The following is a 52,464-nucleotide window of genomic DNA, read 5'->3' as shown; positions in this document are numbered from 1 at the left end:
GGGTGGACGCGGCATGTGCGCGTCCACCCCTCGGGCTCAATGGGTGGTTAGTCTTGCTTCTGCTGCCGCCGCGAGAAAATCTTCCCTTGCCGTTTCCAGGCTAACGCGTCCCTCGACTGCGCCTTTGCATGCATTGCTTGCCCTGACGAATTTCGCTCCCGTGCGCCGCGGCCACATGTCGTGGAGATAGATGAGTGCGTCGAACGGGCCTCTGACGGTCCGGGATCCGGCATTGTCGAACTCGATTTCGACCGGCTCGCTCCATTTTGCATTTGGCATCTGTTTTTCCTCCTCCTGTCGCGAGCGCCAAAACGTTGCGGAGCAGAATTTGTTCCCGCGCCAGAGGCTGGTTGGTTAATCGCGGCTTTAACGACCCGGCGGAGACCGACGATTGGGCCTGAAACGCCTGGTTTCTCACGGATTCCTTTGATCTTTCGCCATACTAAAACTGATTTTTGGATATTAAACAAAATACTTGATTAAAAAAATCTCTCAGGATAGCTTGCTCAAAAATCAAATTCAATAAACGAGGAACATCAATGCGGGCTAAAGCGACCCTGAACAGGGAATTCACCATCTCGACCGTCGATAAGCGCGTCTATGGCTCCTTCTTGGAGCATATGGGCCGCGCCGTTTACACCGGTATTTATGAGCCGGGTCACGAAAAAGCTGATAAAGACGGTTTCCGTACCGACGTTCTTGATATGGTGCGCGATCTCGATATGCCGATCGTCCGCTATCCGGGCGGCAATTTCGTTTCGGCCTATCATTGGGAGGATGGCATCGGCCCGCGCGACCAGCGTCCGACGCGTCTCGATCTTGCCTGGCGGACCCGCGAGACCAACCAGATGGGCGTCAACGAATTTGCCGACTGGTCGAAGCTCGCCAAGACCGAGATGATGCTCGCCATGAACCTCGGTTCGCGCGGCCTGAATGACGCTCGCAATTTCCTGGAATATTGCAACCATCCGGGCGGCACCTACTGGAGCGACCTGCGCGCCAAGCACGGATACAAGGACCCGCACAATGTCCGCATCTGGTGCCTCGGCAATGAGATGGACGGCCCCTGGCAGGTCGGTCACAAGACCGCAACGGAATATGGTCTGCTTGCCAACGAAGTCAGCAAGGCCTTCAAATATTTCGACAAGACGCTCGAAACCGTGGTCTGCGGCTCGTCGAACGACAAGATGAAGACCTATCCCGAATGGGAGGCACAGGTTCTCGATGCGAGCTATGACAGCGTCGATTACATCTCGCTGCACAAATATTTCGGCAACGAGGAAAACGACACGCTGAACTACTATGCCAAGGCGATCGAACTCGACCGCTACATCGTCACGATCGGCGGCGTCATCGATTACATCAAGGCGAAGAAGCGCTCCAAGCGCGACGTGAAGATCTGCTTCGACGAATGGAACGTCTGGTATCACGACCGCAAGGAAGACGATCAGCGCTACAAGAACTGGGACTGGCCGGAAGCGCCGCCGCTGCTCGAAGAGCTCTATAATCTCGAGGATGCGATCTTCGTCGCCTCGCTGATCAACGTCTTCATCCGCCGCTCCGACCGCGTCAAGATCGCCTGCATGGCGCAGCTCGTCAACGTCATCGCCCCGATCCTGACCAAGGCCGGAGGCCCGGCCTGGCGCCAGTCGATCTACTATCCGCTGCAGTTCGCGTCGAAGTATGGCCGCGGCACGGCGCTGACGGTTTCGGCCTCCGGCCCGACCTATGATTGCGATGTCGCGCAGGACGTTCCCTATCTCGATCTTTCGGCCGTGCTGCAGGAGGATGGCAAGAGCATCGCGCTCTTTGCGATCAACCGCAGCCTCGATGAGGCGATCGATCTCGATGTCGCCCTGCAGGGCTTCAAGGGCGCCAAGATCGTCCAGCATCACACGATGGCGGGCGATGACCTGAAGGCGCGCAACTCCGTCGAGGATCAGAACCGCATCGTGCCGACGGCAGGATCCGGCCTCCAGGTCACCGACGAGGGCAGGCTCACCGGAGCGCTGCCGGCGAAATCCTATCATTTCATCCTGCTCTCCGTCGCTTCGGCGTGAGTTGATCGCCATCGGGGCAGCTGGAGGAGGCTGCCCCGTCTGGAGTGCCTATCGGGAGGATATATGTCTGGGATAAAACTGACTGATGTCAGGAAGTCGTTCGGGTCCTTCGCGGTCATCCACGGCGTCGATATCGAGATCGAGCAGGGTGAGTTTGCCGTTTTCGTCGGCCCTTCCGGCTGCGGAAAATCGACGCTGTTGAGGATGATTGCGGGGCTCGAGGAAACGAGCGGCGGGCAGATCAGCATCGAGAATGAAGACGTCACGCACCGGGAAGCATCGAAGCGCGGCGTTGCCATGGTCTTCCAGTCCTACGCGCTCTATCCGCATCTTTCCGTCTTCGAAAACATGGCGTTTAGCCTGTCGATCGCCAAGCGTCCGAAGGCGGAGATTCAAGAGAAAGTGAAGGCGGCCGCCGATATCCTTCGCCTTGGCGATTATCTCCAGCATAAGCCGAGCCAGCTTTCCGGCGGCCAGCGCCAGCGCGTGGCGATCGGCCGTGCCATCGTACGCGAGCCGCGGGTCTTCCTGTTCGACGAGCCGCTGTCCAACCTCGATGCCGAACTGCGCGTGAAAATGCGCATGGAGATCGCCCGCCTGCACCGGCAGATCGGAGCGACCATGGTCTACGTCACCCATGACCAGGTCGAGGCGATGACGCTTGCCGACAAGATCGTCGTGCTGAAGGAGGGCATCGTCCAGCAGGTCGGGGCTCCCTTGGAGCTCTATCGCGATCCGCGGAACATGTTTGTCGCCGGTTTCATCGGTTCGCCGGGCATGAACTTCCTGAAGGGCAAGGTCATCGGCGCCGGACAGGGCTTTGCCCGCGTCGAGCTCGATGACGCGCCGGGCCAGGCTTTCGACCTGCCGACGCGCAGCCCTGTTGCAAATGGTGCTGCGATCAATGTCGGCGTCCGGCCCGAACATATCGGGCTCGGTGCCGGTGATACCGGCCTGACACTGCCCGTGACCGCCGAATTCACCGAGGAGCTTGGCGGCACCGGATATCTTCACGTGCTGACCGCAACCGATGCGGAGATGACTGTCGAGTGCCGCGAAAGCAGGCCCCAGCCGAAGGAGAAGATCAGCCTCTCTCTGAGAGTGCCTGAGATGCTGGCTTTCGATGCCGAAGGCAGAAGGCTCAGCTGATTGACGGGTCCGGAGCTTGAGATCCGGAGACCGGAAAGGAATGCAGGAGATCTTGATCGCGCGCCTTTGGAGGAGGCTCGCGGCAAAAGTCAGCCCGAGACGCGGGATGATCCCAACCCATGCTTTAGAGGAGGAACAAACGTGAGAAAACTCTTAAAACTTGCCGTTTCGGCGGCCATCGCATTGCTGCCCTCGGCAGCCGCATTCGCGCAGACGGACATTACTTGGTGGGATTTTTTGAGCGGCGGCGACGGCGTGCGCATGAAGGCGCTCATCAAGGAATTCAACGACACCCATCCCGACATCAAGATCAATGCCACAACGCTCGAATGGGGCGTGCCCTTCTACACCAAGGTGCAAACGTCTGCTGCCGTTGGCCAGCAGCCCGACATCATGACCTATCATATGTCGCGTTATCCGCTGGCCGTGCCGACCGGCATCCTGCGTCCCTTCACGGATGAGGAACTGGCTTCCGCCGGCATCAAGAAGGAAAACTATGTCGATGCAGCCTGGAAGCAGGCGACCTTCGACAACAAGGTCTACGGCATTCCCTTCGACGTCCATTCGATCGTTCTCTATTACAACAAGAACATCCTGAAGGAAGCCGGCCTGCTCGGCGACGACGGCCTGCCGAAGGGTCTCGACGGTCTCGACAATTTCAATGCTGCGCTCGACAAGATCAAGGCGACGGGCAAGGTGGAATATCCGCTGTCGCTGCACACGGATGAAGGCGGTTCCATGTGGCGCGTCTTCTATACGCTTCTCTCTCAGCAGGGCGCCAAGTTTATCGACGGTGACCAGATCCTGCCGGGCGATGCCGGCGTAAAGGCGCTGAAGACCATGGCGAACTGGGTCTCCTCAGGCTATTCGCCGAAGCTGATTTCCTATGAAGCCTCAATCGCGCTCTTCACCTCGGGCAAGGCTGCGATGCACGTCAACGGCGTCTGGGAAGTGCCGACGATGGCCGACCTCGCAAAGAAGGGTGAGCTCGGCTTCGAATGGGGGGCTATCGAAATCCCGAACCTGTTGGGCACGCAGGCCACCTGGGCGGACTCGCATTCCTTCGCCGTTCCAAACAGCGAGAGCAAGCCGATCACGCCTGAAAAGCTGAAAGCCGTGCTGCAGACCATCGCCTGGATGAACGAGCATAGCATCTCCTGGGCAAGTGCTGGCCATATCCCCGCTTACAAGCCGGTGACGGACAGCAAGGAATTCAAGGAAATGCAGCCGAACGCCACCTATGCGAAGCTTGCCGATACCGCCGTCTTCGACCCGGTCTCCAAGCTCGCGGGTGTTGCCGGCCCGATCTACGAGGCAACGCAGAACTTCGTGGTTCCCGCACTCAACGGTCAGCTCGATCCGGAGGATGCGATCGAACAGATGCGCGAAGAGCTGCAGAGCCAGCAGTGAGAAGATGCTGGCCGGAGCCTGTCTCCGGCCAGCCCTTCGTCCAGGGAGATGATCTGTGGTCAATACTGAAAAGCGACGCAAGACGCTGACGGCGATCGTCATGATCGCGCCGTTCCTGATCGCCTATGCGATCGTCTTTGCCTATCCGGTCTACAAGATGTTCGCCTTGAGCTTTACCGACGCCCCGCTCGTCGGCGAGGGGCAATGGGTGGGCTTCGCCAATTATGTGAGGCTCTTCCACCAGAAGCTCTTCTATACTTCGGTCTGGAACACCGGCTATTTCGTCGTGCTGACGGTCATCCCGAACACGTTGATCGGCCTCGGGCTGGCGCTGATGGTCGTGCGCCTGAAAGGCTGGGTGCAGAGCCTGGTGCTGGTGCTCTTCTTCATCCCTTATATTCTTCCGGTTTCCGTTGTCACCCAGATCTGGAAATGGGTCCTCGACCAGCAATTCGGGATCGCGCAATTCCTCATCGAGGCCTTCACAGGCGGGCGGGTCAGTGTGTTCCGTGATCCGATCTGGGCGATGCCGATGGTGGCGCTCGTGACAGTGTGGTGGACCAACGGCTTCAACCTGCTGCTTTTCATTGCCGGCCTGCGCAACATTCCCCACGACTATTATGAGGCGGCGATGCTCGATGGCGCGACGCGCTGGCAATGCTTCAAGCGCATCACTTGGCCGCTGATCTGGCCGGTGACCGCGCTGGTGCTGACATTGCAGCTCATCCTGCAGCTCAAGATCTTTGACCAGGTCTATCTCTTGACCGAGGGCGGGCCGTTCAATTCCACCTATGTGCTCTTGCAGCTCGTCTATCGCGAGGCCTTCCGATCGAACCATGGCGGTCTCGGCTCTGCTGTCGCGGTGATCCTGTTCATCATCATCGTCGTCGTCTCGGTGCTGCAATATCAGCTCCTGCGTGTGCGGGAGCGCTGAGATGCCCGGCAAGACAATCGGCAACGCGCTGCTTCTGATCCTCACGCTGGTGATCGCCTGCACCTGGGCTTTCCCGATCTATTGGGCGATCGTGACATCCATCAAGCCGGAACAGGATGTGGTCAACAAGACAACCCTTTTCCCTGACGTCTTCAATTTCTCGGCCTATTACTACGCACTCTTCGAGACGAAGCTTTCGACATGGTATTTGAACTCCATCGTCACCTCGGTGAGCGTGACCGTCGTCGTCATCTTCATCAGCGTCATGTGCGCCTATGCGCTGTCGCAGATCGTCTTTCCCGGCCGCAAGCTTCTCTACGGCATCATCCTGGCAAGTTTCATGGTGCCCTCGCAGGCGCTCGTCATTTCGCAGTTCGTGCTGATGCACAAGCTGAACCTGATCAATACCTGGGGCGGCATCATCCTGCCGCAGCTGATCGTTCCCGTGGTCGTCATCGTCTACAAACAGTTCTTCGATTCCGTGCCGAAGGAACTGCGCGAGGCGGCCAAACTCGATGGCTGCGGCGAATTCCAGATCCTGTTCAAGCTCTATCTGCCGCTGAACTGGGGGATTACCACGGCACTTGCCATCATCACCTACATCATGGCGTGGAACGCTTTCCTGTGGCCGTTCCTCGTGACCAACTCCGACGACATGATGACGATCACGGTTGGCATTACCCAGACGAGAGATGCCTTCGGCGTCAAATATGCGCGCGATATGGCGCTGGCGATCCTTGCCGCCATGCCGGTCGCCGTCGCCTACCTCCTGTTCCAGAAACGCGTAACGCAGGCCCTGATGCTGTCATCGGGCATCAAGGGATAGGTGCATGAGAGATTTGCTTCCGGGCCGAGGTGAGAAGGCCCAGCCGGTCCGCGAGAGCTCTCCCGAGGCGCGGACCGGCGCTCACGAAAAAGAGCGGCGACATCGGACATGACGCCGTGATATCAGCTGAAACCAGCAAGAAAGACTGGAGAACCAGTATTAAAGTATGGAGACGAAACTTCTAACCGTCGATCCGATGAGGGACGTTGACGTCGTCCAGGCTCTCGGCTCTCCGACGCGTATCGAAATCCTCAACCTGCTGCGCCAGAAGGGGCCGCTGAATGTCAACGACATTGCGGCGCAGATGCGCTTGCCGCAATCGACGACGGCAACCAATCTGAAGTCGCTCGAGCATGCCGGCCTCATCCAGACCCAGACGATGAAGGCGACGAAGGGAAATCAGAAGGTCTGCTCCAGCATCTACGATGAAATCCTGATCCGCTTCGATACCAACGGCACCAAGGCGAGCGAGGATGTGGTCACCGTCAGCATGCCGATCGGCCTCTTCACCGAATTCGACGTGGGCCCCCCCTGCGGCCTCTGTTCGGTCAATAACGTCATCGGCATGCTCGACGTGCAGGAGGTTTTCCTCGATCCGCAGCGCATGCAGGCGGCATTGCTCTGGTTTACCCGGGGTTACGTCGAATACAAGTTTCCCAACAACGCCAAGGTCTCCGGCAAGAAGATCCGCAAGGTGGAATTCTCGGCCGAACTGAGCTCCGAGACGCCGGCCACGAATGCCAACTGGCCTTCCGACATTTCGATCTGGGTCAATGGCATCAAGGCCGGGCACTGGACCTCACCCGGCGATTTCGGCGACCGGCGCGGCATGTATTCGCCCTCCTGGTGGAAACTGTCCGGCTCGCAATACGGCAAGCTCAAGACGTGGACGATCGACGAGACCGGCACCTGGATCGATGGCGCCATGGTTTCGACCCAGACCATAGCCTCGCTGCGCATACCCGATCACCACTCGATCCGCTTTCGCATCGGCATCGACGAAAAGGCCGACAATCCAGGTGGGATGAACCTCTTTGGCAAGGGGTTTGGTGATTTCGACCAGGATCTGGTCATGTCGATCTATTTCTGACGGACGATAACGCACGACGATTGCCGCAACAGTTTGCGGCGCAATGGAACAGCCTGGCTACGTTCTCGATGGCTACCCTTAACCTCTTTTAACCGGCCTCCACTTTATTCGTGAATGCGATGCAGGTTATCTCGACGCCCGCGAGACCACTCCTGAAAGGGACAGGGAAATCCGCCAGGGCTTGCGCAGCGGCTCTCAGTGGCCCGTCATTTAAGGAGGAAACAAATTGAGTATTTCAAGCGACAGAATTTCCTGGGAAGAGATGATCGAGGCCAAGGCTTTCATTGATCTGGCCAGGATCACACCCCAGCCCTTTAAAGAGAGCGTCGAGTTTGCCTGCATGCCGGTGGGCACCGGCTGCGCCATTTCGCTGCCCACGGCTCCCGCCGTTGGTCTCAATCGCGTTTTTGCCTTGAATGACAGGGACGAACTCAATCTCGCATTCGAATGGATGAAGACCAAAACAGGCAGGCGGCATGTCCAGATCCGCGAAACCTTTGCCGCCAATGCGCTGCGTGGCTGGATACTGGATCACGGACTGGTCGAGAACGGTGCCTGGATGAAACTCACGCGGCCTGCCCCATCCGCTCCGCTTGCAATCGAAGGACCTGTGCACACGCGCTTGGCCGGTATCGATGACGCGCCGATTTTCGGCAGGCTGATGTGCACAGGCTTTGGTTTTCCGACGGAGCTTGAGCCGTTGTGGTCATGCCTGGTCGGCAAGAAAGGCTGGGCCTGCTTCATTGCGGAATTGGAGGGAACGGCGATCGGAACCGGGGCGATGTTCGTGGAGGACGGATGCGCATGGCTGGGAGGCGGAACGACACTTGGTGAGTACCGGAACCGCGGCGCGCAAAAGGCGTTGATCAACGCTCGATTGAACGAGGGTCTCGCGCAGGGCGTTTCTCTCTTTGCCGTGGAGACGGCCGAACCTCAGGAAGATCAGCCGAACATCTCCTTCGCCAACCTGAAGAAGGCAGGCTTCAAGCCATCCTATATCCGCAAAAACTATCTCCTGCCGAACTAAGCTCTTCCCATCGGTGCGGATTGCCGCACCGATGCCATATGCCGTGACTAGATCGGAACAGGCTCGTGAAGCGGCCGCACCGGAGAAGGAAACGAGATGCAGTTGAACGGCGAATTGAACCCGAACGATCCCGAATTCTTTGAACTTCTCACTGGGAGCTTCCGGCGCCTTGTCGGCCGAGATCTTCTCCCGAGGGATCGGGGACCCGAGTGGCTCTACGGCGATGCCCCGTTTGTGGTCCTTGCCCACAATTCCGCGCCCGATCCCGTCTTTGTCTATGCCAATGGTGCAGCACAGAGGCGGTTCGGGTACAGCTGGAGCGAGTTCGTAAAGCTGCAATCCCGGTTGTCCGCTGGCCCAAGCGAGCGGTCAGAGCGTCAGGCGTTGCTCGATGCAGTGGCACGAAACGGGTTTATGGCGGGTTATCGTGGCTTGCGGGTGACGAAGTCGGGGAGCCGGTTCTGGATGGAAGACGGAATAGTCTGGCAGCTGCGGAACGCAGAAGGACAGGATTTCGGTCAGGCGGCGACATTCTCGCAGTGGGTTGAGATAACGCCCTCCTAAATCATCAATGGCGTTTGGCAATCATGCCGCGCTTCCCCGAACGAGTTGCGTTGATCTCCCGCTCAGCTGAGAAACGGCCCTAAGCAAGCGGCATGCCGGATCAACCCGTCAGCGCCAGCCAATCGCCGATCGTTTTTCCGTAACTCCGCGTGGAGCGGACGGCCGGCGCCGGCCGCTGTTGGGTTGCCACCGCCCTTCGGATTTCACGCGGGCTCAGCCCGAATTCATGGATGAAGGCGCGCGTAAAATTGGCGGCGACCTCGAAACCTGCGGCTTCTGCGATTTCTGAAATCGGCCTGTGGTCGGCCGGAATGCTGAGATCCGCATAGGCCTGCAGCAATCGCCGCCGGCGAATATAATTGAGCACGCCTCCGTTCGCCTCGAACAGCTGGTAAAGCCGCGTACGAGAAATCCCCAACGCGCGGCACATCATGTCCGGTGTCAAGTTTTCCGAATGGAGATTGACGTGAATGTAGCGGTGCGCCCGCTCCATCAGTCCCAGGTTGGTCTGGTTTTGACCGGTATCCGTCCTTGTCGACGATGCCGCGCCCGCAACGACCATATCGCCGATGGTTTGGATGATCCGGGGCACTTCCTCTGTCGTCAGATTGCCGAGGTTCGTTTCGAGGCCCGTGAGATAGCCCGTGAGCAACTCGGCGAGGCTGCCCGAGAGAACCGTGTTGCCGGCGCTCTGGAGAAGGCTCGCATCGCGAGCCAGCAGCTCATAGGGCAGGAACACGAGCAAAGCTTCGGTGTCGGTCATCCGTCCGCGATAGGGGCTGCCGAGAGACATGAAAAATATCTCGCCGGCGCCGGTCTCGGTGACACGACGGTTGACCTCGGTCCAGGCCTGGCCGCTGCGCAGCAGGCCGACGTTCCAATGGTCGATGGGGCTTGATCGAAGCACGGCCTGATCGCGGATATATCTGTGGGCCTGCGCGCGCTGCTGGACGATGAGGATATCGCCGAGATGCCAGCCGATCTGCTCCGCGAGGAACCCGTCTTCCGGTGATTTTCCCTGCGGCAGATGAACATCCACGAGCGGCGCCATATGTGCCCGCCAGGCCGGGAATTGTTCTGCCGGTGGCAGGTCCTGCGTCGAGAACCGCAGCGGCACGAGGGCAGGGGAGGCATGGGGCGGGCGTTCCCGGCGCATGGCCGGTTCACGCGGCCAGCGCCGCCGCTCCATATGCGCCGGCCGTTCCTGTTCTGGAGGAGGATCATCGTCGGATTCAGCCCCTGTAGCCATCCAATTCCTCCAGCGTATGACCCGACGCGAGCCATGGAAACCGAGAAAAGCAATTGTTTTGCGGCTGAAATCTCCGCAGAACCCGCCTTAAAAAGCGGAGGTGCCCGAAGCCACCTCCATAAGTTGTTTATCATACTCCTTTTCGCTCAGAAATGTACGGAGCGATAATTTCCAGGATGTGAGGATAACGACAATTGCCTCCCTTGGCTGTATCTAAATAAACGACGGTTCGTTCCAGAGGAAAAGCCGGGCTAATAGAATATTCTCCTGATCGAACGACGTAGTTGTTCGGAATGGAGAAGTAAAAAACAAAAATTCTACAGAACAAATCTGAAAACACGGGAGGTAGTCGTGAACTATCTTGGTAAAATTCGTGCGCGCTCTGCGCAAGCGTCGGCTCGTGACGCAAATTATTCATCGAGAAAATCTTGTGCGCCTAAGAGAGTTCTTGTCACCGGCGGTGCAGGTTTCCTCGGATCACATCTGTGCGAGACCCTTTTGGCCGCCGGACACAAGGTGATCTGCCTCGACAATTTTTCCACCGGCATGAGGCGCAATATCGCCCATCTGAAGCGCGTTGATCGCTTCAATGTCGTCGCCCACGATATCGTCCACCCGCTCGATCTGGAAGTCGACGAGATCTATAACCTCGCCTGCCCGGCATCGCCCCCGCATTATCAGGCTGATCCGGTCCATACGACAAAGACCTGCGTGCTGGGCTCCCTCAACCTTCTGGAGCTGGCCGCGCGCACCGGCGCACGCATCCTCCAGGCATCCACCTCCGAAGTCTACGGCGACCCGAGCGTCCACCCGCAAGTCGAAAGCTACTGGGGCAACGTCAATTCGTTCGGGCCGCGCGCCTGCTATGACGAGGGCAAGCGGTGCGCGGAGACGCTGTTCTTCGACTTCCACAACACGCACGGCGTCGAGATCAAGATCATCCGCATCTTCAACACCTACGGCCCGCGGATGCGTCCGGACGACGGCCGCGTCGTCTCGAATTTCATCGTTCAGGCCCTGACGGGGCAAGACATCACCATATATGGCGACGGTTCGCAGACCCGCTCGTTCTGTTTCGTCGATGATCTCATTGGCGGCATCGTGCGCATGATGGCCTCGCCGGCGTCGCTGACGGGGCCGGTCAATCTCGGCAATCCCGGCGAATTCACGATCCGGGAGTTGGCCGAGCAGGTGATCGGATTGACCGGCTCCCGGTCGCAAATCATCCATCTCCCTCTGCCGGTTGACGATCCCCGTCAGCGTCGCCCCGATATTTCGCTTGCCATGCAGGAACTCGACTGGCGGCCGAAGATGGCCTTGTCGAGCGGCCTGCGTCAGACGATAGACTATTTCGATGGCCTTCTCACCCGTTCGGCACGAGAACTGGAGGCGGTCTGATGGATGCGCCCCGGGTCCTTGTTACGGGCGGTGCCGGCTATATCGGCAGCCACACCGCCAAGCTCCTCCGCTCGGAAGGGATTGAGCCTGTCGTCTACGACAATCTCACGACCGGAAACCGTTCGTCCGTGCGCTGGGGCCCTTTCGTCGAAGGTGACGTCCTCGACTCGCCAAGCCTGATCGAGGTCATCGAGAAATATGCTCCCCATGCCGTCATCCACTTTGCCGCCTCGGCCTACGTGGGCGAGTCCGTGCAAAACCCGGCAAAATATTACAACAACAATGTCTGCGGTACATTGTCGCTTATCGATGCCTGCCGGCAGACGGGGCTTCAGAACGTCATCTTCTCATCGAGTTGTGCCGTCTATGGCGTCCCCTCTGTGCTGCCGATCGACGAGACGATGCCAAAGGCGCCGATCAATCCCTACGGCATGACGAAGCTGATCGGCGAGCATATGCTCGCCGATTATGCGGCGGCCTTCGGCCTGCGTTATGTTGCCCTGCGTTACTTCAATGCCTGTGGAGCCGATCCGGACGGCGAGCTTGGCGAGTGGCACGTTCCGGAAACCCATCTCATTCCGCGGGCGCTGCTGGCCGCGGCCGGCCGGATTCCGCACCTGGAGATATTTGGCGACGACTACGACACCCCTGACGGGACCTGCATAAGGGACTATATTCACGTCGCAGATCTCGCGCGTGCCCATGTTCAGGCCTTCACCCATCTCGCCAATGGCGGATCAAACCTCGCTGTCAACCTAGGCACCGGGCGAGGGTTTTCCATTGGGGAAGTGCTGCGCGTGATCGAGGAAACGACCGGGTGCGAAGTCCCGGTCGTCATCCATCCGCGCCGGCCTGGCGATCCGCCCAGCCTTTACGCCGACGCCAGCCTGGCCCGCGAGACGCTCTGCTTCCAGCCTCGATATTCCGACCTGGAAACCATCGTGAGGACGGCGGCTCCGTTCTTCGGACTGGAGGCGCGCGTGACCGAACCCGCGATCACCCAAGCGACGCATGCTCCGGAACCCTGCCCGGAGCTGCTTCTTGTCCCGGTTCTGACCGGATATCGGCGGGCCGAATATCTGTTCTTGGCGGCCGTATGGGCCTGCGCCTTCGCCTATTTCTGGATCTGGTGGCTGGAGCCGCGCCATCACGTCGATGCTTTCGGCACAATTACGGTGAGCCTCGTTCTTGCCTGGGTTACCGCTCTGCCGGCCTATTTCATCGTCGTCTTCTATCGGGCGGCAAGACCGAACGGTCCCTTGCGCTTACCGGCCGGCAGCCGAGTGGCCATGGTCGTGACCAAGGCGCCGTCGGAACCCTTCTCGGTCGTCAGTGAAACCCTGCTGGCAATGCTTGCCCAGGATGTGGAACACGACACCTGGCTTGCCGACGAAGACCCTTCCCCCGAGACCCTCGACTGGTGCTCCAGGCACGGGGTCTTCGTCTCGACCCGCAAGGGGCGATCCGATTACCATCGGACGTCGTGGCCCAGACGCACGCGGTGCAAGGAAGGCAACCTCGCCTTCTTCTACGACCACTACGGCTACAGCCGCTACGATTTCGTGGCGCAACTCGATGCGGATCATGTTCCCGCGCCCGACTATCTCTTCCACATGCTGCGTCCGTTCGCCGATCCAAAGGTCGGCTATGTCTCGGCCCCCAGCATTTGCGACAAGAACGCTTCCGAAAGCTGGTCGGCACGGGGAAGGCTCTATGCCGAAGCCAGCATGCATGGCTCGCTCCAAGCCGGTTACAGTGACGGCCTGGCGCCGCTGTGCATAGGGTCGCACTACGCGGTGCGTACCGTCGCCCTCAAACAGATCGGCGGCCTTGGCCCGGAGTTGGCTGAAGACCATTCGACGACATTGATGATGAATGCCGGCGGCTGGCGGGGTGTGCATGCGCTGGATGCCATCGCCCATGGTGACGGCCCCAGAACCTTCAGCGATCTCGTGACGCAGGAATTCCAGTGGTCGCGCAGCCTGGTCATGCTGCTGTTGCGGTACTCGCCGAGCCTCGTCGGCCGGCTGCCGCCCCGGCTCAGGTTCCAGTTCCTCTTTTCGCAACTCTGGTATCCCCTGTTTGCGTTTTTCATGTTGCTCATGTTTGCGATGCCGATCATCGCGCTCGTGCGCGGCCAGAACTTCGTGACGGTGACCTATCTCGATTTCCTCGCGCATTTCGCGCCGCTTTCTATCGCGCTCGTGGTGATGGCTTATCGCTGGCGCGCCAGCAGCTCGTTTCGTCCCCACGATGCCAAGATCCTGAGCTGGGAATGCATGCTCTTTCTCTTCGCGCGCTGGCCCTGGGCGCTCGCCGGCACCCTGGCTGCGGTGCACGATTTTCTGACGGGCTCCTTCGTCGATTTCCGCGTCACGCCAAAAGGGCGGTCCGAAGTCGATCCGCTGCCGGTGCGAGTCCTGGCGCCCTACGCTGCGCTGGCGCTCATGGCGGTATTGCCCGCCTTGGCGATCGGCGATGCCGGCGCCTCCAAGGGGAGCTACTTCTTTACCGTCCTGAACGCGGCAATCTACTGCGCGCTGCTGCTGGTCATCGTCGGGCGCCATTCGAAGGAAAATAAGATTGCGGCGGCCCCGCGTTTCTACCGTCCGGCAATGGCGACCTTGCTTCTTGCGCTCGTCGCGCTGCCGGGGGCTGCAACCATCATGCGCGGAAAGGATGCGACCGAGGCACTCGCCTGGGGCAGCGGCCGTCTTCAGCTGTTCGAAGAACGCTACGCCGTCTCCGGTGCAGGCCGGGGCGGAACCGCCCTGCGCACGATCTTCTTCAAACCACGATGGATCTCCGATCCGGAGGAAATCCAACTGAGAACGGATGCCGCTCACCCGGATTTGCGGCCGAGCCTAGAGGAAGTACACAATGTATAGCCCATCCAAAATAGCCCTGTTGTCATTCACCGGCCTGTTGCTGTCGGGAGTTGCGGTCCTACCGACCGCTCCGGGCAGCTTTGCCGAAGGGCACCCGCTTGCCATGACGACATCGTCCATCGCGCCGCCGACCAAGATGCCGGTCGTCACGAAGGAGTCGATCACGTTCGGCGCCTATGATCCGCACGGAGATTTCGGCGCCTCGCCCGATTCGAAGATCGAACACCTCTTCCTGCCCTGGGAAGACGTCGATCTGCGCACGCTCGCCCTCGCCGATGATTATGCGCGAGCGCATGGCCGCACCCTGCTGATCTCGGTCGAGCCCTGGACCTGGTCACCCGATTGGCGCCAGACCTCGCAAGAACTGCTGCACAGCATCCTGGACGGTTCGCGCGATGCGAACATGGCCGCCGTCTGCTCGACTGCTGCCAAGTTGAAAAGTCCAGTCATCATTCGCTGGGGACAGGAAATGGACGAAACCGACAACCAGTTCTCCTGGTCGCATTGGCATGGCGCCGATTATGCCAAGGCCTATCGTCGAATGGTGGAGGTCTGCAAAGTTCACCTGAAGACGGCCAAATACATGTGGTCACCGAAGGGCAATGAGGGGCTTCAAGCCTTTTATCCCGGCAACGATGTCGTCGATCTCATCGGGCTCTCGGTCTTTGGCCTGCAGCAATACGACAGGGACAAGACCGGCCATGACCAGACGTTTGCAGAGCACCTTGCGCCCGGATACGCCCGTGTCGCTGGTTACGGCAAGCCCATCATGGTTGCGGAACTCGGCTACGAAGGCGACGATTCATACGTGCGAAACTGGGCTGAGAGCGTAGCGAAACGCCATCCCCAGTTCCCGGCCCTGAGCGCCGTTATCTACTTCAACGACCGTGAAGTCTATCCGTGGCCGGACGGCTATGGCCGCCCCGACTGGCGGGTCGTCCGCGAAAGCATCAATTGAACAAGAAGGAACCTGAACATGTCCATGCTTCAAAAAACGCTCCTGGCCGTGGCCCTGACCGGCGGTATCGCCACGGCCGCGTCCGCTGCGGGAACCAATGAGCCTGCGGGGATCGAGACCGCAAAGCCGATGAGCAGCGCGGAAATCTATCAGCTCTACAACCAGAATTCCTGGATGTGGAAAGCCGGCGCCGGCTACTTCTCCACAAAGGCGCGCCGCTTTACCGCCTGGTCGCGGGAAAACGGCTCGCCGTCCTTCGGCGTGGGCCGCTGGTTCATCACGGAGCGGGGTAAACTCTGCTTCAACGCCGACTGGCACGCCAAGACCGGAACGGCGACGGCAATCACCTGCTTCAGCCACCGCAAGAAGGGCGGCCTGATCTATCAAAAACGCGAACCGGACGGTCAATGGTACGTTTTCAAGAGCGCACCGGCACAAGCAACCGACGAATTCGCAAAGCTTCGCTACGGCGACTACGTGAGCTCTCAATTGGGGAGAATTGAGACGAGCGCCAGTAGGACCAAATAAAGGCGAAGCAAGGGGTTGCGCGCGGCCGAGGCGCCATCTGTGTCCTTGCCTGGGAGCCGATGCCTGCGCGCAACCCTTTTCATAAAGGATCGCGAAGCGCCTTCAAAATCAAAGAGGCGGCGAACGGACGCCCGGCGCCTCTTTTGTCGTGGCCGGACCATCGGGTGTCCCGTCGACTGTTCCGATTAATGTCGCGACAGTGTTCAATTGAGAAAGAGCCATGGCACCGCAGGCAGAGTCTGGAAGGGCGCAACAGGTGCTCTGGAGCCTACATCTCTATTTATCCAATCCACTGGACGGCGTCGCGACGAGTTCGAATCCTTTCAGGAGTTGGAGTGTATAGAGCGCACCCAGGCCGAGCGGGCATCTGTCGGCGTCGAAAGTTTCGGCAACTATGCGCTTTCATGCCTGGCATAGAGGGCGGCTTAGCAGCTTCCTGAAAGCAGATCTTGTTGGAGGTCGTCGTTGCGCCGGCACTGGCTATTGCTCATACTCTGTGCAAATGGCGCCAACAGCTTCAGGATCGGACATTAATCACCCGTCATTGTACGACACCGGCCTTGCGTAGCCCCTGCATGACAAGCTCGAAATCGGCGGGGTTCTTGAAGGGCAAGACTTTGCGCCGGTATTCCAAGGAGTAGTCGGGATTGACGCGCAGCACCTCTTGCCACATCGCGCAAGCCTCTTCGAAACGGCCGAGGTGCCCGTAACAGGCAGCCAGAAGCGCGCGCGAGACATCGGTGACGGGGTTTCGGCTCACGCGCTGCAGCAATAGTTCGACGGCCTCTTCGTACCTTCCCAGTTGAAACAAGGCCCAGGCCTGAAAGTGAAGAACGATATCCGGAAAGTACGGGTTCAGGACCCTCGCCCGATCGAAATAGCCGAGTGCCTCCTCGGATCTGCCTGAATAGACAAGTGCCTCGCCGAGGCTGACATGCCCTTCGGCGAAGTTCGGATTGAGGACTATCGCACGCTCGGCCTCGCTGATGGCTCCATCGTGCTGTCGCAAGTAAAGATTGACCAGACTTAGCGACCAGTGCGCCACGGGATCGCTATTATCCCGCGCTACCGCCAGCGTCGCAGCCTCTTCGGCTTGCTCAATCGAGCGCTGCGGCAACGCGCTCCACCGGTTCAGGTAGTCGAGCCCGTGGGTAAGGGCGAGGAAGGCGTGCGCCGAGGCGAAGTTCGGGTCCAGTTCGACGGCACGTTGCAAAAGGTCGCGGGCGTCGCTGTTCGTTTGCTTCGTCAGCCGGTGCCACAGCTCCCGGCCACGCAAGAAGCAGTCATACGCCTCGGGGTGCCGGGTCTGCCCCGGTGCAAGCCTTTGCCGATCGCCCTCTGTCAGGTTGACCGCCAGCGCGCCGACGATCTGCTGCGTGACATCGTCCTGAACCGCGAATATGTCGGTGAGGTCGCGATCGAACCGCTCCGCCCACAAATGCCCGCCGGTGGTCGCGTCGATGAGCTGCGCGGTGATGCGTACCCTGTTCCCCGATTTGCGTACGCTGCCTTCAAGTACATGCCGCACGCCGAGCTTTGTGCCCACCTCCTGCACATGGACGTTCTTGCCCTTGAAAGTGAACGACGAATTGCGAGCGATGACGAAGAGCTGCGACAGCTTCGATAGCGCCGTGATGATGTCTTCCGAAATGCCGTCGGCGAAGTAGTCCTGTTCGGCGTCACCGCTCATGTTGGCGAAGGGCAGGACGGCGATCGACAACTTCGGCGACGCTGCCGTCGCCGGTTGGCTCGTCGCGGTTTCCGGGGTCGCGGCTAACTTGGTCCCTGCGCTGCCGACTTGCAGCGAATAGACCCGGATGGGCTCGGCAATGTTCTTGAGCTGTGTGCTGCCGAGATCGCTGACCGAGAGGTCGAGCCTTGCCTTGACTTGGCGATAGGCATCCTCGGACAGGCAGATCGCGCCCGCTGCGGCGACGCCCTCTAATCGCGAGGCGATGTTGACGCCGTCGCCCATCAGATCGCCGTCGCTTTCCTCGACGACATCGCCCAAATGGATACCGATCCGGAACTCGATGCGACGGTCCTGCGGGACGCCGTCATTGCGCTCCACCATACCGTTCTGCACCTCGATGGCGCAGCGCACGGCGTCCACCACGCTGCGGAACTCGACCAGCGCACCATCGCCGGTGCGCTTCACCACCCGGCCATGGTGCACGGCGATCGTCGGATCGATGAGATCGCTGCGCAGTGTCCGCAACCTCGCCAGGGTGAGGTCCTCGTCGGCGCCGGCAAGACGGCTGTAACCCACCACGTCCGCGGCAAGGATTGCAACCAGCTTTCGGTTCTCGCTCATGGCGCTGTCTCCTAACTCCCACGATAGCAGGGAGACAGGGGGCAAGAAAGAAGTTTAGCCGCTGCTCAGAGCGATCTTGGTTGAGATCGAGTAGGCCATGGCTCATGTGGACGCAGCCGAGGTTGTAGCCCACGCAATGACAGTTCTGTCGGGCTCCCGGCCGTCCGAAGCCCACTGAGGGTCAGGTCACGACGATGTCCGCGTCCACCCGTATGTCCGCTCTTTGAAGATCCGCACCTGAAGTTGCCAGTGCGCTTCCGGCCCCCAATCAGTCATTCCAGGCAGGCCAAGTTCTTGGCTCGCCTAAGGAATCTGTTACAGAGGAAATTTGAAATGACAGGGTCATTGGTTCCAATCCCTTCAAGGCGTCCCGTTAGATATTGCTTCATTGCAAATGATACCTTATATGTAGGTACGTTCCTACAATGGAGGCGTCCTATGAGCATCACGAGTTTATCTAGCCGGGAGTTGAACCACGATGTCAGCAGGGCAAAGAAGGCTGCCAAAAACGGACCTGTCGTTATCACAGATCGCGGGAAGCCGTCCCATGTATTGATGACCTACAGCGAGTTCGAGCGCCTGACTGGCAAGCGCCGCAATCTGGTCGATGCTCTTTCAATGCCTGGTTTGTCGTCCATTGATTTCGCTCTACCTCGAGCCGAAGTCGCGCCTCGCCGGGTCGATCTGTCTTGAAGTATCTGCTGGATACAAATGTCGTCTCAGAGTTGCGCAAAGTTGGCGACGGTAAAGCCGATCCGAATGTGACGAAGTGGGTCGGTGCGCAAGACTCCAACGACCTGTTCATTTCCGCGATTACGATCCTAGAACTTGAGCGCGGGATATTAGGCATCCAGCGTCGCGACGCTGACCAGGGTTCTCGCTTGCGGCGATGGATGGATAGCCGGGTTCGCCCTGAATTCGCTGAGCGAGTTCTGCCAATCGATGACGCGATAGCTACGCGTTGTGCCCACCTACATATTCCAGACCGCCGCAACGAGGCTGATGCTTTGATAGCGGCTACCGCGCTGGTTCATGGCTTAACTGTGGTCACACGGAATGTTCAGGATTTCGACGGTACAAACTTGATCATAATCGACCCATGGCTAGACTGAAATCGGCGCGGGCGCATACGAGGGGACGCGCCTTTCGCAAAATTCTAAGATTTCTTCAGACTTGTGCTGGATTTAACGGGTGGCGGTTCGTATCCGTCCAATAGTGCCTGGGTGGACTGGCGTCGCCGATCAGTCACCCGGTGACGCGCCGCAGATATGTCGGCCGCCGGCTGCTTGGACGCATGGATGACGCCAAAATACGCAGGCTCCGCTGGCGTGCGCATCGCCGTCAGCCAGCTGTCGTCAATTGCGCAGCCAAGCGCATTGCCAATGCCGCCAGCGTCAAGCTCGGATTCGCCGCAGGAGAAGCGGGGAACACGGAATTGTCGCAGGCGTAGAGATTGTCGTAGCCCTCGAATTTCAGGTCGGCATCGACGACGCCGGTCCCGTTGCCGGACATCCTCAATGTCCCAACCTCGTGAGCGACCCCGCCGAGGTCTGCAAACTGCAAAGCCAGGCTGTTTTCGCCGAGAATAGGTTGCGCCCCGATGGTCGCGAATAGCTGGGCGGCGAGGGCATCTTGCTCGGCGAGATCTGCAGCACTCGGCATGCTTCGTGCGAATGCGAGGCCCACGGGATCCGCCGGATTGCCCGTTATCGCCACAGCATTGCCTTCGTTCAAGGCCGAATAGTTCATGAAAACAAGTTCGCAGAGCATCCAGTCGGCGCGTGCTGCGCGTTCGCGGGCCAGGTTTTCAGGGTCGATATATCGACCTTGGTTGAAGTCGCTTCCGAGTTCAACCACGATGTCGAATGCGTGAGAACCGTCCGCCGCAGTCGGGTGCCGCAATATCACCTTGGCGGAATCGATCGCATTGGACTGCGGGGCGCCGGGAGGAAGCGTGAAATGGCGATAGCGGATCGTGTGATCCGTGATGCCCTTTCCAATCTTACCAGATGGGTCGACGAGGCCGCTCTGGAGCGCAATCTTGGCAGACTCAATTGTGCCTGCCGCCAGAACCACTTTCTTGGCTTTGAACGTGCGCGCCTTTTGGCCGAGCAGATCCCAGCCTTCGACACCGACGGCGCGTCGCTGAGCAGCTGTATCCTTCACGACCCTCCACACTGCGAAATTGAGATTGACGGTTGGCTTGGCTTGGGCCGCGGCAAGCCCGTCCAAAAGGCGGTCCTCCATCAGCAGGTCGGCCGTGGAGAAGAAGCCTGCCGGAATGGACCAGCGGGTGGCGCCTCGATACTGCACGGCCATGGGAGCGTCTTCTGCAGCATAGCCTGGTAGCGTGTTCTGCAGAAACGCTCTAGTGGCGGCCTGATAGTTCGAGGGGGCGGGCGGCACGACATTCATCACCCTCTCTGCGGCCGGATATCCAGGCCCGAGCAGATAGTCTCTGACCGCCGCCGGCCACGCCGCCAGCTCATAGCCTACCTGGCGCGGAATTAATCCGCCCCAAAAAACGGAGCGACCTCCGAGATTAAACGCTTGCGCGCCGGCAAACTCCGATCCTGGTCCGTTGACAAAGTTCTTGACCTTGAAGTCCGGCCAAAGCGACCAGACATGCTTGTCGAATTGCCCGATCCTCAGTCGCCGCGGCAGGTTTCCGATATGGGTCGGAAACAGAAATGAACCTGCTTCCAGGACCAATACGTCCGCGCCTCCTTCGGCCAATCGTGAAGCGAGCAGCCCGCCGCCCATTCCCGACCCCACGACGATCACGTCGTATTCGTGATTGGGATCAAGGTTGCGGACGAAGAAACGTTGCGCGACGAGCCCGTTTTCCGTGACCAGGGCTTCAACGGGCTGAAAGGCGATTTGCGGTGCCACGTAGTCATGCACACCAGCCAGATCAGCTCGTGCGAGAAAAAGATTCTGCCCGAGCATCCAGCGCGCCGGCGTCAGCACGAATTTGAATTCGATCCCGTTCGGGAACGCAGCCTCGTCAAGGTCGAAGGTCCATGCGCCGCCCTTGAAAACGCCACCTCGTTCCAAGTCCCAGTTTGGCGCCCAGCGGAGGGTAACGGTTTGTCCAGGAGCGTACTGCTCGGTCATGAACCGGATCGTGAACATGGACTGCTCCTGTGGTTATGCGTGCATGTCAGATCCTGAATTCTGAAGATGAGCAGGGCTGCGCTTATATCAGCCCAGCTGCTTTTTCGCTTTCTCGATCTGTTTCGGAGCGATCTTTTGCATGACCGGGCCGCAATAAGGGGGCTTGTCGGTAAAACAGATCCTCTCGATGCAGATATGGTCGATAGCGACGCCGTTGGGCTGACCTTTCGCGTCGTAGGTTAGCGCCGAGGTGCGTGGACATGCAAATCACCGGCACCTCGACGATGGTCTGACTCTGATAGTCGCTTAGATGATTGTCCGAGCCGCCAGTGAGAACTGAGGCGGCATCTGCGCTTTCTGTCGAAAATGACTGAACGGCTGCATTAAGCGGATCGGCGTACCGTTTATCTCGGTCAGGGAGCCGCTCCAGGCTTGTTGATAAAGGCGTGCGAGATCATCGATATCGGTGGTTGTCAGGACACTCTGAGGCCCATAATTCATAATGGAGAGAGGATCATGAGTACCGAAGATTTCGCTCGCGGAGCCCGTTTCTGACACTTTCGCAAAGAAATGGCGCAGTCCGAACACGTGACCGAGCTCGTGCGCGAGGGTCTCGGTTTGCTCTTTGCGCACTTGCTCGAACATTTTCGGAAAGAGTACGAGCTCGTGTTGTCCGGCATCCGGGAAGAAGGCGCGCGCCAGGGTGCAGCCTAAGGAGCTACAATTATCCTGTGACTTGACGACGAACTCGAAATCCCAAGGTTCGGAAGTTTCTGAGAATTTGATCGGAACGGCCTTTCCCCATTTGATCAGCGTCTCACCAAACAGCGTCCGTAGATAAGATTTGACTGCGTCGGGATCAGCGAACTGTCTTAGAGACGCCTCCTGAAACCTCCAATTCAAGGTCACATTGATGTCCCACAGCGGGATGAATCCGTTGGTGGCGTCGACAACGATTTCGGTGATCGACCGGTTGTTGGGCAAGGCAAATCCCACGCCATCAGTCTCGCAGCACGCGCCACCGTGATAGACGTGCGTGACTTCTTTCAAAACGGACTTAAGTTGCGTGTCTGACTTCAGTATGAATATGTCAGCGCTGCCCTTTTTTTTGACTACCATTTTGGCCTCCCCCTGCCAGTGCTCGTATTCCTTCGAGCCACTTTTCTCACGCTATGGCGCGGTTTTATCCTGCTGTGAAATGCAAGTTAAGCGCGCATTATAGCAAATCAGTATCAAAATTAAAGTATAAAGTTGAACCGTTGCCGAACAGGTTTTGAATGCTCGTGAAATATAGTAGAAACGCCTTTGAAGTTTTCAGCCTCAATCGATTTTATGCGGTTGGAGTTCTTGCATCATTCGTAAAAGGTCTCGGGGCGGGAACGCGTCATTGAGAGCGACCTAGAACGTGCAATGCGAACAACGCCATCGGCGACTAACAGGACCTGGTCGCCAATGTCGAGGAATTGTCCGCTGGATCAGGCCCCAGCATACGTGATTTCACTGGACGGCGGCGGCACTCATCGGTTACTCTACCTATAGGGGAATTCAATATAATCATTCGCGTGTGTGCACTGTACGCTGCGTTGACAAGGTGGGGTATTCGTCGATGCAAAAGCAATATGTCGTGCTCCCGGCCCACGGTTTTCGGTCCCCGGCTCTGGCGCAAGCGGCCGCCTTGCGAGCAACAATTCCGCTGGTCGCCCGGGGCGCCGGTGGGCTCGCCACGGCACGGGCCGTTGCGGCTGACGTCAATGTAATCGACTCGGTCAGCGTCGATGGCCCGAAACTGGTCGAAATGTCGCCCGAGGCCGAACTCAACCTGCGTCTTCAGGAACCGTCACTGAAGTTCGTCCCGCTCGTCAGATACGAAAAGATGCGCGTGGTCTTCGACATCGAGCGGCAGCCCAGCGACGCGGTTTCGGCTGCCGGTGTACAGGCAGCCGTGCTGAGGGTCGAGGACGACGGGGGCAATCCGGTTGAAAACGCCCGGGTTGTGGCCTTCACCAATTTCCGCAACAGGGCAGGCGACGAAGGCCGCAGCGGTGCCGACGGCAAGGTGGCGCTGCGGATTGCAACCGGCACAACGCTGGAACGGGTCTATGTCTACGGTCCCGCCGGATGGTGGGGATATTTCGAGAAAAGCTTTAGCTTGTCGCAAAATGCGGTGATCCGCCTGCAGGCGATCGATTTGGCCGGGCAATCCCTGGCTTTGCGGCGCTTCCGTACCAACCTTCCCCTGACCGCCGGCGACCAGATCGTCGTTGGCATCGTCGACAGCGGCATCGACCCGCAACAGCCGCTGCTGCCCAACGTATCCGGCGGTGCCAACATGGTGCTCGACGAGACGAGAGACGATCCCGGCCAGATGGCCGACTGGGGGCCGGCCGCTACCGACGGCGAGCATGGAACGCATATAGCGGGCATCGTGGGCGCGCGCCCGACCGCAGCCCTTGATCTCGCCGGCGTCGCCCCGGGCGTGACACTGAGGAGTTACCGGGTCTTTCCCCATACCGGGGGCGGGGCAACCAATTACGACATCATGAACGCCATCGACCGGGCGGTGCAGGACGGCTGCCATATCATCAATCTTAGCCTCGGTGGCGCAAGTGAGGATGAAGCCGTTCGCGCGGCAATCGGCTCGGCGCTCGACAACGGCGTGCTGGTGATTGCCGCCGCCGGCAATGATGGCCGCAAACCTGTCAGCTTTCCGGGAGCCCTGCCGTTTTGTGTGGCCGTCTCGGCAATGGGCTGGTCTGACAGCTTTCCCACGACCTCCTCGGAAGTCGGAGACATCGCCAAACCCTATGGCTCGAACAGTACCTTCCTCGGCGCCTTCTCCAATTTCGGGCCGCAGATCGATCTGACAGGGCCGGGTGTCGGTATCGTCTCCACGTTGCCGGGAGGGCGGTTCGGGCCGATGAACGGAACATCCATGGCAAGCCCCGCTGTGGCCGGATACGCAGCCTTTCTTTTGTCCTCGGAAGCCAGTATATTGGCATTACATGGTGCAGAGCGCAGTACGGCGCTCAGGGACCGCTTGTTTGGCGCTGCGACCCCCTTGGGCTTCGGGCGCGATTACGAAGGCTTTGGACTTCCGAGTTAGGATGATCATGAGCGACATGATGATGCAACAGGTCATATTGCGCAAGGAAAGCGCTTCTGCGCCGTCCTCCAAGGAAGCGGCCGAAAAGCTTGGCCGGGCCGGTGCGACTGTCGTGGACGAACAGGCCTCGTCGCTTCTCGTCGAAGGCGAGGAGGAAACTCTTCGCAATGCCACGGCAGCCCTCAAGGGCTGGAAGACCATTCCGATGAAACGCTATTCCGTGCCGGACACCCGCGAGAAAATCGCTTTATAGCCGGCCGCGACGTCAGCATAGTTTTATGCGCGGATGACGGGCCGTCACGGCCCGACATTCGGCTTTTTGCGCGCTCCAATGCGCGTTATTATAGAATATCTGAGTGGATTGCGATTTAACATTGTAATGCCGCATCCCGCATGTATAATCTAAGCACATCCTAAAACTCTACCAGAATAATGCCTAATCGGGGGAGGTCATGATGTTTGTTCGCAAAGATGTTTGGAAGCTACCAAGTGGCGATCAAACGTTACTTTGGTATGGCCGTGCCGTCGAGCGTCTTCAGGGACTGCCATTTTCCGATGTCACGAGCTGGTGGTCGCTTGCCGCCATGCACGGCATCGACGAACCGATCTGGCGCGGTTTCAACATCATCCCGGCTGGCGCAACTTTGCCGGCCGGCCCGGCGCAGACAGCGCTTTGGCGGCAGTGCCAGCATCTGACCTGGTATTTCCTTCCCTGGCACAGAGGTTATCTGCTTGCCTTCGAGCGTATCATCCGCAACGCCATTATCGACCTGGGTGGCCCGAAGGATTGGGCGCTCCCCTACTGGAATTATTCGGCCGATGCGCGCAGTCGCGAATTGCCGCCCGCCTTCGCGACGGACAAGCTTGTCGGCGGTCAGCGCAACTTCCTCTTTGTGGCGCAGCGTTACGGTACGGGGCAAGTACCCCAGGTGCAATCGCCAATCGTGCTAGACCCCCGCGCCGTTACCATCACCGACCCGCTCGCCGAACGGTTTTTCGAAGGCTCGGCCGGTGGCGGTTCGCCAGGCTTCGGGGGCGTCAAGACGCCATTCTGGCATGGCGACGAAAGCAATGACGGCACCTTCGGCGTGCTCGAAACCCAACCCCACGGCCCCGTCCATGTTCTCGTCGGCGGCGGCTTCAAGGGCAACGGCCTCAGTCAGGATCCCCTGGAAATCGGCTGGATGACCAACCCCGACACCGCCGCCCTCGATCCCATCTTCTGGCTGCATCATGCCAATATCGACCGCCTTTGGAATGTCTGGTTGCGCCAGAAGCGCCGTCCGAACGACAGTGCGGATGTGTTTGCCAATCCGATTGACCCGGACTGGCTCGATGGGCCACAGGATCGAGAATTTGCGATGCCTGCCGTCGATGGCACGATCTATAATTTCAAGGCGCAGGACGTCCTCGATACACAATCGCCGTCGCTCAACTATATCTATGATGACGAGCCGGCCGGCGAGGACCTGACGAGCGTGGTGGCCGCTCGCCTCCAGCGGCTCGGAGCAACGCCGCAGGTCGCATTCCAGGTTGCAGGAGCTGTGTCAATGGCGCCACCGAAACAGGCAGAGCTCCTCGGAGCCAATAGCGGGACGATCAAACTTGGCGATGACGTCGTCGAGACAAAAGTGCGGCTGGACAAGGACCAGCAGCAGCGGCTGTCCACCACCTTGTCGATCTCGCCCAGCGTCCAGAAGGAACCGGACAAGGTCTATCTCAACCTTGAGAACGTCAAAAGTCCGACCGACGCCGCGGTGTTTTACGTCTATGTCAACTTGCCCGGCGATGCCGATCCATCCGACGATACCGAGCATCTCGCCGGCACCCTGTCGATGTTCGGTGTCAGCAAGGCAAGCAAGCGGGAAGGGCCGACCGGCGGCAGCGGCATCAATGCCTCCTTCGACATCACCAGGATCATCGATGCCGCTTTTGCCCAAGAGGGACTGGCAGAGGAGATTTCGGTCAAACTCGTCTCGGCCGTGCCGGGGGTGACAAGCGAAGGAATTTCCATCGGGCGTATCAGCGTCTACCGACAGGAGCAGTAAGGTGCGGCCCGTCGTCGTCGTTTGGTGTCTCATCACACGACTTCCCAAGCCGCTTCTCCTCGCCACGCTGTTCGGCTGGATGGTGATGACGGGCAAAGAGGTTTTGCCGGCCATGCCTGACCTCTGCTTTTCCTCGTCCTCGGTGGCAGGCCGCCTGACGACCCAGGTCGATGTCGCCCTCGCAGACAAGGGTTTGTTTTTGACGGCGTTGGCCTGGGTCGCGATGATCCTGGCAATGATGCCGCCTCTGCTCGCCGGGCCATTGCTGCATGTCTGGCGACGCAGTTTCAGCCGCCGCAGGCCAAGAGCTGTCGGTGCGTTTGTGTTGGCCTATCTCCTCGTCTGGATTGCGGCCGGGACCATACTCGTTCCTGCCGCCATCGTGCTGAATGCCTGGAGCCAGACCGTCGCATTGGCACCAATCCTGCCCGCGCTGCTGATTGCCTTCGTCTGGCAGGTGACGCCGAGCAAGCAATGGTTCCTGAACGCCTGCCATGGTAGGCCGCCTCTTGCGGCCTACGGCAATCGGGCCGACCTCGACGTGTTTCGGTTTGGTGTGGCCCGCGGACTGTCATGCGCGGCGACCTGCTGGGCCTTCATGCTGGTGGTCCTCGTCTCCAGCGGCATCGTTCACTGGGCTGTCATGGCCGCCACGATGATCCTTGCTCTTCTCGAGCGAAAACGCGGCCCCCAGCCTGCAACATGGTTCAACGGGGTCCGGCTGTCGGTCTGAACCGGGTGTCGAGGAGGTTTTCCATGATATTGGGCATTCCCGCCTATGACCATGTCGACCTCCTTGGTGTCACGGCGACGCTCCCCACCACTTTCGCACGCCGCGATGGTGCCCCACACGAGCCTATCGACCTGAATAAAGCTGCAGGATTGTGCCAGGGGTCGTGTTTGCAATCTGAAGCGCCTGGACGGCAAGCTGCTGCTGGGTCTGTTGTGCTGCTAGCCTGGCAGATTCTTCCTCCATGTCCGCATCCACCAGACGGCCGATCCCGGATGTCATGCTGGCTTGCAGGTGGCTTACGAAATCCGACTGCATGTCGAGCCGCTTGTTGAGAGAGCCAAGGACACTGCCGCTCGCAGTTGACCGGTGCAGCATGTATTCGATGCCGACAAGATATTCGTCGATCGTGAAGTTCGACGACGTGACATCGACTTCCGCAAGATCGAACTCCAATGCCCATGTGGGATTTGAGCTGACGTTTCCGACCATGACGCGCGCCGCGCGATTTCCCGCGTTGGGATAGACCGTCTGGTCGGCCGAAAAAGTCAGGCGGTTGCCGGAGGTGACTATCGACAGGCCCAGTCCGGCTGTGACGAACCCAATGACAGTCGCAAGATCGGCTGCATTGCTGATAAAGCCATCCGTCGTTCCAAGGGCCGCATCCACCGTCGTCCGGTCGATCGTGAAGGATTGAGGAGCTCCCGGTCCCACCTGTGCGTCAAAGAAAATCTGGGACTTCGGCGAGACGGTGAATGGTTTGGTGAAATCGAAGAAGGCTTCCGGGTACATGTTGTCGTGGTTGGCATTTGGCGGATTTTCGAGGCCCATGGCAAAACCGGCGGGATAGGTGCTTGCGAGATGTGATATGGCGTTGGAGATATCGATGCTGGAGCCTGGATGACCCGAGGTCTCAAGCGAGCCGACTTCAAAGACACCTGGAGCCGTAGGTGAGCCTGTGAACATGGTCTCGTTGGCTGTTGCGGGAACCGAGTTGTCTGCGAAGACCTTCTGCAAGACCTTTCTCATCTCTGCGCCGTCGTGGATCGTGCCATCCGTGGTGCCGAGAGCAACATCTATGACACTCTTGTCGATCCGCAATCCCGCGAAACTGACGCCCGCGGAGTGGGTCCCCGCGTCGACCACCAGATCAAATGTGATGTAGTCTGTTGCACCAAATGTCGCTGGACCAGTGAACAGGTGGCTCTCGTGGCCTTCATGTGCCACGGAATTGATGCCGGTGCTCCGAAACCCACCGATGTCTCCAACACCGCCGATCTCTTTCTGGAGGATGCCGCCTCCTCCAGCGTTCAGCATGCTGGTCGATTTAAGGTTCACCTTGTTTGTTGCAACCGCCACTGCTCCGTTCTCTGATCGGACGAATGACGAGACCACGTCGGTTGTGAGGTCAATCGTTTCCATCAGGTGCGTTGGTGCATTGGTGCTCAGCCAGTTCTGGCCGCTAAAACTCGCCGAGATCACCGTTGTTTCGGCCTGTGCGTTTAGTTGATCGAGCTCATCCTGGATTTTCGATTTGTCGACGCCATTCTCTTTGGCTGCAACCAGTTTGGCTTTGAACTCGCTGAGGATATCGACGATGGACGAGGTTGCGGTATAGGCGGTATTGACTGTGGCCGATCCCAATTCGATGGCGTCAGATACCGCTGAGAAAGCCCTGTTGTCCGACCTCATCGTCGTAGAGATCGCCCAGTAAGCCGCATTGTCGGATGCTTTTTGAACCCTTAGACCCGAGCTGACTTGCTGCTGCGTCTTTTCGAGACCGGCGTTGACGCCGCGTAATGTCTGGCGGGCTGTCATAGCGGACGTGTTGGTCAAAATGCTGGCCATGTTAAAGCCCCGTGAGGATAAGCCAGCCCCCGGACTTAAGCGCGTCCGGCAAACATAGCTGGCGATGTCGGAACATTTAACGGCTAACCACGAGGGTGCCTGCGATCATGGCAGGACCGTCGCCCCCACGAAACCGAACGAAATCAGTGCGCTAGGGCTATTGCCGGGCACTCAAGTAGACCGGCAATTTCGTGAACCTTTTTGCAATGGAGATGGTTAAAAAAAGGTTAGCGTGACTACGCCGGGCGCGAAAAATTCTATTCCTGGTTGCTCGTTTTTTCCAATCCTGTCAGCAGATCCTGGGTGTGGAAGTTGACCCGATCGAACGTCATCTCGACGGAGAGCGGCGGCTTATCCCCCACGTCTCGAATACGTGCTGGCGTCGGCGCGGTCTCTGTGGGTGGCAAGATCCTACCTTATCACTCTTCGTCGCGATGCTTGCCTGTGATCACGCCCCACCATCGAAGCGTCGGAATTGTGGTATCACCGGTGCGACGAATGCCAACTCGGGTTCGAAGCCGGCGTGAAGGTGAACGAATTTCTTTTCGATTTCATGTGCGTCGTGAATGTCATCGAGAGTGAGAATGTTCTTTGCAGGAAGCGCGTGTAGAGCTTTTGCCGATCAGAAACTCCTGCTTGGAAAGCAGCTTGTGTCGGCAGGAACGATCGCAAATAGTGTCATCGCCGGAGGAACATGGCATTAATGCTTTGCTTCGAGGAGGAGCGGGATTGTCGGAGGAGTGACGATGATCAGACACGATGCCGAGCTGTTCGACCGGATGCTCGCGATCTCGCGTGCCTTTGCTGGACATACCGAGACGGGAGCAGCGTTTCGGGCAACGGCAACAGAGATCTTCAAGTTGCTGCCGCATGACCATATCGATGTCGCCGTTCTATTGAACGGCGGGCGGAGCCACATTTGCTACGAGACAGGTTATCAGACAAGCTGGAGCGAACTGGCGCTCAGTCCACCGCCGGTCGAACTTAGCCCGGTGCGGGCGGTGCTCAGAGGCGAGCTGCCATATCTCTTAAGCGATGATGCGCTCGGAGATGAGCGCTTTCATTTCACGGGCGCAATAGACGAGCCGATCTTTACCGCCAAGTTACGCAGCCGCATCGTCGTGCCGATGCGGGCAAGGGGCGAGATCATCGGCGCCCTCAACATCAGCAGGCACGAGCCCGGCTGCTACACGCCTGCCGATCTGGAGATCGCCCAGCACTGCGCCGAATTCATTGCACCCTATATCTTCGCGCTGATCCAGAGCGAGGAGGCACGCCGGGCGATGATGGCAGAAAGCGATGCGCGCAATCGCGAAGAGATCCTGCGCGTCGGCGCATCTCGGCTGACCGAAGGCATGGAGCAGGAGCGGCGGCGCATCGCCATGGACCTRCACGACCAGACACTCGCCGATCTTGCCCGTGTCGTGCGCCAGGTCTCTGCGCTGCATCGCCGTGGCATGGCCGGCGTCAGCCAGCTTGCGGATCTCGAGCGGGAAGTCGTCAACTGCCTGACGGAACTGCGCCACATCGTCGACGATATGCGGCCGAGCGTGCTCGAGCTCTTCGGCTTGCGCGATGCCATAGAGGCGCATCTCAACCGCAGCGTCAGCCGGGCAACGCCTTCGATTGCGGTGCGGATCCAGGATACCAGCGAAGGCGCCGCCGACATGCTGTCGGAGCGCACGCTGACGGCGATCTACCGCATCGCCCAGGAGGCGATCAACAATGCCGTCAAGCACGCAATGCCGCGGCGCATCGAGGTGCGCATCGAATCGACGCCGTCGCTGCTGAAGATTGTTGTCACCGACGACGGGTCAGGTTGCGTCCAGGCCGACCCGCAGGCGAGCGGCGGCATCGGCCATATGCACACGCGGGCGGCGCTGATCGGTGCGCAGCTTCGCATCGGCCGCTCCAGCCGCAAGGGCGGTACGCGCGTGGCAATCGACGTGCCGTTTGCTGGCGAGACGATAAGTACCGGCACGCTGCCGCCGGACGCCGCGGTCGCTGCAGCCAACGCCGCGGGGAGGCTCTGACATGCTGGTGATGATTGCCGAGGATGACGGGTTGCATCGCGCATTCGTGCGCGCCACGATCGAGCATCTGTGGCCGGGTGATGTCGAGGTGATCGAGGCAGGCAGCGGCGACGTCGCAATCGATCTCGCGCGACGCCGCGAGCCGCCCTATGTGGTGCTCGATCTGCAATTGCCGAAAGCGACAGGCATCGAAGTGGCGCGATCCATCTGGAGCCGACGGGCCAATACCCACATCCTTTTCTGGTCGAATTTCGCCGATGAATCCTACGTGCGCGGGGTTGCCCGTATCGTGCCGCCGGGCACCGTCTACGGCTATGTGCTGAAATCGGCCTCGGAGGAGGGCATGCGCTCGGCTCTCCGCGGCGTCTTCGCCGAGGGGCACTGCATCATCGACCGGGAGGTGCGCGGCATCCAGCATCGCGTGCAGGATCGGCTGGAGGGCATTACAGACAGCGAATATGAGAGCCTGATCGATGTCGCGCTCGGGCTGACGGACAAGGCGATCGCCGCCCGCCGCGGCCTCTCTACCCGCGGCGCGCAGGCGCGCATCCGCCATCTCTACGAAAAGCTCGGCGTCGTCATGCCCGAGGACGGGGCGGGCGAGGGTTCGCTCTTCAATTCCCGCACGCGGGCGATCTGTCTGGCCTTTGCCCGCGGCCTTATCAATGTCGATGCGCTGAGGCGCGCGCAGGAGAGCCTCGATGCCTGGATCGACCAGGCTTCGCCGCCGAAGGAGCTCTGAAGATCCGAGTGTGTGTTTGCACATTCAAATCTGCGTCTTCAAACGTAGCCGAACCCTTCCATCCGTGGCTAACTCGGACACAAGCAATAAAAAGCAGACGGGAGAACACGCCATGCCCTTCGTCAACATCCAGATTCTCAAAGGCCATTCCCAGGAGCGCAAGGACGAGATCGCGCGGCGCGTCACCGCTGCCGTCAGCGAACTGGCCGAACTGCCGAAGGAGGCGATCTGGGTCGTCTTCGAGGACGTCCTGGCATCCGACTGGTTCGTCGGCGGAAAATCCGTCCAATCCTCGAAGAGCTGAGCCATGGCGAGGAGCACCCGCAATCCGGGATTTGCCGACGTGGTCGGCGACGGGGCGCTGGAGACCTTGGCAAGCGGTCTCGGCTTCACCGAAGGTCCCGTCTGGCATCCTTACGAGAAATGGCTTGTCTTCAGCGACATGCCCGAAGACCGCATGTATATCCGCCGGCGTTCCGGCGCGGTCGAGGATTTTCGCCGACCGAGCAACAAGGCGAACGGCAATACGCTGGACCGCGAAGGGCGTTTGCTCACCTGTGAACATGCGATGAGCCGCGTCACGAGGCTCGAGCGCGACGGTTCGACGAGTGTCATCGCCACACACTACAAGGGCAAGGAACTCAACAGCCCGAACGACATCGTCGTTGCGACCGGCGGCGCGATCTATTTCACCGATCCGACCTATGGGCGGATGGAATACTATGGCGTGCCACGGCCGCAGGATCTCTCCTTCCAGGGCGTCTACCGCGTCGATCCCGACGGTTCCAACCTGACGCTGTTGGTGGATGATTTCGCCCAGCCGAACGGGCTCTGCTTCTCGCTCGATGAATCGCGCCTCTTCGTCAACGACACCGAGCGCCAGCATATCCGGGTTTTTGCCATCTCGCCGCAGGGCGAGCTCACGGGAGGGGCGGTCTGGGCCGAGACGAAAGGAGAGGCGCCGGGTGCGCCTGACGGCATGAAGATCGACAGCTGCGGCAATGTCTATTGCTGCGGGCCGGGCGGCATCCATGTCTTCGATCCTTCGGGCCATATGCTCGGCCTTATCCGCACGCCGGAGCCGACCGCCAATTTCGCCTTCGGTGACGAGGATCTGAAGAGCCTGTATATTACCGCCTCGAGTTCGCTGCACCGGCTGAGGGTGCGCGTCCCGGGGTTAAGACTGTTCTGACATCCGGGAAACCGGCTAGCAGGAGTGGCTGCCGATGGAGGATCGGCGCCATGGATGTCCAAGCATCCGATCGACGGATTGCCGGAGAATGACCGGCGCCGGGTGAAAGCCTTTCACTCAAGGCCAAACAACTTAGGGAGGATTGAAATGCGTGAAGTCTTCGTACTTGCCAGCCTTGCCGCACTGCTCGCATCGGGCACGGCCTTTGCCGACACGAGCGGCAAGAAAATCGCCTTCTCGAACAATTATGCTGGCAATTCCTGGCGCCAGGCGATGCTCAAGAGCTATGACATCGTGACCAAGAAGGCCGTCGCCGACAAGATCGTGGGCGCGGCCGACGTCTTCACCACGGCCGACCAGGAAGTGCCAACCCAGGCCGCCCAGATCCAGAACCTCATACTGCAGGGCTATGACGCGATCGTCATCAACGCCGCTTCGCCGGATGCGCTGAATGGTGCCGTCAAGCAAGCCTGCGAAGCAGGCATCGTCGTCGTCTCCTTTGATGGTATCGTCAACGAGCCTTGCGCCTATCGCGTCGTCGTTGATTTCGAGGATATGGGCAAACAGGAAATCGCGCAGATGAAGGCGTTTCATCCGGAAGGCGGGAACCTCTTGGAAATCCGCGGCCTTGCCGGTACCTCGATCGACGATTCCATCCACAAGGGCCTGATCGAAGCCGTTGCCGCTCATCCCGAATTCAAGATTGTCAATTCGGTTACCGGCAACTGGGACCAGACGACGGCGCAAAAAGCAGTCGCGACTGTTCTCCCCTCGCTGCCCGATATCGTCGGCGTCGTCACCCAGGGCGGCGACGGCTACGGCGCGGCTCAGGCCTTTGCCGCTGCCGGCAAGCCGCGCCCGACCATCATCATGGGAAACCGTCAGGACGAGCTGCAATGGTGGAAGGAGCAGAAGGCCAAGGACGGTTACAAGACCTGGTCCGCCTCGATCGCGCCCGGTGTCTCGACGCTCGCCTTCTGGGTCGCCCAGCAGGTGCTCGACGGCCGCACGGACATCCCACACGATCTCCTGGTGCCTTATCTCGCGTTTACGCAGGATGATTTCGAGAAGCATCTGACGGATATTCCCGTCGGCAGCGTTGCCACTAAGGAATATACGCAAGCCGATGCCATCGAAGCCATTAAGGCCAATATCAAGTGATGATCACGCCGGTGCAGGCTGTGGCCACCCGGATCATCGTCAGCCTCAGCGGCGCCGAAAAACATTTCGGCGCCGTGAGGGCGCTTGATGGCGTCGATTTCGACGTTCGCGCCGGCGAATGCGTCGGGCTCGTCGGCCATAACGGCGCCGGCAAGTCGACGCTGATGAACATGCTGGCGGGAACGCTGGTGCTCGACCGCGGCAGCATGACGATCGGCAAGGCGGTCACGGAGAACTATTCGGTCATCCGCGCCCAGAGGTTCGGCATCCGCTGCGTCTTCCAGGAACTGTCGCTCTGTCCCAATCTTTCCGTTGCAGAGAATACCCGCATCAACCATCCGTCACTGCGTGGTTTCGGCTGGCACGGGCGTGCCGCCGAACTGATTAGCGCCAAGCTCGACGAGATCTTTCCCGAGCACGGCATCGATGCCTCCGATATCATCGCGGATCTGTCGATCGGGCGGCGGCAGATGGTGGAGGTCGCCCGCGCCTTCACGGTGACGGAGGATCCGCTGAACCTCGTCATCCTTGACGAGCCGACCTCTTCGCTCGATGCCCATACCGCTGGCCAGCTGCTCGCCTTCGTCCGGCGCTTCGTTGCGGCCGGGGGCAGCTGCATCCTGATTTCGCATGTGCTTGGCGAGGTGCTGCAGAATGCCGACCGCATCGTCGTCATGCGCGACGGCAAGGTCGTGGCCGCCGATGCGGCTCGTGCCTATGACCGCGACCGGCTGGTCGCGACAATGGGTGGGGCCGCCCATCGTGAGAAAGGTGCAACGCAAGCCGTCGCCGCCAAGCCGACAGGTGCGCCGCGCGTGCGAGCACGGCCGGCGCGTCAGGGCGATGGCGCCGAGCTCGTTGCCCAATCAGGTTCCATCATCGGCCTTGCCGGGCTTGCCGGCCACGGCCAGACCGATCTGTTGCTGGCGATCTTCAATGCCGCGCGCCGCAGCAAGATCGGCATCGAGGTGACAGCACCGGTGGCGCTTGTTGCCGGCGACCGGCAGTCCGACGGCACCTTCCCGCAATGGTCGATCGCAGAGAATATCGGCATCCGGTCGCTGAAGCGGCTGCGTGCCGGCCTGCTCATCTCGCAAAAGCGCGAGGCCGAGCTTGCCGATGCGTGGAAGCGCCGGATCGGCATCCGCACGCCCGACATGAACAACAACATCCTGTCGCTTTCGGGCGGCAACCAGCAGAAGGCGCTCTTTGCCCGTGCGCTCGGCTCCGATGCCGAGATCATTCTAATGGACGATCCGATGCGCGGCGTCGATATCGGCACCAAGCTCGAAGTCTACGAYCTCRTCCGCCAGGAGGCYGSCMATGGCCGCACCTTCATCTGGTATACGACCGAGACGGAAGAGCTCGACAATTGTCACCATGTCTACGTCTTCAAGAACGGCCGCATCGTCGCCAACCTCACGCGCGACGAGCTGACCGAGGAGAAGATCATCCAATCCTCCTTCGTCGAGGCAAGCTGAGATGACATTCGTTTCGCTGAACAATTCCCTCATGCGCCCGGCCCGCAGCAGCGCCAGAAGGGCACGCACCCTGCGCGCCATGCTGCCGGCGCTCTCGCTCGTTCTGGTGCTGATTGCGATCGCCTGGCTCAATCCGCGCGCCATCTCCTATTTCGGCTTCAGCCTGATGCTGAACCTCGCGATCCCGATTGCGCTCGCCACCATCGCGCAGATGTTCGTCATCGCCGGCAACGAGCTCGATCTTTCGATCGGCACCTTCGTCGGTTTCGTCGGCTGCGTCACCGCCACCTGGCTGCGAGACGCGCCGCTGCTCGGCATCGTTGTGCTACTTGGTTCGATTGGCGTCTATGCGCTGCTCGGCGCCCTGATCCACCTGCGCAACCTGCCGTCGATCGTCGTGACGCTCGGCATGAGTTTCGTCTGGCAGGGGTTGGCGATCCTCGTGCTGCCCAAACCCGGTGGCAAGGCGCCTGACTGGCTGCAGGCGATCACGTCCTTCAAGCCGCCCTTCATTCCTTTTCCGATCGTCGCCGCGATCGTCATAGCCGCCGTCGTCTATTTCGGCCTGATGCGCACCTCGTACGGCGTCATTCTGCGCGGCTCGGGCGGCAATCCGGCAGCGCTAGCGCGGGCCGGCTGGTCGCTCTTGCACACCAAGATCACGCTCTTTGCCTTGGCCGGAAGCTTCGGCGTGCTCTCGGGCATGACGCTGATCGGCATTACCTCGTCGGGCGATGCCAATATCGGCAATGGCTATACGCTGCTGTCGATCGCCGGCGTCATTCTCGGTGGCGGCGAATTCATGGGTGGGCGCGTGTCGCCGATCGGCGCGGTCATCGGCGCGCTGACGCTGGCGCTCGCCGCCTCGTCGCTCCTGACCTTCATGCATATTCCGCCGGACTGGCAGGTGGCAGCGAATGGCGCGATCCTCATCATCGTGCTTGCCGCACGCGCGCTCATCAGCCGCAAGGAGGCATGACATGGCGCAATTGAAGGCGCTCGCCGCAAAACCTTGGATCTGGTCCTTCATCGGCGCTCTCGCCGCCTGGCTCGCCACCATCGCGTTTACCGGCGGCTACGGCGCCGGCGGCATGCTGACGGCCGCCTTCTCGCTCGCCGTCTTCATGGTCATCGTCGGTACAGGGCAGATGTTCGTCATCACGCTCGGCCCCGGCAATGTCGATCTCTCGCTGCCGGCCAATATCGGGCTTGCCAGCGCCGTCGCGATGAAGACCATGGACGGGCAGGACAGCATGATCGCAATCGGCCTGCTTGCGGCGCTCGCCAGCGGTGCTGCGGTCGGCGCTGCCAATTACCTGCTGATCTGGGCGCTGCGCATTCCGCCGATCATAGCCACGCTCTCGGCAAGCTTCATCATCCAGTCGATCGACATCAGCTATGGCCGCGGCCTGCAGATCAAGCCACCGCCGGGTTTTGCGGAATTCACCAACCTGCAGATTCTCGGCGTTCCTGTACTGGCCCTTGTCACCATCCTGTTCACCTTGGGCGCCGGCATTGCGCTCCAGAGGATGATCTACGGGCGCTCGGTGCTGGCGATCGGGCAGAATATCCGCGCCGCCTGGCTTGCCGGTGTTCCTGTCGGGCGCATCCGTTTTCTCACCTATACACTCTCGGGCACGCTCGGCGGTCTGAACGGGGCGCTGCTTGCCGGCTATTTTCGCGGCGCAAATGTCGATATCGGCAATGAATATCTGCTTTCCTCGATCGCCGTCGTCGTCATCGGCGGCACCTCGGTCGCGGGCGGAAAGGCCAATATTCCCGGCATCTGGGGGGCCGCCCTTTTCCTCGTGCTTCTGCTCACCATGCTCAACACATTCGGCGTCAGCGCCGGCGTGCGCCTGCTGCTCACCGGCCTCATCATCGTCGGCGTCATCACCGCTGCTGGAGGCAAACGCTCATAAGATCGTCAGGCGCGCGCGCGCCCCGCGTAAGCGACCTCAAGCCCAGACGTCGAACTCGATGCGGAGGAGGCGAGGGCGATCGCAAGCACGATCGCGAAGTTTCGGCCGCGCTGCGCCGTCGGATATCACAGAGCAGCTGGGGAAGCTGTTATCGATATAACCTCCTGTGTCAGGCAGCCATCCAGCCACCGTCAACCAAAAGGTTGTGACCGGTAATATAGGACGCTTCATCGCTCGCCAAAAACAGCGCAGCGCTTGCGACATCGGTGGGTCTACCCAGGCGCGGCATCGGCGTCCGTTTGTGCGAATATTCCAGCATCTCCGGCAGGATTGCCCGGCCCGATTTCCCGGTCAATATCTTACCCGGCGCGACAGCGTTGCAGATGATGTTGGCGGCGGCGTAATCAGCGGCAATCTGTTTCGTCATGTAGACGAGGCCGGCCTTGCTGACACCATAGGCGAAATCACCCGGCGCAGAAACCATGCCGTGCTGCGAGGAAATATTGACGATCCTGCCACGCGTTTCGGCGACGATCTCCTGCTGAAGCATGATCCGCACGGCCGCACGGCTGCAAAGAAAGGCGCCCTTCAGGTTCACGTCCATGACCCGGTCCCACTCTGTCTCCTCCGTTTCGGCGAGCGGTTTCGGCACGTGAATGGCGGCGTTGTTGACGACGATGTCGAGCCTTCCGAAACGGGCCTGGGCTTCTGCAAAGACATGCGAGACGTCCTCGGAGCGCGCGACGTCTCCTTGGATGAAGATAGCATTCGGACCAATTGCGCTCAGCACTTCGATCACAGGCGCGCCACCTTCGACAACCGCCGTCGAAATATCGACGGCGACAACATTGGCGCCTTCCTCCATGAAGCGGACAGCAATAGCACGGCCAATACCGGAGGAAGCGCCGGTTATGATGGCGGTCTTGTTCTTCAGGCGCATGATCGCTGTCCGTCCTATGATTTTTCTGTCCGGAGGGAGGATTGCCATTTGATAAAGTCTTCAGCAGCATGCCGGCCGGCGAACCGTGGTTGGAAACCCGTATCCGACAAGAGACGGTCGATCGAAAGAGGCGCTCGGTCCGCGGCGAGGCCGAATGTCAGGTTCGCCACTTCGCCGCCATTGGCAATGCGCCAGCCGCGCGCATCGGGAAGGCCTTGCAACGCATCGCACCATTCGGCCACGCTCGTGACCTGCCCGCCGCCGAGATTGTAGATGGTGTGGTTCAATTCCTTCTGCCGGAGAAGGGCAGCAATGCCGGCCCCGGCATCGCGACTATAGAGCCAGTCGCCGGTCAAGGGCCGTGGCAGAACGACATTTTCTCCTTCCCGCCAGAGATCGACAACCTGGCCATGCGGGCTCAGGACAGGGCGCAGACCGGTCTTGTATTCCCACGGACCATAGACAGGGCCGAGCCGGACGATCGTCAGATCAATCCCGTAAAGGTCTGCAAGTCGCATGGCTGTCGCTTCGGCGGCGAGCTTCGTAATGCCGTAGAGGCTGACCGGCGACGGCCGGGATTCATCTTCCTGATAGGTACCTCCCTCCGGCCGTGCCACTCCATAGACGGCGACGCTGCTTGCCAGGATGAGGCGTGGCCGTGGCGAAAGACCGGAAAGGGCGTGCATGAGATTGGCCGTTCCGCCGACATTGACCGCGATCAAGCCGGCGGGATCGGCCATTTCTGCCTGACGATCCGGCGTAACGGCCGCCAGATGGATGACGGCCTTTACAGCCTCGGTGCCAACGAGGTGATCGATGTCGGCGGCGCTGGTAATGTCGCCGGCAACGAACTTGATATTCCCAAACTCGCCGCCAAACGCTGCAGGAACCGCTTCGCGTCCAAAGAGCACGACGGCCTCATCAGCCTGTCCGAGAGCCTCGGCCACGGCAAGGCCGACGAAACCCGTGCCGCCGGTAATGACGATGCTCATCTCCGATTGCTCCCGATGATGGCGCGTCTCTCCATGCGCGATACCCAGTGGGAGAAGGGCCACAACATGACGAAGAAGATCACTGCTGCCGCGGTCAGCGGTGTCGGATTGTAGGTCTGCTCCTGCGCGACACGGGCTGAACGCAGCAATTCAGGAAGTGCCACCATCGAGGCGATCGAGGTCGTCTTGACAAGTTCCAGGGAATTGCTGGCGAGCGGGGCCAGAACCTTGCGTAGGACCTGGGGAAGGATCACGAGCATAGTCGTGTGGAAACGATGAAGGCCGAGCGCTGCTGCCGCTTCGTGCTGGCCCTTGGGGATAGACTGGAGACCGGCGCGAAAGATCTCGCCGAAATAGCCGGTATTGTTGATGATCAGCGCCACGACGACGGCAGTGAAATTGCCGAGCGTCAGCCCGAAAAACGGCAGGCTGTAGAAGATCAGGATCAACAGGACGAGGACCGGAAAAGACCGCAGCAGATCGATGAACATCACGACCAGCCGTTGCACGAGCGGTCCGCCGAAGCTGTAGATCATAGCCACGCCGAGGCCCGAAAGCACTGACAGGGGCAGTGAGACAAGCGCCAGCAGGACCGTGACTTCAAGTCCCTGCAGCAGCAGCGGATAGATCAGCAGGAAGGACTGAAAACTTGCGAAATTCTGGATGAAAAGATCCACGGCCACTCCTCAATGCGCATGTGCATAGCGCTTTTCCATCACACGGCTCAGGAAAACGAGCGGGATGAAGAAAGCCAGATAGAAGGCGGCCGCCAATGTCAGCGGTGACGGGTTGGCGTAAATGGACATGGCGCTCTGGGCGCTGCCGAGCGCCTCGGGAAGGGAGACCGCTGCACCAAGCGCCGTGCCTTTTGTGATGGCGATCGAGCGGTTGGTAATCAAAGGGATGGCGAGCCGGATCGATTGCGGCAGGATGACCAAGCGGAGCGTCAGGGCACGGGAAATGCCGAGTGCAGACGCGGCCTCCCATTGGCCCTTGGAAACCGCCATGATCGTTGCCCAGAAGATTTCCGCGGAAAAGGCGGCAAGGACCGCAGCAAGCGCAAGCGCCGTCGCGAAGAATGGCGAGAAGGTCAGCCCGAGATAGGGCAGGCCGAAATAGATGAAGATGATGATGACGAGTTGCGGGAGCGTGCGAAATACCTCGACATAGGCCGTCACCAGCCCGTTGAGAGGCCGATTGTTGGCGCAACGCAGCAGCGCAAGGCCAAGCCCGGTAAGGACGCCGATGACGATCACGCAGACGGCCACTTCGACCGTTACGATGAAGCCGGCAAAAACCTCCGGCAAAGCTTGAGCGATGACCGGGGCATTGAAGTAGTTTTCGAGAATCTGGTCCATGGAACCCTCGCCGTGGAGCGCGGCGCGGCACAGCCGCGCCGGATCTGAGCACCGTTAGTTGCAGGCGAGTTCGTGCGGCTTGTCGTCGTAGCCTTTGAAGCCCGGCGCGCCATAACCGGGAAAAACGGTCGTCAGGGCCGTGCCGTCAACAGGCTTTTCGCCGTACCATTTCTCGTAGAGTTTCGCCATCGTGCCGTCCTGTTTCAGGCATTCGATCGCGCCTTCGACCTTGTCTCGATAGGCTTCGTCCCCGTAACGAAAAGCATAGCCGAAATTACGGCCGTTGAAATCCTTGAAGCCGACCTCGATGGCAGGATTCTTGCTGGCGGCAAAGACGGTTGTCGGGATCTCGTTGAGTGCTGTGAAAGCGCGATGGGTGATAACGGCCTGCACCGAATCCGGGAAGGTCTCGTAGCGCTCCACCTCGAAGCCATATTTCTCGGCGTTCTGCGTCGCCCAGGTGTCCGAGATAGTGCCCCGGTTGACGGCTAGGACCTGACCCTTCAGCCCCTCAAGCGCGGGGAGTTTCTCGCCCTTTCTGACGAGGAAGCCGTTGCCCGTTGCGAAAAAGGGCTCGGTATAGAGCATCTTTTCGGACCGCTCCTGCGTGATGTTGAGCGGATTGACGGTGAATTCGATACGTTTGGAAAATAGTGCCGCAAACAGGCCGGAGAAGTTGATGTCCTGCACGTCGACCGAAGGCCGTCCGACCTTTTTTGCGATCGCGTTGATGAGATCGACGCCGAACCCTTCCGGGCCGCTTGCACCGCGCACCATCCACGGCGCGACGCCGAAATCCGAGCCGACGACGAGTGGTTGGTCCTGAGCATGGTCATCTGCAAGAGCAGGTGCGCCGGAAAGCCCCAAGGCTCCAAGAGCGGCCAGAAGTGCGATTGAATTGATTGCTTTTTTTGTCATTGCATTCCCCTTTTCTATTGCTGGCGTTGACTATGGTGACGGCTGGTGGTGCTGATGCCAATGCCTGGCAATGTCGGCGCGGCGACACACCCAGACGCCGTCGTGGCGAGCGACATGATCGAGAAAACGCTGGAGCCCGGCTGCCCTTCCCGGATGACCGGCGATGCGCAAATGTAGACCGACCGACATCATTTTCGGGGCATGCCTGCCTTCAGCATAAAGGACGTCGAATGCGTCGCGCAGGAACTGAAAAAAATGGTCGGCGGTGGCCATGGCGCCGCGCATGAACTTGGCGTCGTTGTTGGTCAGGCTATAGGGAACAATCAGCTGATTGCGGTCCCCGACCTTCACCCAATAGGGCAATTCCTCGTTATAGGCGTCGCTGTCGTAGGAAAATCCGCCATGCTCGACGAGGAGATTTCGCGTGTTGACGCTTGGGCCATAGCGGCAATACCACCCTTCGGGTGCGGTGCCGATCGAGGCCTCTATGCTTTGCACGGTTCTTTTGATCCGTGCACGCTCCTCGTCGACGGAAAGCCCGCCATGGTGCTCCCAGCGCCAACCATGAGCGCAGACGTCGAATCTGCTTGTCCGCAGATACGTTGAGATTTCGGGGTTTCGCTCAAGCGCCAGGGCGCATGCCATGACGGTTGCCGGAAAGGACCGTTCCTCAAGCAATCGCGCCAGGCGCCAGAACCCGACACGGCTCCCATATTCGAACATCGATTCAGCGGCAAGATCGCGGCCGGCAAACGAGCCCGAACCGCCTTCCGTCAGCGCGGTCTCGCTTGCGGCATCTCCATCGAGGGTAGAGGGCTCGGACCCTTCTTCGACATTGATGACAATGTTCAGCGCCAAGCGCGCTCCATCCGGCCATTTCGGATCGTAGCCATCGGCGCCGTAGCCGACAAAATCCCGCGTCAGGTGGCTTTTCGGTTTCATTCTCATGCCCCCGGATTGATCACGACAGGTGTCGGCAGCTCGTAGAACTCGTCATTTGCGGCCTTTTCGGTGACCCCCATCGTGACGAAGAATTCGACGGGAGCGTCGAAAGCGGAAAGCGGTGCGTGCCAGACATTGCGCCTGTAGATCACACCCTGCCCGGGACCTGCTTCGTAGGCGTGGATCTGCTCCAGGTCGGGGCTGCCGTCCGGATTGCTCGGGCAAGTCACGACAAGAAAACGGGTGTCGCGAAGAGGCACGAAGGCCTGGTCGGAGAAGGGATGTCTCTCAAGGAATTTGACTTCTGCCGGAAGAGCTGTCGCTGCGACGACTTTCGACACCCAAAAGGCGCGACGCATGCCGTCCTGTTCGTGCGTAAAGTCGATCGAGAGCGCGCGGCGGCGCTGATCGCCCTGATGTTCAATGACATCGCCGAAATCCACGAAGTCGGCCTGTTTAAGCTGTTGAACGATCCTGCTCACGTCAACTCCATATAGATCCCACTGGGATACCAGCGGGGCACGTGGGGAAGTTAGCGACAAAAATGGGTTTGTAAAGCGCAAATCCCGCACTTGGCACGACGAACAAACCAGCGGGACCCCGCTGGGATTGCTTGGCGTCCTCTCATCGTCTAAGAGGGAGGCCGGCGGGAAAACTCTCAAGGATTGAATGTGGCGGACGAAGCAACCATCACCACGGGAAAAGATCAGACGAAAATCTCGGAGCAAGCCTATCAGTACTTAAGGAGCCTGATTCTGGCGCGCGAACTCGGTCCCGGCGATGTGTTTACGGAACGCAAGCTTGCAGAGCAGATCAAGGCGTCGCGAACGCCGCTGCGGGCCGCCATCAACCGGCTTGTGGGCGAGGGCCTCGTGTCGCGCCTGTCGAACGGCAGCATCGTCATCCGGCAGGTGGCGGTCGAAGAGTTGATGGAGATCCTGGTGATCCGCCGTCTACTCGAGGGCGAAGCCGCCGCCCAGGCTGCCAATCGCAGTAGCCCCGGCAGCGTCGATGCCATACTGGAAAAGAGCCGGGCGATCGTCGCGGATCCGAGTCTGGAATTCGATTCTTTCTGGGAATATGACGACGACTTTCATCTGTTCATCGCCGATGCCAGCGGCAAGCCCATGCTTGCGCAGTATATCCGCAATCTGCGCGACAAGGCGCGCATGGCCCATGTCGTGCGCATGGAGAGGAATTTCGAGCAGCAAGCGCGCGAGCACATCGCCGTCCTGCAGGCGGTGGCTGACAAGAAACCGGACGAGGCGCGCCAGGCAATGGCCGACCATATAGACCGCGTTCGCGAACGCTTCATGCGTTGGCTCTTTTCGGATTGAGGCATCAAGGCCGCTGGCCCTTGGTCAGCAGGCTTGAGAAATCCGAGCCTGCCCCGATCGAGCTGATTGCGCGTGTTCTGTCTGGCAAGATCGGCATCGTTTGCTTGCATGGCGCCGAGGATGCAAAGCTGCTCTCAACGGGCCTGGCTAAAACGCCGAGGAAGTTTCGACCTTGCACATATGCAGCAGCGTGCGCACCATCGGCACCGCTGCTCGAGCCATCGATTGGCGCAGATTTCGCAATCAACACATGCGGTTCGTCGTCAAGGTTCAATGAGGTCGAGACAGGCGGCCTCGCTTTCGACGTTAGGGCGAAACTGGGTCAGCTGCGCAAAATCCTTCACGCACGTTCGGTAACCGCCAGGAACCGTTCGGCGTGCGGTCTCCAGCAGCGTCCCCGAGCGCAGCTCACGAGTCTCGATCAGCGAGAGTATCTGATCGTCGCTGAGTTCCGATATCCGACTGGCCTCCGCGCCCATGCGCCTTTTCATCGTCCTCTTCCCAATTCGTGAGCGGCCCTTCGCCAATTTGCCGATTGACTCAATCAACCAGCTCTTGCTACGGTATCTTAGTGGGATACCAGCGGGATTGCATGGGGATTTCCACGCTGAATACCGACGCCGACATCGTGATCCGCGATGACGAAATACGTGCGCGGATCAGCGCCGGGACACTGCACGACCAACTGGATTACACCCCCCGTAAGGGAATGGTGCTCGACGGGGCGGCCGAAGACGGCCGTCTCGCGAGGCCAATCCTGCGTCATGACGCAAGACTGCCCGCCGAGCCGGTCACCGGCTACGATGTGACGGAAAACCGATTGACCATGCGGTGAGACAAGATCGTCGGTATCTGCTTTTGGTTGCCCGCCAAAGCCCGTGGCTGCTGCAGACCGGCAAAAGCAGGGCAAGCGGATGTTTGGAGCTCGCCCCATGATGGAGCAGACCTATACGCTGAAGCAATTGGCACAGGGTGATCGGCCGATCCGGATCGGCTTTTTCCTGGTGCCGGACTTCCCCCTGATGACGTTCGCCGCCGCGCTCGACTCGCTGCGGCAGGGCAATCGTCTGGCCAAGCGAAAGGCCTTCGAGTGGCTCATTCTCTCGGCCGATGGCAGCCATGTGAAGTCCAGCAGCGGTTTGGGCTTCGATGCCGATACGGCAATAGGGCAGGCGCCCCGTTGCGATATCGTCATACTTTGTGCCGGGATCAATTATGCCGATGCCTATGATGCCAATGTCTTTGCGTGGTTGAGACGCATCCATTCAGAAGGATGCGTGCTGGGCGCCGTCAGTACGGCAGTGTTCTTCCTGGCAAAGGCGCGGTTGCTGGAGGGACGACGTTGTGCAGTTCATTGGGAATCGCTTGCAAGCTTTCGCAGCGAGTTTCCGAACTGCCTCGCCACGGACGATATTTTCGCGATCGACGGACGCTTCCTGACCTCTTCGGGCGGTACGGTCACGCTCGACATGATGCTCTACCTTATTTCCGCTGTGGAAGGCAGGGAGCTCGCCGCGCTCATTTCAGACCAGTTCAACCATGCGAGGATCAGGCGCCAGGATGACGTCCAGCGCATGTCGCCAGAAGATCGTTTCGGCATCAGGAATGCCAAGCTTGCATTCGTGGTGCGCCGCATGGAGGCAAGTCTCGGCGATCCAGTCGAGATTTCAGATCTCGCCGACAGCGTCGCGCTTTCGCTGCGGCAGCTCGAACGGCTGTTCCACGCCAACCTCGGAAAAAGTCCCAGTCATTTCTACATCGAGCTGCGCATGGCGCGAGCAAGAGAACTGCTGGTCTACACGGAATTGGCGATCGGACAGATCGCTGAAATCTGCGGTTATCAATCGGCCTCCCATTTCGGTCGCTCGTATCGCACGCGATTTCGCGAGAGCCCTGCTGCCACCAGAAACGCCGAGAAACGACGGGGGATGTCAACCGCATGAACAATGTCGATCGACGCAGAGAAGATGTCGGATCACTGCATGTCACCGAGGTTCATCCCGTTTTAATTTTTATGAAGACGGACGGGCGACGGGCAAAAAGCCCGCTGCGACCGCGGCTTGCCGGCAAAGGTTAGCCGATCGGTCCAACCCATAAAATCGGAACAGTTAAAGCGCTAACTAGGAGATGACTACCGTGGATAAGTCTCAACATTCCTATATTCCGACCCTGGTCGAACAGATGTCGAGCGGCGCGATCGGCCGCCGCGAATTCCTTCGAAAGGCAACACTGCTCGGTGTTTCGGCGGCCGCTGCCTATTCTCTGGCCGGTGTAACGATGCCCGGCGATGTTGCTCAGGCGGACGATTTGCCGAAAGGCGGAAATCTGCGCATCGGCATGCGCTGCATGGAGATCAAGGATCCGCATCTGGCAGACTTCGCCGAGAAGTCGAACGTCATCCGTCAGGTCTGCGAATATCTCACGCTCACGGACCGCAATAATATCACCCATCCCTATCTTCTCGAGAAATGGGACGTCAGCGACGACCTGAAGACATGGACGCTGCATGTGCGCAAGGACGTCAAGTGGCGCAAGGGCAAGCCATTGACGGCAGACGACGTCGTCTGGAACCTGAAGCGCGTCTGCGATCCGGCGATCGGTTCGTCGATGCTCGGGCTTTTCACCGGCTATCTCGTCGAGGAATACGAAACCGGTGAAAAGGACGAGAAGGGCAATCCAAAGAAGTCGAGCAAGCTCTGGGCCGACAACGCCATCGAGAAGGTCGACGATCACACCGTCCGTCTCAACTGCTCCTCGCCGCAGATCGCCGTGCCCGAGCACCTCTATCACTACCCGATGTTCATCCTCGATCCGGAGGAAAACGGTGCCTTCGGGGCCGATGCAAACGGCACCGGTCCCTTTGTCATCACCGAATACGTCGTCGGCAAGGGTGCCAAGTACAAGGCCAGGACCGACTATTGGGGCACGGGCCCCTATCTCGACACGTTCGAATATGTCGACCTCGGCGACAACCCGGGCGCCGGCATCGCCGCCATGGCCTCCAAGCAGGTCGATGGCCTGTCGGAAGCCGATGCGGTCCAGATCAATGCGATGAAGAATTTCCCGCATGTCGCCGTCTACCAGGTCGAGACGACGCAAACGGTCGTTGCCCGCATGCATCCGGATATCGAGCAGTTCAAGGACAAGCGCGTGCGCCAGGCGATGCGCTATGCGATCGACCGCGACAAGGTTATCCAGACCGCGCTTCTCGGTGCCGGCATTCCCGCCGAGGATCATCACGTCGCGCCGTCACATCCCGAATATGCGGCCCTGCCGAAATATCCCCGAGATATCGAGAAGGCCAAGAAGCTCCTGGCTGACGCAGGCTATCCTGACGGTTTCGAATTCGACATGACCACGCGCCCCGATCCGATCTGGGAGCTCAACACGGCGCAAGTCCTGGCCGAACAATTCAAGGACATCGGTGTGAAGGTCAACATCAAGTCGCTGCCGAGTGCGCAATATTGGGAAGTCTGGACGACGTCGCCGTTCAGCCTGACAGCCTGGGGCCACCGGCCGCTGGCAATCATGACGCTGTCACTTGCCTACCGTTCGAATGCCGCCTGGAACGAATCCAACTATTCCAATCCGGATTTCGACAAGCTGCTGACGGAAGCCGAAGGCATCCTCGATCCGAAGGAGCGCAGCAAGGTCATGGCAAAGATCGAAGCGATCATGCAGGACGACGGACCGATCGTTCAACCCTTCTGGCGTGTCTTCTCGACAGTCATGGACAAGAAGGTCAAGGGCTTCGAGCTTCATCCTTCGCAATATATCTTCGCGCATCAATACGCGATCTCGGCCTAACCTCCCGGCTGGTGCCCGGCCGCCTTTACGCGGCCGGGTGCTACGCCCCGATATTCGGGATTCCCGGCTATGGCGAACTTCCTTTTCAAGCGTCTGGTGATGATGATGGTGACGATGCTCTGTGCCTCGTTCCTCGTCTTCGCCGTCTGCGAATTCACTCCCGGCAGCGTGGCACGCAAGTCGCTCGGTCCCTTCGCCACCCAGCAGCAGGTCGACCTTTTGTCGCAGAAGCTGAAGGCCAATGATCGGCTGCTGGTGCGCTATGGCCGCTGGCTGGGCGTGCTCGTCGGCGCAATTCCCGACCCCCTCCAGGATCCTGCCACCGGACTGAATTTCAAGGATCCGCGCGGTGCCCAGTATTTTGGCAATTTCGGCTATTCGACGCTGAACAAGCTGCCCGTCAACGACGTCATCTGGGATCGCCTCGGCAATACCGCTATCCTCGCCGGCCTGGCGTTCCTCTTGATCGTGCCGCTGTCGATCATCTTCGGCATCCTGTCGGGGCTGAAGGAGGGCGGCGTGCTCGACCGGACATTGTCGGTCATCTGTATCACTTTCACTTCCATTCCGGAATTTGCGTCCGGGGTCTTCCTAGTGACGCTTTTCGTGATCCTCTGGCCGATCCTGCCAGGCACGAGCCCTCTCAATAGCGATGGCGGCTGGGCAGTGCCCTACCAGTTCATACTGCCCGTTGCCGTGCTGGTCATCTACGACTTTGGCTATGTCGCCCGCATGATCCGCGTCTCGATGATCGGCGTGATGGAGCGGCCCTATATCCGAACGGCAATCCTCAAGGGCATGAGCACGCGCCGCATGGTCCTCGGCCACGCGCTGCGCAATGCGATGATCGCACCGTTCACCGTGCTCCTGCTGCAAATCAACTTCCTGATCAGCGGCGTCGTCGTGACCGAACTCGTCTTTGCCTATCCGGGCTTCGGCCGCCTGATCCTCGACGCAAGTCTGTTCGGCGATATCGCAACGCTTGAAGCCGCCACGCTGATCACGGTCGCCATCGCCGTCATTACGCAGCTGCTCGGCGACCTTGGCTACATGCTGCTCGATCCACGTATCCGGGTGAGGTAAATCATGGCTGTTCAAGACAATATCGTCGGCGTCGTTGGCGTACCGTCAAAACGCGTAGCGCGACCCAACTGGATGCGCATTTTCCATTCGCGCACAGCCGTCGTCGGGCTTTGCCTGGTTCTCTTCTGGGTACTTGCCGCCCTTCTCGCCCCCATCCTGCCGCTGCCATCGCCGACGGATTCCGATGTCATGGCAATGAGCAACCCCTATCCGTCCGCGGCCCACTGGCTGGGTACCGATATCCTCGGTCGCGACATGCTGTCACGGCTGATCTTTGGCGCCCGCACGGTACTATCCGTCGCGCCATTGTCGGTGGCGGTTGCCATGATCGTCGGTATCACCATGGGCATGGTTGCCGGCTATTATGGTGGCTGGATCGATGTGCTGATCAGCCGTTTCTCCGACATCATCCTGGCCTTTCCGGTTCTCGTCATCTACGTCATCCTGATCGCCAATATCGGACCGTCGGTCCTGAATATTGTCATCGCGACGATGATCGCCTCGGCGCCGGGCATTGGCCGGATCACGCGCGGCCTGGTCCTCGGCCTAAAGCAGCAGGAATACGTCTCCGCGGCGAAGCTGCGGGCAGAAAGCACGTTCTACATCATGATTGTCGAGCTGCTGCCGAACTGCCGCAGTCTCCTGATCGTCGATGCCTGCCTGCGCATCGGCTACACGATCATCACCATCGGCATTCTCGGTTTCCTCGGCCTCGGCCTGCCGCCACCGAACCCCGATTGGGGCGGCATGGTCAAGGAGAGCGTCACTGTCTTGAATGTCTGGCCGCACATGTCGCTGATCCCGTCCTTCGCGCTCGTCAGCCTGGTTCTCGGCTTCAATCTCCTCGCCGACGGTATGCGGGAGGCATGGAAGCCATGAACATCATCGCGTCCAATCCTCAAGGAGCGGCCATGTCCACCACGCCATCGATCGATCGTGAACCTGTTCTCGACATTGAAAACCTGCGCATCGAATTTCGCGGCAAGAACGAAACGGTCGTTGCGATCCCTGACCTCTCGTTCAGGGTCATGCCCGGCGAAAGTTACGGGCTCGTCGGGGAGTCAGGCTGCGGCAAAAGCACGACGGCCATGGCGATCATGGGCTATCTCGGCAATACCGGTGTGATTGCCGGCGGCAGCATCCGCTTCAATGGCAAGCAACTGGTCGATGCTTCGGCCAGGGAGTTGCGCTCCATCCGCGGGCGGCAGATCGCCATGGTCTACCAGGATCCGATGAGTGCGCTTAATCCGGTCAAGACGATTGGCGCGCAGCTTGCCGAAGTGCCGCTGCTTCACATGGGCGCCAGCAAGAAGGACGCGATGGCGATGGCGGAGGCGATGCTTGCCGACGTTCGCCTGCCGGATGCCCGCGACATGATGCGGCGATATCCGCATCAGCTATCAGGTGGCCAGCAGCAACGTGTCGTCATCGCCATGGCATTGCTCGCCAAACCGTCCCTGCTGCTGCTCGATGAACCGACGACAGGCCTCGACGTGACGGTCGAGGCTGCGGTCATCGATCTGATTGCCGAATTGCGTCAACGTTATTCGACGAGCCTCTTGTTCATCTCGCACAATCTCGGTCTGATCGCGGAAAGCTGCGATCGTCTCGGCATCATGTATTCCGGCAAGATGGTCGAAGAGGGAACGACAGGTGAAGTGTTCCGCCGGCCGAAACACCCCTATACGCGCGGTCTCATCGACTGCATTCCCGATATCACCGGCGACAAGAGAAGCCGCACACTTGCCGCGATTCCGGGCTCGATCCCGCTACCGCAGGAACGGCCGCAGGGCTGTCTCTTCGGGCCACGCTGTTCAAGTTTCGTGGCAGGCCTCTGTGACCGCCCCGGGCTTGTTCTGGAGCCGGCGGGCGAGGACCATCTTGTGCGTTGTGTTCGCTGGCCGGACATTCCGGCTGCGACCGCAAGCGGGGCGCATGTCGAGGCGTATGATACCAAAAAAACGACGGCCATTTCGCTAGCCGACGTCAACCGTCTCTATCCTGTCGGCCACCAGAAGACGGTCAAGGCGAATGAAGCGGTCACATTCGAAGCGGCAACAGCCGAGATCGTCGCGCTGGTCGGTGAGTCCGGCTGCGGAAAATCGACGCTCGCGCGCATCGTGACGGGTCTCGACAAGGCGACGTCGGGAAAAATCCGCATGGCCGGCGAAAATATTGCCGAACTGCAGGCGAGCGAGCGCCCACGTGCGCTGTTGCAGCAGGTCCAGATGATCTTCCAGAACCCCGACAGTACGCTCAACCCTTCGCATTCGGCTGCCTTCTCCATTCGTCGTTCGATCAAGAAATTCGGTATCCGAAAAGGAAAGGCCGAGATCGAGCAGCGCGTCCGCGAGCTCCTGGAAATGGTGCGGTTGTCTCCAGCCGTTGCAGATCGAAAGCCGAACCAGCTTTCCGGCGGCCAGAAGCAGCGTATCGCCATCGCCCGCGCCTTTGCTGCCGAACCTTCGCTGATCGTCGCCGACGAACCGGTTTCAGCTCTCGACGTCTCGGTGCAGGCAGCGGTCGTGACGCTTCTTCTCGACATTCAGCGGGAAAAGCACGCCACGATGCTGTTCATCAGCCACGACCTGGCGCTGGTCCGCCATGTCGCCGACAAGGTCGTCGTCATGTATCTCGGCAAGATCATGGAGCAGGGAACCGTCGAGGAAGTCTTCGGAGAAGGCGCCCATCCTTATACCGAGGCGCTGCTGTCGGCGATCCGCAGCCCGCATCCCGACGAAACGCCGCGCGAGCGTATTCGCCTGTCGGGTGAAACGCCAAGCCCTGTCAACGTACCCGCCGGTTGCCGCTTTTCGACGCGATGCCACCGCAAGCTCGGCAGCATCTGCGACACCGTACCGCCGCCGCTGCGCAAGATGACCGGCACGCACGAGATTCTCTGCCATATCGATCAGGCGGACCTCGCCGCCCGGCCATCCATTCTTGTTCCCGTCAAACAGGCATAATGATGCGCGATCCCGACAGGTTGATTGGTGATTTCTGGCGGAAAGCCGCCGGTCTGCGTGCAATCCTGCACGTGTTGGCGAGTATCTGCATCGTTGCGACTGGAAATTCTCTTCTAACGACCACGGTTTCGCTTCATCTGAGCGATCCCGCAATCGATCCGCACGTGGTCCAGTTGCTGCTGACAGCATTTCCCATAGGCTTTCTTGGCGGCTGCCTGTCGGCCCGTTTCCTTGTCGTCCGTTTTGGACATGAGCGTGCCTTCCAGATCGTCTCATTGCTCGCCGCGTTCGGCGCCGGCGGCTATATGGTGACGGAATCCGCCCCGGTCTGGTTCTGCCTGCGTTTGAT

Annotated in this window: 48 protein-coding genes and 1 pseudogene (1 of these 49 cut by a window edge); 35 read left to right on the top strand and 14 right to left on the bottom strand. The window is 59.8% G+C overall.

What is annotated here, in order from left to right; translation table 11 throughout:
- Positions 1–36 precede the first annotated feature (36 nt).
- A complete protein-coding gene (locus AC1DTN_RS26360; RefSeq protein WP_007819632.1) occupies positions 37–279 on the bottom strand; it encodes a DUF982 domain-containing protein in 243 nt (80 codons plus the stop codon).
- A 260-nt stretch (positions 280–539) separates the two neighbouring features.
- On the opposite strand from AC1DTN_RS26360, the gene arfA reads away from it, so the two are divergent.
- The 8 genes from arfA to AC1DTN_RS26320 all read left to right on the top strand — a co-directional run bounded on the left by arfA (position 540) and on the right by AC1DTN_RS26320 (position 9,060).
- A complete protein-coding gene (gene arfA, locus AC1DTN_RS26355; protein ID WP_477923242.1) occupies positions 540–2,060 on the top strand; it encodes an arabinosylfuranosidase ArfA in 1,521 nt (506 codons plus the stop codon).
- A gap of 63 nt (positions 2,061–2,123) precedes the next feature.
- Positions 2,124–3,209, top strand: coding sequence for an ABC transporter ATP-binding protein (locus AC1DTN_RS26350; protein WP_477923241.1), 1,086 nt, complete (start codon positions 2,124–2,126; stop codon positions 3,207–3,209).
- A 141-nt stretch (positions 3,210–3,350) separates the two neighbouring features.
- Entirely contained in the window at positions 3,351–4,619 is a 1,269-nt protein-coding gene (locus AC1DTN_RS26345; RefSeq protein ID WP_310380628.1) for an ABC transporter substrate-binding protein, read from the top strand.
- 100 nt (positions 4,620–4,719) lie between these two features.
- Positions 4,720–5,553: a carbohydrate ABC transporter permease gene (locus AC1DTN_RS26340; RefSeq protein WP_113321133.1), complete on the top strand. Its 834-nt coding sequence runs from the start codon at positions 4,720–4,722 to the stop codon at positions 5,551–5,553.
- A 1-nt stretch (position 5,554) separates the two neighbouring features.
- Positions 5,555–6,379: a carbohydrate ABC transporter permease gene (locus tag AC1DTN_RS26335; RefSeq protein WP_477923240.1), complete on the top strand. Its 825-nt coding sequence runs from the start codon at positions 5,555–5,557 to the stop codon at positions 6,377–6,379.
- Between the two features lie 166 nt (positions 6,380–6,545).
- Entirely contained in the window at positions 6,546–7,469 is a 924-nt protein-coding gene (locus AC1DTN_RS26330) for an ArsR/SmtB family transcription factor (RefSeq protein WP_477923238.1), read from the top strand.
- A 226-nt stretch (positions 7,470–7,695) separates the two neighbouring features.
- Complete coding sequence (locus tag AC1DTN_RS26325; RefSeq protein ID WP_439018581.1) at positions 7,696–8,496, top strand: GNAT family N-acetyltransferase; 801 nt, start codon at positions 7,696–7,698, stop codon at positions 8,494–8,496.
- Between the two features lie 96 nt (positions 8,497–8,592).
- The gene (locus AC1DTN_RS26320) at positions 8,593–9,060 is read left to right on the top strand and encodes an MEKHLA domain-containing protein (RefSeq protein WP_113321104.1); all 468 of its coding nucleotides are present in this window, start codon (positions 8,593–8,595) and stop codon (positions 9,058–9,060) included.
- A 100-nt stretch (positions 9,061–9,160) separates the two neighbouring features.
- Here AC1DTN_RS26320 and AC1DTN_RS26315 read toward each other — a convergent pair whose 3' ends face one another.
- Positions 9,161–10,309 (bottom strand): helix-turn-helix domain-containing protein, encoded by a 1,149-nt coding sequence (locus AC1DTN_RS26315; protein ID WP_442207390.1) that lies wholly within the window; start codon positions 10,307–10,309, stop codon positions 9,161–9,163.
- 351 nt (positions 10,310–10,660) lie between these two features.
- Between AC1DTN_RS26315 and AC1DTN_RS26310 the strand changes: the two genes are divergently transcribed.
- The 5 genes and pseudogenes from AC1DTN_RS26310 to AC1DTN_RS26290 all read left to right on the top strand — a co-directional run bounded on the left by AC1DTN_RS26310 (position 10,661) and on the right by AC1DTN_RS26290 (position 16,081).
- Complete coding sequence (locus tag AC1DTN_RS26310) at positions 10,661–11,707, top strand: UDP-glucuronic acid decarboxylase family protein (protein WP_439018578.1); 1,047 nt, start codon at positions 10,661–10,663, stop codon at positions 11,705–11,707.
- Positions 11,707–12,648, top strand: a pseudogene (gene galE / locus AC1DTN_RS26305) (UDP-glucose 4-epimerase GalE); the annotation flags it as partial. The gene AC1DTN_RS26310 and the pseudogene galE, both read left to right, overlap by 1 nt.
- 39 nt (positions 12,649–12,687) lie before the next feature.
- Positions 12,688–14,595, top strand: a complete 1,908-nt coding sequence (locus AC1DTN_RS26300; RefSeq protein ID WP_442207430.1) for a glycosyltransferase family 2 protein — start codon at positions 12,688–12,690, stop codon at positions 14,593–14,595.
- Positions 14,596–14,614: 19 nt separating this feature from the next.
- Entirely contained in the window at positions 14,615–15,553 is a 939-nt protein-coding gene (locus AC1DTN_RS26295) for a glycoside hydrolase family 26 protein (RefSeq protein WP_113321100.1), read from the top strand.
- A gap of 18 nt (positions 15,554–15,571) precedes the next feature.
- Positions 15,572–16,081 carry a DUF995 domain-containing protein gene (locus tag AC1DTN_RS26290; RefSeq protein WP_113321099.1) on the top strand — a complete coding sequence of 170 codons (510 nt, stop codon included), beginning with the start codon at positions 15,572–15,574 and terminating at the stop codon, positions 16,079–16,081.
- Positions 16,082–16,622: 541 nt separating this feature from the next.
- Here AC1DTN_RS26290 and AC1DTN_RS26285 read toward each other — a convergent pair.
- Positions 16,623–18,395 carry an adenylate/guanylate cyclase domain-containing protein gene (locus AC1DTN_RS26285; RefSeq protein WP_442207391.1) on the bottom strand — a complete coding sequence of 591 codons (1,773 nt, stop codon included), beginning with the start codon at positions 18,393–18,395 and terminating at the stop codon, positions 16,623–16,625.
- Positions 18,396–18,833: 438 nt separating this feature from the next.
- On the opposite strand from AC1DTN_RS26285, the gene AC1DTN_RS26280 reads away from it, so the two are divergent.
- Positions 18,834–19,088, top strand: coding sequence for a type II toxin-antitoxin system Phd/YefM family antitoxin (locus tag AC1DTN_RS26280; RefSeq protein ID WP_442207392.1), 255 nt, complete (start codon positions 18,834–18,836; stop codon positions 19,086–19,088).
- The gene (locus AC1DTN_RS26275; RefSeq protein ID WP_442207393.1) at positions 19,085–19,507 is read left to right on the top strand and encodes a type II toxin-antitoxin system VapC family toxin; all 423 of its coding nucleotides are present in this window, start codon (positions 19,085–19,087) and stop codon (positions 19,505–19,507) included. The genes AC1DTN_RS26280 and AC1DTN_RS26275 overlap by 4 nt, the downstream gene beginning before the upstream one ends.
- Before the next feature lie 229 nt (positions 19,508–19,736).
- Here AC1DTN_RS26275 and AC1DTN_RS26270 read toward each other — a convergent pair whose 3' ends face one another.
- Positions 19,737–21,530 carry a GMC oxidoreductase gene (locus AC1DTN_RS26270; RefSeq protein WP_442207394.1) on the bottom strand — a complete coding sequence of 598 codons (1,794 nt, stop codon included), beginning with the start codon at positions 21,528–21,530 and terminating at the stop codon, positions 19,737–19,739.
- A 288-nt stretch (positions 21,531–21,818) separates the two neighbouring features.
- A complete protein-coding gene (locus AC1DTN_RS26265; RefSeq protein ID WP_113321094.1) occupies positions 21,819–22,631 on the bottom strand; it encodes a zinc metalloprotease in 813 nt (270 codons plus the stop codon).
- 487 nt (positions 22,632–23,118) lie between these two features.
- Between AC1DTN_RS26265 and AC1DTN_RS26260 the strand changes: the two genes are divergently transcribed.
- The 4 genes from AC1DTN_RS26260 to AC1DTN_RS26245 all read left to right on the top strand — a co-directional run bounded on the left by AC1DTN_RS26260 (position 23,119) and on the right by AC1DTN_RS26245 (position 27,396).
- A complete protein-coding gene (locus AC1DTN_RS26260; protein ID WP_442207395.1) occupies positions 23,119–24,615 on the top strand; it encodes a S8 family serine peptidase in 1,497 nt (498 codons plus the stop codon).
- Positions 24,616–24,622: 7 nt separating this feature from the next.
- Positions 24,623–24,868: a hypothetical protein gene (locus AC1DTN_RS26255; protein ID WP_162747940.1), complete on the top strand. Its 246-nt coding sequence runs from the start codon at positions 24,623–24,625 to the stop codon at positions 24,866–24,868.
- A gap of 202 nt (positions 24,869–25,070) precedes the next feature.
- Positions 25,071–26,663, top strand: a complete 1,593-nt coding sequence (locus AC1DTN_RS26250) for a tyrosinase family protein (RefSeq protein ID WP_439018571.1) — start codon at positions 25,071–25,073, stop codon at positions 26,661–26,663.
- Between the two features lies 1 nt (position 26,664).
- Entirely contained in the window at positions 26,665–27,396 is a 732-nt protein-coding gene (locus tag AC1DTN_RS26245; protein WP_442207397.1) for a copper chaperone, read from the top strand.
- Positions 27,397–27,519: 123 nt separating this feature from the next.
- Here the strand turns inward: AC1DTN_RS26245 and AC1DTN_RS26240 are convergent, their stop codons facing one another.
- Complete coding sequence (locus AC1DTN_RS26240; protein WP_477923233.1) at positions 27,520–29,241, bottom strand: flagellin N-terminal helical domain-containing protein; 1,722 nt, start codon at positions 29,239–29,241, stop codon at positions 27,520–27,522.
- A gap of 746 nt (positions 29,242–29,987) precedes the next feature.
- Between AC1DTN_RS26240 and AC1DTN_RS26235 the strand changes: the two genes are divergently transcribed.
- The 8 genes from AC1DTN_RS26235 to AC1DTN_RS26200 all read left to right on the top strand — a co-directional run bounded on the left by AC1DTN_RS26235 (position 29,988) and on the right by AC1DTN_RS26200 (position 37,772).
- Entirely contained in the window at positions 29,988–31,274 is a 1,287-nt protein-coding gene (locus tag AC1DTN_RS26235) for a GAF domain-containing sensor histidine kinase (RefSeq protein ID WP_442207399.1), read from the top strand.
- 1 nt (position 31,275) lies between these two features.
- A complete protein-coding gene (locus tag AC1DTN_RS26230; RefSeq protein WP_113321087.1) occupies positions 31,276–32,016 on the top strand; it encodes a response regulator transcription factor in 741 nt (246 codons plus the stop codon).
- 112 nt (positions 32,017–32,128) lie between these two features.
- Complete coding sequence (locus AC1DTN_RS26225; protein ID WP_113321086.1) at positions 32,129–32,320, top strand: tautomerase family protein; 192 nt, start codon at positions 32,129–32,131, stop codon at positions 32,318–32,320.
- Between the two features lie 3 nt (positions 32,321–32,323).
- Positions 32,324–33,208, top strand: a complete 885-nt coding sequence (locus tag AC1DTN_RS26220) for an SMP-30/gluconolactonase/LRE family protein (RefSeq protein WP_113321085.1) — start codon at positions 32,324–32,326, stop codon at positions 33,206–33,208.
- Positions 33,209–33,355: 147 nt separating this feature from the next.
- On the top strand, positions 33,356–34,369 hold the full coding sequence (locus AC1DTN_RS26215) for a substrate-binding domain-containing protein (protein WP_477923232.1): 1,014 nt from the start codon (positions 33,356–33,358) through the stop codon (positions 34,367–34,369).
- Positions 34,369–35,850: an ATP-binding cassette domain-containing protein gene (locus tag AC1DTN_RS26210; RefSeq protein WP_477923246.1), complete on the top strand. Its 1,482-nt coding sequence runs from the start codon at positions 34,369–34,371 to the stop codon at positions 35,848–35,850. Before AC1DTN_RS26215 ends, AC1DTN_RS26210 begins: the two co-directional genes overlap by 1 nt.
- 1 nt (position 35,851) lies before the next feature.
- Positions 35,852–36,829, top strand: coding sequence for an ABC transporter permease (locus AC1DTN_RS26205; RefSeq protein WP_113321082.1), 978 nt, complete (start codon positions 35,852–35,854; stop codon positions 36,827–36,829).
- Position 36,830: 1 nt separating this feature from the next.
- Positions 36,831–37,772, top strand: coding sequence for an ABC transporter permease (locus tag AC1DTN_RS26200; protein WP_113321081.1), 942 nt, complete (start codon positions 36,831–36,833; stop codon positions 37,770–37,772).
- 169 nt (positions 37,773–37,941) lie between these two features.
- On the opposite strand, the gene AC1DTN_RS26195 is transcribed toward AC1DTN_RS26200, so the two are convergent.
- From AC1DTN_RS26195 to AC1DTN_RS26165, 7 genes are read right to left on the bottom strand one after another with little or no spacing between them, the layout of a single operon-like run.
- The gene (locus tag AC1DTN_RS26195) at positions 37,942–38,712 is read right to left on the bottom strand and encodes an SDR family NAD(P)-dependent oxidoreductase (RefSeq protein WP_113321080.1); all 771 of its coding nucleotides are present in this window, start codon (positions 38,710–38,712) and stop codon (positions 37,942–37,944) included.
- 14 nt (positions 38,713–38,726) lie between these two features.
- Positions 38,727–39,704 carry an NAD-dependent epimerase/dehydratase family protein gene (locus tag AC1DTN_RS26190; protein WP_442207400.1) on the bottom strand — a complete coding sequence of 326 codons (978 nt, stop codon included), beginning with the start codon at positions 39,702–39,704 and terminating at the stop codon, positions 38,727–38,729.
- Entirely contained in the window at positions 39,701–40,381 is a 681-nt protein-coding gene (locus AC1DTN_RS26185; RefSeq protein ID WP_113321132.1) for an amino acid ABC transporter permease, read from the bottom strand. The genes AC1DTN_RS26190 and AC1DTN_RS26185 overlap by 4 nt, the downstream gene beginning before the upstream one ends.
- A 9-nt stretch (positions 40,382–40,390) precedes the next feature.
- On the bottom strand, positions 40,391–41,062 hold the full coding sequence (locus AC1DTN_RS26180) for an amino acid ABC transporter permease (protein ID WP_113321078.1): 672 nt from the start codon (positions 41,060–41,062) through the stop codon (positions 40,391–40,393).
- Positions 41,063–41,116: 54 nt separating this feature from the next.
- Entirely contained in the window at positions 41,117–41,980 is an 864-nt protein-coding gene (locus tag AC1DTN_RS26175; protein WP_442207401.1) for a substrate-binding periplasmic protein, read from the bottom strand.
- A 30-nt stretch (positions 41,981–42,010) separates the two neighbouring features.
- Positions 42,011–42,922: an allantoinase PuuE gene (locus AC1DTN_RS26170; protein ID WP_442207402.1), complete on the bottom strand. Its 912-nt coding sequence runs from the start codon at positions 42,920–42,922 to the stop codon at positions 42,011–42,013.
- A 2-nt stretch (positions 42,923–42,924) separates the two neighbouring features.
- Positions 42,925–43,404: an ureidoglycolate lyase gene (locus AC1DTN_RS26165; protein ID WP_113321075.1), complete on the bottom strand. Its 480-nt coding sequence runs from the start codon at positions 43,402–43,404 to the stop codon at positions 42,925–42,927.
- 189 nt (positions 43,405–43,593) lie between these two features.
- On the opposite strand from AC1DTN_RS26165, the gene AC1DTN_RS26160 reads away from it, so the two are divergent.
- Complete coding sequence (locus AC1DTN_RS26160) at positions 43,594–44,259, top strand: GntR family transcriptional regulator (RefSeq protein WP_162747938.1); 666 nt, start codon at positions 43,594–43,596, stop codon at positions 44,257–44,259.
- Positions 44,260–44,522: 263 nt separating this feature from the next.
- Here the strand turns inward: AC1DTN_RS26160 and AC1DTN_RS26155 are convergent, their stop codons facing one another.
- Positions 44,523–44,750: a hypothetical protein gene (locus AC1DTN_RS26155; RefSeq protein ID WP_442207403.1), complete on the bottom strand. Its 228-nt coding sequence runs from the start codon at positions 44,748–44,750 to the stop codon at positions 44,523–44,525.
- A gap of 101 nt (positions 44,751–44,851) precedes the next feature.
- Between AC1DTN_RS26155 and AC1DTN_RS26150 the strand changes: the two genes are divergently transcribed.
- The 7 genes from AC1DTN_RS26150 to AC1DTN_RS26120 form a co-directional block, all read left to right on the top strand.
- Positions 44,852–45,094: an amidohydrolase family protein gene (locus AC1DTN_RS26150; RefSeq protein ID WP_113321071.1), complete on the top strand. Its 243-nt coding sequence runs from the start codon at positions 44,852–44,854 to the stop codon at positions 45,092–45,094.
- Between the two features lie 97 nt (positions 45,095–45,191).
- Positions 45,192–46,202 carry a GlxA family transcriptional regulator gene (locus AC1DTN_RS26145; protein WP_113321070.1) on the top strand — a complete coding sequence of 337 codons (1,011 nt, stop codon included), beginning with the start codon at positions 45,192–45,194 and terminating at the stop codon, positions 46,200–46,202.
- A 184-nt stretch (positions 46,203–46,386) separates the two neighbouring features.
- On the top strand, positions 46,387–48,066 hold the full coding sequence (locus tag AC1DTN_RS26140) for an ABC transporter substrate-binding protein (protein ID WP_439018560.1): 1,680 nt from the start codon (positions 46,387–46,389) through the stop codon (positions 48,064–48,066).
- Positions 48,067–48,135: 69 nt separating this feature from the next.
- The gene (locus AC1DTN_RS26135) at positions 48,136–49,149 is read left to right on the top strand and encodes an ABC transporter permease (RefSeq protein ID WP_442207404.1); all 1,014 of its coding nucleotides are present in this window, start codon (positions 48,136–48,138) and stop codon (positions 49,147–49,149) included.
- Positions 49,150–49,152: 3 nt separating this feature from the next.
- Positions 49,153–50,028 carry an ABC transporter permease gene (locus tag AC1DTN_RS26130; protein ID WP_113321067.1) on the top strand — a complete coding sequence of 292 codons (876 nt, stop codon included), beginning with the start codon at positions 49,153–49,155 and terminating at the stop codon, positions 50,026–50,028.
- A complete protein-coding gene (locus AC1DTN_RS26125; protein WP_477923228.1) occupies positions 50,025–52,115 on the top strand; it encodes a dipeptide ABC transporter ATP-binding protein in 2,091 nt (696 codons plus the stop codon). Before AC1DTN_RS26130 ends, AC1DTN_RS26125 begins: the two co-directional genes overlap by 4 nt.
- On the top strand, positions 52,115–52,464 hold the 5' portion of the coding sequence (locus AC1DTN_RS26120; protein ID WP_442207406.1) for an MFS transporter. It continues 913 nt past the right edge of the window; only the first 350 of its 1,263 coding nucleotides appear in the window; the start codon lies at positions 52,115–52,117; its stop codon lies beyond the right edge, outside the window. Before AC1DTN_RS26125 ends, AC1DTN_RS26120 begins: the two co-directional genes overlap by 1 nt.

This window comes from Rhizobium sp. 01T444 (assembly GCF_056398305.1).
This window is presented reverse-complemented; position numbering and strand designations above follow the sequence as displayed.

Excerpts from the sequence above, each read along its gene's own strand:
- AC1DTN_RS26360 (WP_007819632.1), bottom strand. The coding sequence starts at position 279 with ATGCCAAATGCAAAATGGAGCGAGCCGGTCGAAATCGAGTTCGACAAT.
- arfA (WP_477923242.1), top strand. The coding sequence starts at position 540 with ATGCGGGCTAAAGCGACCCTGAACAGGGAATTCACCATCTCGACCGTC.
- AC1DTN_RS26350 (WP_477923241.1), top strand. The coding sequence starts at position 2,124 with ATGTCTGGGATAAAACTGACTGATGTCAGGAAGTCGTTCGGGTCCTTC.
- AC1DTN_RS26340 (WP_113321133.1), top strand. The coding sequence starts at position 4,720 with ATGATCGCGCCGTTCCTGATCGCCTATGCGATCGTCTTTGCCTATCCG.
- AC1DTN_RS26335 (WP_477923240.1), top strand. The coding sequence starts at position 5,555 with ATGCCCGGCAAGACAATCGGCAACGCGCTGCTTCTGATCCTCACGCTG.
- AC1DTN_RS26330 (WP_477923238.1), top strand. The coding sequence starts at position 6,546 with ATGGAGACGAAACTTCTAACCGTCGATCCGATGAGGGACGTTGACGTC.
- AC1DTN_RS26320 (WP_113321104.1), top strand. The coding sequence starts at position 8,593 with ATGCAGTTGAACGGCGAATTGAACCCGAACGATCCCGAATTCTTTGAA.
- AC1DTN_RS26315 (WP_442207390.1), bottom strand. The coding sequence starts at position 10,309 with ATGGCTACAGGGGCTGAATCCGACGATGATCCTCCTCCAGAACAGGAA.
- AC1DTN_RS26290 (WP_113321099.1), top strand. The coding sequence starts at position 15,572 with ATGTCCATGCTTCAAAAAACGCTCCTGGCCGTGGCCCTGACCGGCGGT.
- AC1DTN_RS26285 (WP_442207391.1), bottom strand. The coding sequence starts at position 18,395 with ATGAGCGAGAACCGAAAGCTGGTTGCAATCCTTGCCGCGGACGTGGTG.
- AC1DTN_RS26280 (WP_442207392.1), top strand. The coding sequence starts at position 18,834 with ATGAGCATCACGAGTTTATCTAGCCGGGAGTTGAACCACGATGTCAGC.
- AC1DTN_RS26270 (WP_442207394.1), bottom strand. The coding sequence starts at position 21,530 with ATGTTCACGATCCGGTTCATGACCGAGCAGTACGCTCCTGGACAAACC.
- AC1DTN_RS26265 (WP_113321094.1), bottom strand. The coding sequence starts at position 22,631 with ATGGTAGTCAAAAAAAAGGGCAGCGCTGACATATTCATACTGAAGTCA.
- AC1DTN_RS26260 (WP_442207395.1), top strand. The coding sequence starts at position 23,119 with ATGCAAAAGCAATATGTCGTGCTCCCGGCCCACGGTTTTCGGTCCCCG.
- AC1DTN_RS26255 (WP_162747940.1), top strand. The coding sequence starts at position 24,623 with ATGAGCGACATGATGATGCAACAGGTCATATTGCGCAAGGAAAGCGCT.
- AC1DTN_RS26250 (WP_439018571.1), top strand. The coding sequence starts at position 25,071 with ATGTTTGTTCGCAAAGATGTTTGGAAGCTACCAAGTGGCGATCAAACG.
- AC1DTN_RS26240 (WP_477923233.1), bottom strand. The coding sequence starts at position 29,241 with ATGGCCAGCATTTTGACCAACACGTCCGCTATGACAGCCCGCCAGACA.
- AC1DTN_RS26230 (WP_113321087.1), top strand. The coding sequence starts at position 31,276 with ATGCTGGTGATGATTGCCGAGGATGACGGGTTGCATCGCGCATTCGTG.
- AC1DTN_RS26225 (WP_113321086.1), top strand. The coding sequence starts at position 32,129 with ATGCCCTTCGTCAACATCCAGATTCTCAAAGGCCATTCCCAGGAGCGC.
- AC1DTN_RS26220 (WP_113321085.1), top strand. The coding sequence starts at position 32,324 with ATGGCGAGGAGCACCCGCAATCCGGGATTTGCCGACGTGGTCGGCGAC.
- AC1DTN_RS26215 (WP_477923232.1), top strand. The coding sequence starts at position 33,356 with ATGCGTGAAGTCTTCGTACTTGCCAGCCTTGCCGCACTGCTCGCATCG.
- AC1DTN_RS26205 (WP_113321082.1), top strand. The coding sequence starts at position 35,852 with ATGACATTCGTTTCGCTGAACAATTCCCTCATGCGCCCGGCCCGCAGC.
- AC1DTN_RS26200 (WP_113321081.1), top strand. The coding sequence starts at position 36,831 with ATGGCGCAATTGAAGGCGCTCGCCGCAAAACCTTGGATCTGGTCCTTC.
- AC1DTN_RS26195 (WP_113321080.1), bottom strand. The coding sequence starts at position 38,712 with ATGCGCCTGAAGAACAAGACCGCCATCATAACCGGCGCTTCCTCCGGT.
- AC1DTN_RS26190 (WP_442207400.1), bottom strand. The coding sequence starts at position 39,704 with ATGAGCATCGTCATTACCGGCGGCACGGGTTTCGTCGGCCTTGCCGTG.
- AC1DTN_RS26180 (WP_113321078.1), bottom strand. The coding sequence starts at position 41,062 with ATGGACCAGATTCTCGAAAACTACTTCAATGCCCCGGTCATCGCTCAA.
- AC1DTN_RS26175 (WP_442207401.1), bottom strand. The coding sequence starts at position 41,980 with ATGACAAAAAAAGCAATCAATTCAATCGCACTTCTGGCCGCTCTTGGA.
- AC1DTN_RS26170 (WP_442207402.1), bottom strand. The coding sequence starts at position 42,922 with ATGAAACCGAAAAGCCACCTGACGCGGGATTTTGTCGGCTACGGCGCC.
- AC1DTN_RS26155 (WP_442207403.1), bottom strand. The coding sequence starts at position 44,750 with ATGAAAAGGCGCATGGGCGCGGAGGCCAGTCGGATATCGGAACTCAGC.
- AC1DTN_RS26150 (WP_113321071.1), top strand. The coding sequence starts at position 44,852 with ATGGGGATTTCCACGCTGAATACCGACGCCGACATCGTGATCCGCGAT.
- AC1DTN_RS26145 (WP_113321070.1), top strand. The coding sequence starts at position 45,192 with ATGATGGAGCAGACCTATACGCTGAAGCAATTGGCACAGGGTGATCGG.
- AC1DTN_RS26140 (WP_439018560.1), top strand. The coding sequence starts at position 46,387 with ATGACTACCGTGGATAAGTCTCAACATTCCTATATTCCGACCCTGGTC.
- AC1DTN_RS26135 (WP_442207404.1), top strand. The coding sequence starts at position 48,136 with ATGGCGAACTTCCTTTTCAAGCGTCTGGTGATGATGATGGTGACGATG.
- AC1DTN_RS26130 (WP_113321067.1), top strand. The coding sequence starts at position 49,153 with ATGGCTGTTCAAGACAATATCGTCGGCGTCGTTGGCGTACCGTCAAAA.
- AC1DTN_RS26125 (WP_477923228.1), top strand. The coding sequence starts at position 50,025 with ATGAACATCATCGCGTCCAATCCTCAAGGAGCGGCCATGTCCACCACG.